The sequence below is a fragment of the Rhizobium sp. BK212 genome, from assembly GCF_014197475.1.
In the GTDB taxonomy this organism is placed as follows: Bacteria; Pseudomonadota; Alphaproteobacteria; order Rhizobiales; family Rhizobiaceae; genus Rhizobium; species Rhizobium anhuiense.
In genome coordinates, this window is sequence record NZ_JACIFS010000006.1 from 223,559 (window position 1) to 280,380 (window position 56,822).

At 61.3% G+C, this 56,822-nt stretch carries 51 protein-coding genes, 1 tRNA gene, 1 pseudogene and 1 riboswitch (2 of these 54 running past the window's edge); of the genes and pseudogenes, 28 read left to right on the forward strand and 25 right to left on the reverse strand.

The features are described from left to right. The 5 genes from FHT79_RS20480 to FHT79_RS20500 form a co-directional block, all read left to right on the forward strand. A protein-coding gene (locus tag FHT79_RS20480) for a cellulose biosynthesis cyclic di-GMP-binding regulatory protein BcsB (protein WP_047616426.1) crosses the window boundary here: on the forward strand, positions 1-2,151 show its 3' portion. Its footprint begins 312 nt before the window's first position; the window shows 2,151 of its 2,463 coding nt (coding positions 313-2,463); its start codon lies off the left edge, out of view; its stop codon occupies positions 2,149-2,151. Then, positions 2,148-3,194 (forward strand): glycosyl hydrolase family 8, encoded by a 1,047-nt coding sequence (locus FHT79_RS20485; protein WP_047616429.1) that lies wholly within the window; start codon positions 2,148-2,150, stop codon positions 3,192-3,194. The genes FHT79_RS20480 and FHT79_RS20485 overlap by 4 nt, the downstream gene beginning before the upstream one ends. Then, the gene (locus FHT79_RS20490) at positions 3,191-5,569 is read left to right on the forward strand and encodes a cellulose synthase (protein ID WP_183903999.1); all 2,379 of its coding nucleotides are present in this window, start codon (positions 3,191-3,193) and stop codon (positions 5,567-5,569) included. Before FHT79_RS20485 ends, FHT79_RS20490 begins: the two co-directional genes overlap by 4 nt. A gap of 90 nt (positions 5,570-5,659) precedes the next feature. Continuing rightward, a complete protein-coding gene (locus tag FHT79_RS20495) occupies positions 5,660-6,328 on the forward strand; it encodes an HAD family hydrolase (RefSeq protein ID WP_183904000.1) in 669 nt (222 codons plus the stop codon). Positions 6,329-6,426: 98 nt separating this feature from the next. Beyond that, a tRNA-Pro gene (locus tag FHT79_RS20500) sits at positions 6,427-6,503 on the forward strand. A gap of 196 nt (positions 6,504-6,699) precedes the next feature. Here the strand turns inward: FHT79_RS20500 and FHT79_RS20505 are convergent. Beyond that, complete coding sequence (locus FHT79_RS20505) at positions 6,700-7,332, reverse strand: methyltransferase domain-containing protein (RefSeq protein ID WP_063474285.1); 633 nt, start codon at positions 7,330-7,332, stop codon at positions 6,700-6,702. 499 nt (positions 7,333-7,831) lie between these two features. On the opposite strand from FHT79_RS20505, the gene FHT79_RS20510 reads away from it, so the two are divergent. After that, the gene (locus tag FHT79_RS20510) at positions 7,832-8,047 is read left to right on the forward strand and encodes a hypothetical protein (protein ID WP_183904001.1); all 216 of its coding nucleotides are present in this window, start codon (positions 7,832-7,834) and stop codon (positions 8,045-8,047) included. Between the two features lie 6 nt (positions 8,048-8,053). Here the strand turns inward: FHT79_RS20510 and FHT79_RS20515 are convergent, their stop codons facing one another. After that, positions 8,054-8,287 carry a DUF982 domain-containing protein gene (locus tag FHT79_RS20515; protein ID WP_047616438.1) on the reverse strand — a complete coding sequence of 78 codons (234 nt, stop codon included), beginning with the start codon at positions 8,285-8,287 and terminating at the stop codon, positions 8,054-8,056. A gap of 194 nt (positions 8,288-8,481) precedes the next feature. Between FHT79_RS20515 and FHT79_RS20520 the strand changes: the two genes are divergently transcribed. Continuing rightward, positions 8,482-8,694: a hypothetical protein gene (locus FHT79_RS20520; protein ID WP_029872887.1), complete on the forward strand. Its 213-nt coding sequence runs from the start codon at positions 8,482-8,484 to the stop codon at positions 8,692-8,694. Between the two features lie 3 nt (positions 8,695-8,697). Here the strand turns inward: FHT79_RS20520 and FHT79_RS20525 are convergent, their stop codons facing one another. From FHT79_RS20525 to FHT79_RS20535, 3 genes are all read right to left on the reverse strand, one after another. After that, positions 8,698-8,847, reverse strand: a complete 150-nt coding sequence (locus FHT79_RS20525; protein ID WP_047616637.1) for a hypothetical protein — start codon at positions 8,845-8,847, stop codon at positions 8,698-8,700. A gap of 60 nt (positions 8,848-8,907) precedes the next feature. Then, positions 8,908-9,201 (reverse strand): helix-turn-helix domain-containing protein, encoded by a 294-nt coding sequence (locus FHT79_RS20530; RefSeq protein WP_047616439.1) that lies wholly within the window; start codon positions 9,199-9,201, stop codon positions 8,908-8,910. An 82-nt stretch (positions 9,202-9,283) separates the two neighbouring features. Beyond that, the gene (locus FHT79_RS20535) at positions 9,284-10,465 is read right to left on the reverse strand and encodes an ROK family transcriptional regulator (protein ID WP_047616440.1); all 1,182 of its coding nucleotides are present in this window, start codon (positions 10,463-10,465) and stop codon (positions 9,284-9,286) included. A gap of 361 nt (positions 10,466-10,826) precedes the next feature. On the opposite strand from FHT79_RS20535, the gene FHT79_RS20540 reads away from it, so the two are divergent. Continuing rightward, positions 10,827-12,584 carry a glycogen debranching protein gene (locus tag FHT79_RS20540; protein ID WP_097595098.1) on the forward strand — a complete coding sequence of 586 codons (1,758 nt, stop codon included), beginning with the start codon at positions 10,827-10,829 and terminating at the stop codon, positions 12,582-12,584. Positions 12,585-12,604: 20 nt separating this feature from the next. Here FHT79_RS20540 and FHT79_RS20545 read toward each other — a convergent pair whose 3' ends face one another. Then, positions 12,605-13,219, reverse strand: a complete 615-nt coding sequence (locus tag FHT79_RS20545) for a GNAT family N-acetyltransferase (RefSeq protein ID WP_097595099.1) — start codon at positions 13,217-13,219, stop codon at positions 12,605-12,607. Positions 13,220-13,396: 177 nt separating this feature from the next. Here FHT79_RS20545 and FHT79_RS20550 point away from each other — a divergent pair, with 177 nt between their 5' ends. From FHT79_RS20550 to FHT79_RS20560, 3 genes are all read left to right on the forward strand, one after another. Beyond that, positions 13,397-14,734, forward strand: a complete 1,338-nt coding sequence (locus tag FHT79_RS20550) for an extracellular solute-binding protein (RefSeq protein WP_063474288.1) — start codon at positions 13,397-13,399, stop codon at positions 14,732-14,734. A gap of 133 nt (positions 14,735-14,867) precedes the next feature. After that, positions 14,868-15,761, forward strand: coding sequence for a sugar ABC transporter permease (locus FHT79_RS20555; RefSeq protein WP_047616639.1), 894 nt, complete (start codon positions 14,868-14,870; stop codon positions 15,759-15,761). After that, positions 15,761-16,594, forward strand: a complete 834-nt coding sequence (locus FHT79_RS20560; RefSeq protein ID WP_097543010.1) for a carbohydrate ABC transporter permease — start codon at positions 15,761-15,763, stop codon at positions 16,592-16,594. The genes FHT79_RS20555 and FHT79_RS20560 overlap by 1 nt, the downstream gene beginning before the upstream one ends. A gap of 52 nt (positions 16,595-16,646) precedes the next feature. Here the strand turns inward: FHT79_RS20560 and FHT79_RS20565 are convergent, their stop codons facing one another. The 4 genes and pseudogenes from FHT79_RS20565 to FHT79_RS20580 form a co-directional block, all read right to left on the reverse strand. Beyond that, on the reverse strand, positions 16,647-17,891 hold the full coding sequence (locus tag FHT79_RS20565; RefSeq protein WP_063474290.1) for an O-antigen ligase family protein: 1,245 nt from the start codon (positions 17,889-17,891) through the stop codon (positions 16,647-16,649). Further along, complete coding sequence (locus FHT79_RS20570) at positions 17,888-19,450, reverse strand: undecaprenyl-phosphate glucose phosphotransferase (RefSeq protein WP_183904002.1); 1,563 nt, start codon at positions 19,448-19,450, stop codon at positions 17,888-17,890. Before FHT79_RS20570 ends, FHT79_RS20565 begins: the two co-directional genes overlap by 4 nt. A gap of 73 nt (positions 19,451-19,523) precedes the next feature. Continuing rightward, positions 19,524-20,694 (reverse strand): annotated as a pseudogene (locus FHT79_RS20575) (glycosyltransferase family 4 protein). Positions 20,695-20,697: 3 nt separating this feature from the next. Beyond that, positions 20,698-21,273, reverse strand: a complete 576-nt coding sequence (locus FHT79_RS20580; protein ID WP_097595104.1) for a polysaccharide biosynthesis/export family protein — start codon at positions 21,271-21,273, stop codon at positions 20,698-20,700. Positions 21,274-21,465: 192 nt separating this feature from the next. Between FHT79_RS20580 and FHT79_RS20585 the strand changes: the two genes are divergently transcribed. Beyond that, complete coding sequence (locus FHT79_RS20585; RefSeq protein ID WP_097595105.1) at positions 21,466-23,631, forward strand: Wzz/FepE/Etk N-terminal domain-containing protein; 2,166 nt, start codon at positions 21,466-21,468, stop codon at positions 23,629-23,631. Between the two features lie 107 nt (positions 23,632-23,738). On the opposite strand, the gene FHT79_RS20590 is transcribed toward FHT79_RS20585, so the two are convergent. Continuing rightward, entirely contained in the window at positions 23,739-24,980 is a 1,242-nt protein-coding gene (locus tag FHT79_RS20590; RefSeq protein ID WP_183904004.1) for a GNAT family N-acetyltransferase, read from the reverse strand. Positions 24,981-25,098: 118 nt separating this feature from the next. Beyond that, on the reverse strand, positions 25,099-25,308 hold the full coding sequence (locus FHT79_RS20595; RefSeq protein ID WP_047616460.1) for a DUF2842 domain-containing protein: 210 nt from the start codon (positions 25,306-25,308) through the stop codon (positions 25,099-25,101). A 115-nt stretch (positions 25,309-25,423) separates the two neighbouring features. On the opposite strand from FHT79_RS20595, the gene FHT79_RS20600 reads away from it, so the two are divergent. Next, positions 25,424-26,527: a COX15/CtaA family protein gene (locus FHT79_RS20600; protein WP_183904005.1), complete on the forward strand. Its 1,104-nt coding sequence runs from the start codon at positions 25,424-25,426 to the stop codon at positions 26,525-26,527. Between the two features lie 18 nt (positions 26,528-26,545). On the opposite strand, the gene FHT79_RS20605 is transcribed toward FHT79_RS20600, so the two are convergent. The 7 genes from FHT79_RS20605 to FHT79_RS20635 all read right to left on the reverse strand — a co-directional run bounded on the left by FHT79_RS20605 (position 26,546) and on the right by FHT79_RS20635 (position 33,351). After that, positions 26,546-27,337 (reverse strand): sulfite exporter TauE/SafE family protein, encoded by a 792-nt coding sequence (locus FHT79_RS20605; protein WP_183904006.1) that lies wholly within the window; start codon positions 27,335-27,337, stop codon positions 26,546-26,548. A 180-nt stretch (positions 27,338-27,517) separates the two neighbouring features. Next, entirely contained in the window at positions 27,518-28,450 is a 933-nt protein-coding gene (argC, locus tag FHT79_RS20610; protein WP_183904007.1) for an N-acetyl-gamma-glutamyl-phosphate reductase, read from the reverse strand. Between the two features lie 61 nt (positions 28,451-28,511). Next, a complete protein-coding gene (gene speB, locus FHT79_RS20615) occupies positions 28,512-29,474 on the reverse strand; it encodes an agmatinase (RefSeq protein ID WP_183904008.1) in 963 nt (320 codons plus the stop codon). A gap of 223 nt (positions 29,475-29,697) precedes the next feature. Beyond that, complete coding sequence (gene cml, locus FHT79_RS20620; protein WP_183904009.1) at positions 29,698-30,846, reverse strand: CmlA/FloR family chloramphenicol efflux MFS transporter; 1,149 nt, start codon at positions 30,844-30,846, stop codon at positions 29,698-29,700. Between the two features lie 355 nt (positions 30,847-31,201). After that, complete coding sequence (gene rpsI / locus FHT79_RS20625; protein ID WP_047616469.1) at positions 31,202-31,669, reverse strand: 30S ribosomal protein S9; 468 nt, start codon at positions 31,667-31,669, stop codon at positions 31,202-31,204. A gap of 2 nt (positions 31,670-31,671) precedes the next feature. Then, positions 31,672-32,136, reverse strand: coding sequence for a 50S ribosomal protein L13 (gene rplM / locus FHT79_RS20630; protein WP_012483399.1), 465 nt, complete (start codon positions 32,134-32,136; stop codon positions 31,672-31,674). 315 nt (positions 32,137-32,451) lie between these two features. Beyond that, on the reverse strand, positions 32,452-33,351 hold the full coding sequence (locus FHT79_RS20635) for a LysR family transcriptional regulator (protein ID WP_183904051.1): 900 nt from the start codon (positions 33,349-33,351) through the stop codon (positions 32,452-32,454). A gap of 73 nt (positions 33,352-33,424) precedes the next feature. On the opposite strand from FHT79_RS20635, the gene FHT79_RS20640 reads away from it, so the two are divergent. Then, positions 33,425-33,655, forward strand: a complete 231-nt coding sequence (locus FHT79_RS20640) for a DUF1127 domain-containing protein (protein WP_127430630.1) — start codon at positions 33,425-33,427, stop codon at positions 33,653-33,655. Between the two features lie 99 nt (positions 33,656-33,754). Next, on the forward strand, positions 33,755-34,585 hold the full coding sequence (locus tag FHT79_RS20645) for an enoyl-CoA hydratase (protein ID WP_183904010.1): 831 nt from the start codon (positions 33,755-33,757) through the stop codon (positions 34,583-34,585). Between the two features lies 1 nt (position 34,586). On the opposite strand, the gene FHT79_RS20650 is transcribed toward FHT79_RS20645, so the two are convergent. Together FHT79_RS20650 and FHT79_RS20655 are read right to left on the reverse strand one after the other, a co-directional pair. Further along, on the reverse strand, positions 34,587-35,423 hold the full coding sequence (locus FHT79_RS20650; protein ID WP_047616474.1) for an EamA family transporter: 837 nt from the start codon (positions 35,421-35,423) through the stop codon (positions 34,587-34,589). 478 nt (positions 35,424-35,901) lie between these two features. Continuing rightward, complete coding sequence (locus FHT79_RS20655; RefSeq protein ID WP_063474297.1) at positions 35,902-36,225, reverse strand: hypothetical protein; 324 nt, start codon at positions 36,223-36,225, stop codon at positions 35,902-35,904. A 121-nt stretch (positions 36,226-36,346) separates the two neighbouring features. On the opposite strand from FHT79_RS20655, the gene FHT79_RS20660 reads away from it, so the two are divergent. The 4 genes from FHT79_RS20660 (at position 36,347) to FHT79_RS20675 (ending at position 40,898) form a co-directional block, all read left to right on the forward strand. Then, entirely contained in the window at positions 36,347-36,775 is a 429-nt protein-coding gene (locus FHT79_RS20660) for a CoA-binding protein (protein ID WP_048338657.1), read from the forward strand. 117 nt (positions 36,776-36,892) lie between these two features. Next, positions 36,893-38,176 (forward strand): O-acetylhomoserine aminocarboxypropyltransferase, encoded by a 1,284-nt coding sequence (locus FHT79_RS20665; RefSeq protein WP_047616478.1) that lies wholly within the window; start codon positions 36,893-36,895, stop codon positions 38,174-38,176. 18 nt (positions 38,177-38,194) lie between these two features. After that, positions 38,195-38,545 (forward strand): cupin domain-containing protein, encoded by a 351-nt coding sequence (locus FHT79_RS20670; protein WP_183904011.1) that lies wholly within the window; start codon positions 38,195-38,197, stop codon positions 38,543-38,545. 223 nt (positions 38,546-38,768) lie between these two features. Beyond that, entirely contained in the window at positions 38,769-40,898 is a 2,130-nt protein-coding gene (locus FHT79_RS20675) for a bifunctional diguanylate cyclase/phosphodiesterase (protein ID WP_183904012.1), read from the forward strand. A gap of 20 nt (positions 40,899-40,918) precedes the next feature. On the opposite strand, the gene FHT79_RS20680 is transcribed toward FHT79_RS20675, so the two are convergent. Both FHT79_RS20680 and FHT79_RS20685 read right to left on the reverse strand, forming a co-directional pair. After that, positions 40,919-42,163 (reverse strand): cytochrome P450, encoded by a 1,245-nt coding sequence (locus FHT79_RS20680; RefSeq protein ID WP_183904013.1) that lies wholly within the window; start codon positions 42,161-42,163, stop codon positions 40,919-40,921. Between the two features lie 56 nt (positions 42,164-42,219). Further along, entirely contained in the window at positions 42,220-43,473 is a 1,254-nt protein-coding gene (locus tag FHT79_RS20685) for a GGDEF domain-containing protein (protein WP_183904014.1), read from the reverse strand. A 391-nt stretch (positions 43,474-43,864) separates the two neighbouring features. On the opposite strand from FHT79_RS20685, the gene clpP reads away from it, so the two are divergent. The 6 genes from clpP (at position 43,865) to FHT79_RS20715 (ending at position 52,968) form a co-directional block, all read left to right on the forward strand. Then, positions 43,865-44,494, forward strand: a complete 630-nt coding sequence (clpP, locus tag FHT79_RS20690) for an ATP-dependent Clp endopeptidase proteolytic subunit ClpP (RefSeq protein ID WP_003573944.1) — start codon at positions 43,865-43,867, stop codon at positions 44,492-44,494. Between the two features lie 303 nt (positions 44,495-44,797). Continuing rightward, positions 44,798-46,075: an ATP-dependent Clp protease ATP-binding subunit ClpX gene (gene clpX, locus FHT79_RS20695; RefSeq protein ID WP_003573940.1), complete on the forward strand. Its 1,278-nt coding sequence runs from the start codon at positions 44,798-44,800 to the stop codon at positions 46,073-46,075. A gap of 404 nt (positions 46,076-46,479) precedes the next feature. Beyond that, positions 46,480-48,897, forward strand: coding sequence for an endopeptidase La (gene lon, locus FHT79_RS20700; protein ID WP_047616487.1), 2,418 nt, complete (start codon positions 46,480-46,482; stop codon positions 48,895-48,897). Positions 48,898-49,103: 206 nt separating this feature from the next. Then, positions 49,104-49,379: a DNA-binding protein HupB gene (gene hupB / locus FHT79_RS20705; RefSeq protein ID WP_003558438.1), complete on the forward strand. Its 276-nt coding sequence runs from the start codon at positions 49,104-49,106 to the stop codon at positions 49,377-49,379. Positions 49,380-49,527: 148 nt separating this feature from the next. Then, positions 49,528-49,681: riboswitch (FMN riboswitch) on the forward strand. Between the two features lie 93 nt (positions 49,682-49,774). Beyond that, positions 49,775-50,674 (forward strand): DMT family transporter, encoded by a 900-nt coding sequence (locus FHT79_RS20710; RefSeq protein ID WP_082849682.1) that lies wholly within the window; start codon positions 49,775-49,777, stop codon positions 50,672-50,674. Between the two features lie 95 nt (positions 50,675-50,769). Next, complete coding sequence (locus FHT79_RS20715) at positions 50,770-52,968, forward strand: esterase-like activity of phytase family protein (RefSeq protein WP_246714036.1); 2,199 nt, start codon at positions 50,770-50,772, stop codon at positions 52,966-52,968. A 562-nt stretch (positions 52,969-53,530) separates the two neighbouring features. Here the strand turns inward: FHT79_RS20715 and FHT79_RS20720 are convergent. Further along, positions 53,531-54,517, reverse strand: coding sequence for an aldo/keto reductase (locus FHT79_RS20720; RefSeq protein WP_047616494.1), 987 nt, complete (start codon positions 54,515-54,517; stop codon positions 53,531-53,533). A gap of 242 nt (positions 54,518-54,759) precedes the next feature. On the opposite strand from FHT79_RS20720, the gene FHT79_RS20725 reads away from it, so the two are divergent. Further along, complete coding sequence (locus tag FHT79_RS20725; protein WP_245294555.1) at positions 54,760-55,161, forward strand: cupin domain-containing protein; 402 nt, start codon at positions 54,760-54,762, stop codon at positions 55,159-55,161. A 5-nt stretch (positions 55,162-55,166) separates the two neighbouring features. Here FHT79_RS20725 and FHT79_RS20730 read toward each other — a convergent pair whose 3' ends face one another. After that, a complete protein-coding gene (locus FHT79_RS20730; RefSeq protein WP_047616496.1) occupies positions 55,167-55,772 on the reverse strand; it encodes a class I SAM-dependent methyltransferase in 606 nt (201 codons plus the stop codon). Positions 55,773-55,937: 165 nt separating this feature from the next. On the opposite strand from FHT79_RS20730, the gene FHT79_RS20735 reads away from it, so the two are divergent. Both FHT79_RS20735 and FHT79_RS20740 read left to right on the forward strand, forming a co-directional pair. After that, positions 55,938-56,291, forward strand: a complete 354-nt coding sequence (locus FHT79_RS20735; protein WP_018241586.1) for a hypothetical protein — start codon at positions 55,938-55,940, stop codon at positions 56,289-56,291. 131 nt (positions 56,292-56,422) lie between these two features. Beyond that, positions 56,423-56,822, forward strand: the 5' portion of a protein-coding gene (locus tag FHT79_RS20740; protein WP_183904016.1) for a glutathione peroxidase. Its footprint extends 149 nt past the window's final position; the window shows 400 of its 549 coding nt (coding positions 1-400); it begins with the start codon at positions 56,423-56,425; its stop codon lies off the right edge, out of view.

Below are 56,822 nucleotides of genomic sequence, written 5' to 3' on the forward strand. Positions count from 1 at the left end.
TCCGGCGATGTCCGCCGCTATGTCGTGCCCTTTTCGAAACTGGATCTCAGTGGCGAATACGATCGCCGGTCATGGTCGGTCTATCTGACGCCGGAACAGGCGGCGGCCAAGGCAAGCTTTACCTTCGCCTACCAGAATGCGATCGTCGTCGCGCCTGAGGCCTCGGCGGTGACCGTCTATCTCAACAACCGCCCGATCGGCCAACAGCGCGTCGGCTCGCCGGATGGACCGTCGGCCGTCACCTTCCAGGTTCCGCCCGGTTTGCTACAGCCCGGCGCCAATCTCGTCACCTTCGAGGCCGCCCAGCGCCACCGCACCGATTGCAGCATCCAGTCCACTTATGAGCTGTGGTCGAACATCGATCCGGCCGGAACCTATCTGAGCTTTGCCGGCAGGGATGCCGCCCAGCTGTCGAGCGCCGACGCGATTCGCGCCATCGGCGTCAACGGCGCCGGCAAGACCGAGTTCGACATCGTCGTCCCGGCGCTGGAGCAGCCGGGAACCACCAAGCCGCTGCTGCGACTGGCGCAGGGCCTGTCGGTGCTGAGCAGCATGCCGAACCAGATCTTTGCCTTCAGCACCGCTTCGCTTCCGGCCGCCGGGCCGGGTAAACTCAGCGTGCTCGTCGGTACCGCGGCGGAGCTGCGGCCGCTCTTTCCCAGCCTGCCGCCCGGCGCCGAAAGTGCGGCATTCGCCGCTTTCGCCACCGATCCGCGCAGCGGTTCGCCGGTGCTTCTGATCAGCGGCCCCTCCTGGCAGGCGGTCTCCTCGGCGATCGATACCATCGTCTCGCCGACGGACAGGTCCTCGGATGTCCGCCGCGACGTGCTGACGACCGAGCGCTGGAGCGCGCCGAACGCGCCGCTGGTCTTTTCCGATACGAACATCGCCTTGTCCCAACTCGGCGTGAAGACCACCGAATTCTCCGGCCGGCGGCTGCGGACCAGTTTCAATGTTGCCGTGCCGGCCGATTTTTATGCCAATGCCTACGGCGAGGCGAAGGTGCTGCTCGACGCCGCCTATACCGATAACGTGCTGCCCGGCAGCCACATCGATATCTACGTCAACGACAACATCGCCTCCACCGTGCCGATTACCACCACCACCGGCGGCATTCTCCGTCATCTGCCGATCCGCGTGACGATGCGGCACTTCAAGCCCGGTCTCAATTCGGTGGCGATCGAGGCGATCCTGATGACCAAGGACGATGCGGCTTGCGCGCCGGGCGCCACGGCCGGTGCGACGCCGCGCTTTGCCCTGTTCGACACTTCCGAGCTGCAGATTCCGGATTTTGCCCGCGTCGGTCAGCGTCCGAATCTGGCGGCAATGTCCGGCACCGCCTATCCCTATGGTCGGGCCACCGAGCCGACGCCGCTCTTTATCGACCGCGTCGATGCCGATACGCTTTCGGCCGCCGCCACGCTGCTCGGCCAGATGGCGATCACGGCCGGCCATCCGATTGCCGTCGACACCGTCGCCTCGCCGAATATGATCGGCGATCGCGACGCCATCTTCATCGGCTCCGTCTCGCAGATGCCGGCCACCGCGTTGTCGCAGGCCAATATTTCGACGGAGAGCCAGGCCTCGTGGCGTCCGGTGGCCGATACGCAGGCGAGCGTCGTCGATACCGGTACGGCCTTTGAGGAATGGAATTCCAAGGTCAGCGGCGGTGTCTTGCACAACCGGATCACGGCTTTCCGCGAATGGGTGTCGCGCAATTTCGATATCTCCCGCAGTTCGCTGCAATTCGTGCCCGGCGCCGAGGAGATTTTCACGCCGTCCAACGTCGACACGCTCCTGGTGGCCCAGGGCTCCAGTCCCGCGGGGGCGGGCGCGTGGACCGTGGTGACGGCGCCGTCGGCGAAGGATTTGCGCGAAGGGCTGGAGGTTCTGACCGCGCAGCTGAACTGGCCGCAGATATCAGGCCACATCACCACCTACTCGAGCAAGACAGGCAAGATCGAGACCGTGCCCGTCACCCGTTTCGATTTCGTGCCGTCCACCCCCTGGTCGATCTCCAATTACCGCTTGATCGCCGCCAACTGGCTGTCGACGAATATCCTCTCCTATGCCTTCCTGCTGGTCGTCTTCGTGCTGCTGATCGGGGTCACCACCTCAAGCATGCTCGGAAGGCTGGGTCGGTCGAAATGAGACGGTTACGCGCGCTCCTGCTTGCGGCATCGGTCGCGCTCGCTCCGGCTGGAGCGCCCGCCGTTGCGCAGCAGGCGATGATCAATGCCGGCGCATGGTCGGCATACAAGGCGAAGTTTCTCGATGCGAGCGGCCGTATCGTAGACAACGGCAACGGCAATATCAGCCACAGCGAAGGGCAGGGCTATGGCATGCTGCTCGCCTATCTCGCCGCTAGCCCCGCCGATTTCGAGCAGATCTGGTATTTTACCCGCACCGAACTGCTGCTGCGCGACGATGGCCTGGCCGTCTGGAAATGGGATCCGAACGTCAAGCCGCACGTCACCGACACCAACAATGCCTCGGATGGCGACATGCTGATCGCCTATGCGCTGGCGCTGGCCGGCACGGCGTGGAAACGCGAGGACTATATCCTTGCCGCCTCCCGCATGGCGCAGGCGCTGCTTGCCGAAACCGTCGTGCGCTCGGCTGGCCGGACGCTCCTGTTGCCGGGAAGCGAGGGTTTTACCGGCAGCGACCGTGACGATGGTCCCGTCGTCAACCCGTCCTACTGGATTTACGAGGCTATTCCGGTGATGGCGGCGCTTGCTCCGTCAGATGCCTGGAAACAACTGTCGGAAGATGGCGTGGCGCTGCTGAAGACGATGCAGTTCGGCCCACGCAAGCTTCCCGCCGAATGGGTGAGCCTGCGCGGTCAGCCGCAGCCGGCCGAGGGTTTCGACGCGGAATTTGCCTATAACGCCATTCGCATTCCGCTTTATCTCGTTCGCGGCGGCGTCACCGACAAGGCGCTGCTGACCCACCTGCGCGAGGGGATGTCGAAAGACGGTGTTCCCGCCACCTTCGATCTGACCACCGGCCGGCCGAAGGCCGTGTTGCCGGATCCGGGTTATAGAATTGTTAATGATGTTGTGGCCTGTGTAATCGATGGGACCAAGCTGCCGGGCTCGGCCCTGCAATTTGCGCCCGCACTCTATTATCCGTCTACGCTCCAGTTGCTGGGGCTGGCCTATATCGGGGAGAAGCATCCGGAGTGTCTGTGAAGTCTTCCCTCGTGGCGGTTTCAGCGGCAGTCGTGGTGGCGACCCTCGTCACCGGGCTGAAGGATCGTGCCGCTCTGCAGGAACGGTTCGGCCTTGGGCCTGCCGGCAAGCCGGTGCCGGAGCTGATGATGATGGGCCGCATCAAGCCGGCCGATGCTCCCGGCGGCAATTCCGAATTCAACGCGCAGCTCGTCGCCGACAAGATCGAGGCAATCACCTCCTCGCCGCCGCCGGCACCGGATACCTCCGCGCCGGATGCCGCAGCACAGCAGCCTGAAGCGCCTCCACCTGTGGCATCACAACCTGCGGCACCGCAGACGGCCGCCCCGCCGGCGCCGGTCACGCCCCCCATCGTTTCCGAGCCGCCCGCGCCGCAACAGGCTGCGGCGGCGCCGCCGCCGCCCGCCGTCGATGAAAGTGCGCTTCGTTATTTCGCCAGCCGCGGCGACAAGCTGCGCCTGCAGGCCGAAATCTCCCGCCTTCAGGCGCTCTACCCCAACTGGGTACCGCCGGCCGATCCGCTCGCCGTGCCGCAGAATGGCGACAAACAGCTTGAGGCCATGTGGCAACTCTATTCCGATGGCCGCTATGCGGAGCTGCGCAAGGCGATCGCTGACCGCCAGGCAGCCGATGCCGGATGGCAGCCGCCGGCCGATCTGCTCGACCGGCTCGATGTCGCCGAGGCGCGCGCCCGCCTCATCAATGCTTCCGACCTCAAGCAATATGCAACGGTGGTCGATACCGCTGCCGCAACGCCGAGCCTGCTCACCTGCAGCGAGATCGATATTCTCTGGCGCGTGGCAGAAGCTTTCATCCGGACCGAGAGGACGCAGCGCGGCCAGGACGCCTACACCTATATCCTGAAGAACTGCCCCAATCCGGCCGAGCGGCAGGCGACGGTCGAAAAAGCCTCGACGCTGCTTGCCTACCAGCCGATGCAGGCGCTGCTTGCGCTGGAGAGGCCTGCCAGTGAGGGCAGCAGGGAATTCGATGCGATCCGCGACAACCTCGCCCGGCGCTTCATGGCCGAAGGCAATGACGATCCGAATCTCGCCATCGCGCCTGATTATGTCGCCCGTCTCCAAAAGCTCGCCGAGACCCAGGGTCTTGCCTCGGATGCGTTGCTGCTCGGCTGGTATCAGCTTCGCCGCAACAACGATGCCGATGCCGAGAAGTGGTTCCGCGCCGCCCGCACCAAGCAAGATTCAGCGGACGCTTCGCAGGGGCTGGCGCTGGCGCTGATTGCCCGCAAGGCGCCGCAGGAAGCCGAAGAGGTAATGTTCCGCTGGCGCGCCGATTCCGAGGATGCGACATCCACCTATCTCGCCGCCACTGCCAATCTGATGGCGCTGCAGCCGCCGGCCGATCTGGCCGAGGACGTGCTGCATCGCGTCGCCGCCGAAGTCATCGCCCGCAAATACGCGCCGACGGCGCAGCAGTTCGGCTGGTATGCCCGTTCACTCAACCAGTTCCAGACCGCCGCACGCTGGTTCGAGACGGCTCTTGCCTGGAAACCTGATGACGAACCGTCCGCCTATGGCCTTGTCATCACCCGCGAGCAGTTGAGCGACCGCAAGGGCGTGCTCGACCTCCAGCGCGCCTGGGCCGGCCGGTCGACCCGGATCACCAAACTCGAAGATACCTCCTCGCTGACGCCGAATGCGGTCGCGACAGAGAAGGGGACGCTCGCTCCGCAGCAGCCGGTTCAGCCGACGCAGCCGCCGCGTCCGACCGCCGCTCAACCGCTCCCAGCCGAGCAGGGACCTGCACAGCAGCCGGAGCCGGAAGTCGCCGTTGGCGCGGCAAGGCCTTCGCTGCAGACGGTGACCGTCCAACGCGGTCCGCGCCAGACACGCGGCTGCTCGACGACCGTCGATGCAGGGCAGCTCAGCCCGGCCGACGCCCTGTCGCGCGGCTGGTGCCTGATGGATATCAACCGGCCGATGGAAGCGATCTCGGCCTTCGAGGCGGCATTGCAGAGCCCGGCCCGCAAGGTCCGTGAAGACGCGGCCTACGGCCAGAGCCTTGCCTATCTGCGCGCCGGCCTTTCCGGCAATGCTGCCGTCGCGGCCACCAAGGCGCCACAGAACCGACAGCGCGCCGCCGAGCTTCAGGTGGCAATCCTCGCCGACCGGGCGCTTTCGGCCTTCGATGCCGGCCGTTATCGCGAAACCCTGATCTATCTCGATCAGCGTGCCCAGCTGCAGCAGGAACGTATCGACCTGATGGTTCTGCGCGGCTACTGCTACCTCAATCTCAAAATGTACGGCGATGCGACCCGTATCTTCGAAGCCGCTGCCGCGACCGGCAGCCGTGATGCCGCCCGCGGCCTTGCCGACGTCCGCAACGTCACCCATCCGGACGTCAACGACTGACGTTGACGCCGCCGCCGCTCTCCGCTACTCGCCTGCGCAGGGGCCGCCGCGGCCTCACGCTTCCCGGCCTCATGCTTCAAGGAAAAGCCCGTGCCCGCTCGCCATGATGTCCTCGACAGGTCCTATGATGCCTTCCTCTTCGATATGGACGGAACGCTCCTGAATTCCATCGCCGTCGTCGAACGCGTCTGGAGCGACTGGGCAAGACGCCACGGCTTCGAACCGGAGGTTTTCCTGAAGACCATCCACGGCATCCGCGCCTCCGACGTCATCCGCGGGCTCGGCCTGCCCGGCGTCGATCCGGCCCACGAGTCGGATCTGCTGCTCGCCGAGGAGATGGAGGATGTCTCCGGCATCGTCGAAATCCCGGGAGCCATCCGCTTCCTCTCCGCCATTGCCGATGGCGAATGGGCAATCGTCACCTCGGCGCCGATCGAGCTCGCCAGGCGCCGCATGGCTGCCGCCGGCATCCCGATGCCGAAGGTCATCGTCAGCGGCCAGGAGGTCAAATCAGGCAAGCCCAGCCCCGAAGGTTATCTGCTCGGCGCAAGCCGCCTCGGCGTCGATCCCGCGAAATGCCTGGTCTTCGAAGATGCCGTCGCCGGCATCCTCGCCGGTGAAGCCGCCGGCGCCGACGTCACCGTCATCACCGAAACCCACGCCACCCCATTCGAAACACCGCATTTTTCGATCGTCAACTACCAGGCATGGCAGCCCATTCAAACCGCTGAAGGCCGATTGGCACTCGCCGCGATCTGAGCATTCGCACAAACCGCTTCCTTTTTGTGGGAGGCAAGGTTTTTCCGCTTGCATTGCACGCGCTGAAAAACTAAACGAAGCAAGCCGTTTCGGCAGGTCGGGGCGTAGCGCAGCCCGGTAGCGCACTTGACTGGGGGTCAAGGGGTCGCTGGTTCGAGTCCAGTCGCCCCGACCATTTATCCCCTTGAAATCCCAGTCAGAATGTCACTTTCTTCGTCCCGCCGGCGGCGGAAAACGGAACGAGACATGGCCAGTAGTGCTGAAACGGGAACCGAAAACCCCGGAAAAGTCCCGAACGAAAAGGTCATTTGTTGATGTAGCAGACGAGTTGCTACGCCGTCATTGAAAACACGGCGGGCCTTACGCCGTCTTCAGTGCGGTTTCTGAGCGATCGCGATCATCGACTTCGCCAGCAGCGGAATCCTCCCGACATATTCGAAGTCGACGTCTTCGAAGCCTGTTTCGACGAGCAGCGTGCTGAGCGTTTCGGGAGACCAGAATTTGATATGGCCATGGTCCTTGAGCGGCATGAAATGGTCATCCATCTTTCCGCTTACGGCCAACGCCAGATTTTTCCAGTAGCCGTGAAAAGGCGTCGACACGACCGCGATGCCGCCGGGCTTGACCAGATCGTAAATGGTGGCCGAGAAAGATTTGGGATCATAAACATGCTCCACCACTTCAAGGCTTATCACCGCATCGAAGGTCCCGTACCGGCTGGAGAGATCTTCGTAACCAGAGCCGATCTCCAGCGGAAGATCGGGATGAGCCGTTCTCGCTTTCGCAATGCCGTCCTCGGACGGATCGACACCGACGACGTCGTAACCTTTTTTTGCCAGCACGGCGGCAGCACCGCCGGTGCCGCAACCGAGGTCGAAGACCGCAGTCTCGTTTGCCTCCTGAAAATTATTCTGGAGAACATCGACAACGGCCGGCAAGATATAGGAATGGGCGGTCGCCGGCTTGGCGTGGACATAGGTAGTCGCGTCCAGTTCGATAGACATATTACCTCCTGATAAGTGAGCCGCCGCAATGGTACGGCGGACTTTGACGGCAGTGTGGTGTCGTTGTGGTATTAAGGTGATAAACGCCGAAGGCGTTCGCGGCTGCCAAGGGATCTCCAGCGGTCCCGGCGCTCGTCTCGGGGAAGTCCGCGAAGCTGATTGACAGGGTGCCAGGAAGATGCTGAAAACGGGCCGTAATTGAGGTTGCCGCATTCTCGCGGACCAAAGGGCCGCTGTATCGGCTCCAGCCGTTTCGACTATTTAAAATAAATAACGCGCCGGAATACCCTTTGGGAGTGTGTCGCAAATAGTTCCTGTAGTTCTTTTTGGTACTCCCTCAGTTGGGAAAGGTGATGATTGTTGCATTTTGTTAAGGTTATACCGAGCTTTGAAGTTAAGAGTCCAATTTTGATTTGAAAAAGATCTGAACCCTCTTCGCTTTCTGGCGAATATGTGTAGATTAACATTATCCCTGTCAGAAATAGCCTAGTGCGAGCGCATGGCGGATATGAAGCAGAATCTCACTTGCAGGCAGGCCCTCGCAGCCACTTTCCAAGCTCTGTCGGAAGAGGCCGTCAAAGCCGGCTGGTCAGAGGGCGATGTCGCCCTCGCGCTCGCTGAACTCGCCGAGGAGCAGGTGATCGAAGTGACCGCCAAGGTCATCACGGAAGGCTCCATCCATCCCCAGTTCGCCGCCAGCGGCCGTAGCAGCTAGAGCAATTCACACCAGCAATCCTGCCGCTTTGGCTGCCGTGACGAAGGAAGCCTGCGCTGCGCGCGGGCTGCGCAGTCCGTCGAGCGCATCCAGGCAATGCTGGCGCGCAACGCGATAATCGCGCCCGCGCTTGCTCGGCCACCGTTTCAGATATTCGACGGCCTCCCAGACGGTGGAAACGATCAGGCTGCTATTTGGAGAAAGGACCCGGACGGGGGAGGGAAAGCGTATTTCGCTCACGTCTGCACTCACTGATTCCTGCTACAAGCGCCGCCAAACGCGCGGGACAAAATTTTGTTCCATAATTTTATTCCCCGGGAATTTGCGCAGTTGCTAAAGTTCGGACCGTCGCGCATAATGATTTTATGACGGTTGCGGAGGGCGGCCGGCGATGCAAGCGTGAATGCGTTTGCCCTCGGAGGATGTGCGGCGTGATGTTACGATCATCAATTCATCCGCATGATTTACCGCTATTTTCGGAAGATCTCGATTTGCTGTCGCAAGTGCTCGACAAGGTCTGCGACGAACGCGGCCTGGCCAGGACGACACCGGAGGCGGAGCGGATCGGTGCGGTCATCATTCAGCTCTACAGGCAGGGCGTGAAAGACGGCGGCAAACTCGCCGATCTTGCAAAAACCTATCTCTGACGATCAGTTCTGCTCGATCGACACACCATTCTTGCCGATGCTCATCTCGATCCCCTGCGGCTTGCTTTCCTCGTGGAAGATGTAGGCGCCGAGACCGACGACGGCGACGACGAGAACGCCGATGATGACGTAGAGACCATTGCTTCGGTTCAAGAGACTGCCCCCGGATGTGTTCATGGGACAGCGAAACGCTTAGCGCACCGATTGGTTCCGTCAGTCGTCGTTGGCGGCGTTGAGGTTTTCCGGCCGGATGCCGTCATCGCTGGAGCTGCGTGCGCGCAACCGGATGCCGGGGCCGCCTTCATCTTGATTGCCGCTGGAAAGGAAGATGATGCCGTGCGCTTCGAGCGTACTGCGCACATCGAACAGCGCGTGCGGCTCGCCCGCAAATTCACCGTTTTCGAGCGCCGTCACGGTCTCCACGGGCAGGCCGCTGGCGGCGGCGAGCTCTTCGATACTCATTCCGATCATGGCGCGCGCGCCGCGTATCTGCGTTGCCGTTATCATGGTGGAAAATCTAGCGCATTTGCAGCGCTTCTCAAGTGGCCCGGCGATTGATTGGCGAACGAAGCAATGCTGCATGCATTCTTCAAACGTCCCTCAGTTTTACGCCAAACAGATCATCATGCATGCGCTGGACCGCGATCCCCACGCCGCCCATAAGGGCGGCCCGGTTTCCGAAGCGGCTGATCTCGATGCGCGGCGGATAAGGGGTACAACGCGGCAGGAAACGCCGGATGGCGTCCACGAGTTCCGGTCTCGAGCCGATGCTGCCACCGGTGATCACCAGTTCAGGATCAAGAGTTGCTCCGATTGCCGCAATGGCGACCGCCACCAGCCTGGCCGTCTCTTCGATTGCGGCCACGGCGCTTGTATCTCCTGCATCAAACGCGGCGAAGAGATCGGCCACGGTGGATGCGTCACGCCCGCCGAAACCGGTGTAGCGGCGCAGCATCGCCACGCTGCCGACCGCGCTCTCAAAGGTTCCAAGCGTAAAGCCGCCGGGATCGAACGCATCCCCGCCGATCGGGAGATAGGCGATTTCGCCGGCCGCGCCACGCGCGCCGCGCAACAGAGTTCCGTTGGCGATGATGCCCATGCCGACGCCTGTTCCAAGGGCAACGAAAGCAAAATTGCCGGTTTCGACACCGTGTCCCTGCCACCGCTCCCCTTGCGCGGCAAGGTTCACATCGTTTTCCACGATCACGGTGATACCCATTCTGTCGCTGAAGACTTGCTGCAGATTTATGGCGTCGATGCCGGGGATATTTGGCGCGACGTTGATGTGTCCGGTGACCGGATCGAGCACGCCGGGTGTGCCCAGGACGGCAAGACGGAGCTTGTCGGCGGTGGTCCCGGCCGCAAGCGCGAGTTCAACGAGAAGATCGCTGAATTGATTGACGAGATGCATGCCGCCGCGCGGGTCGGTGGCCACTTTGGTTTCGGCAACCACGTTTCCCAACAGATCGCAGATGGCTGCGGCAATCTTGGTGCCTCCGAGATCGATAGAGACAGCCAGTCCGGCCCTCGCATTGATTTCATAGATGATGGCATTCCGGCCTGGACGACCGTCGGTCTGCCCGACAGGTTTCAGCCATCCGTCATCCTCGAGGTCGCGCACGACCTCGGAAATCGTCTGCTTTGACAGACCGGTCAGCTTGGCGATATCGGCGCGGGAGATCGGCCCGTTTGCCAAAATGGTTCGGATCACCGCATTGGTTGAAATTTTTCGTGCGATGGGTGTCTGTACGACGGAAGATGTCATTGCCATCCAGCCAGATGATCCAATTAGTTCGGAGCGCATACTTAATTGGGGCGATATTAGATCATAATTATCAAGAAGAAGAGAAATTCGGAAGCTTAGCTCCGCCGTCCTCCCGGATTTGAGTATAGCAAGATCGGCAATTTGTCTATGTCCTTGACAAATAGGGATCGGCCTGTAGGCTGAGATCAACGCGCAATCCAATGCGCGTGATATAAAGAGGGTCGAGGAGCAGTATGCGCCATACGTCTCGTCCGGGTAGACATGCGCTCGCCAAGGTCGTCCGAAGAGGAGCTGGCCTGGGCTTATTCGGCTCTATTTCTTTTTCTCGTCCTGCTGTCTGTTGAACTTGGCGTGCGGGGATCTGCCCATGATAAAGCCTTCGACTGATGGACAGCTTTTCGCCGAAGAGCCCGTTCTACTGCCTGTCATGGCGCCGCGCCTTCAGGCCGATGTTCATCCGGGTGGATATGCTGATCTTGCCCTGTGGGGAGCCGGCAGCCTGGGGCGTGTGAGATTTTCTCCACTCACCGGCCCTTATGCCTATGCCCCGAACCGAGTCGTGTCGAAACAGGGCGGCGTGTTTGTCGCGCAGTCGCGACCGGTGATGCTGATCCGCCAAGCAAGCCTTCGGGGCGTGTACCCTGCGCGTCGTTGCGCTTGGTGGCACGAGCCGGATGGCAAGGGTGCCAGGGTGAGGGTCACCCGCAACCACCATCGGCAGACTTTCGAAATGGCCTGGGGTGTCCTCATTGTCGAAACGTCGGGTTCGGATTTGCGGATCGCCATCGGCGCCTCAGGAGACGAAGCTGAGAAAGCGTTGAGCCTCACCAGCGAAGCCATCATCGGGGAAGCCGCTGAATATGCGGCGCGTTGCGACAGGATGCCCGAGGCCGATCCGTTGATGCGCAGCATGGTCAGCCAGGGGATACACGCCGCTCTTTCCAGCATCAGGCACGACGAAAACGGGGCCTTCGCTGGCCTTGCCGCCGGGCAGGCCTATAGTGCTCCGGCGCGAACCTATTACCGCGACGGCTACTGGACGATGCAGCCTCTTTTGATGCTGGCGCCGGAGGCGGTGCGCGACGAGATCCGAATTCTCGCCAAGGGAGTGCAGCCGGATGGGGAGGCCCCGAGCGGCGTGATCTTGACGGGGCCGGCGCAATCACAGGCCTGGCAGCACTTTGTCGCCGACAGCAAGGCCAATCCCAAAAACCACAAAAGAGCCGTTCCGGAATACCACAACCGTCCGCAGGACTGGTGGAGCGATCACTTCGACAGCCCGCTTTTTTTCATTCTGTTTCTGAGCGATTATTTCAGCGTGACGCAAGACCTGGCAGAGGTGCAACTGCACTGGCCGATCGTCAGAGCAATCACCGATCGCTATCTCGGCCTGGCCGGGGCTGACAGCGTTCTGCCGCTGAAACCGCGCAACGACCGGGACTGGGCCGACAACGTCTATCGTGAGGGTCTCGTCTCCTATGACCTCGGTCTTTTCGTCGGCGCCATGGACGCGGTGGCAAGGCTTGGCGAGGGCCACGATCCGACGCTTGCCGCACGCGCGCTCAAGACCGCAAATCTGGCCCGTGAAGAAATCGAGGCCAGGCTCTTCGTGCCGGCAACGGCGGGATATATCGATTATGGAACGCCTGGCGCTTTCATCGAGGATCATCTGGCTCTCGACAGCCTGACCTTGTCGCGATTCAGCGCAATTTCGAAGCATAGGGCCGTCGGCTTGTTGAAAGCTTTTGAAAACAGACTGGAAACGCGCAACAATCAACAACAGCCCTATGGCAGCTGGGGTGTCATGTGCGCCTATCCGCCATTCAAGCGGCAAGGCGATCTGCGATCCAAGACCGCTTTTCCCTACCGCTACCACAATGGTTCGGACTGGCCGTATTGGGATGGCGCCTATGCCGAAGAACGCCTTCGCCACGGACTTGGGGGTGCACGCTATGCATTGACACGCTGGTGGGAAACCTGCCTCGACAATGGCTGGATCGGTGCGGTGGAATATTTCTCGCCGCCTTATGGGCGCGGTTCCCTGCTTCAGGGCTGGAGTGCCATGCCGGCGGCGGTCGTCTTGAAATATGGGCTGGACGCTGCAAATGCGGAGCCAAGGTCATGAATAATACTGCGCCGTCGGTTCTAGCGGGACCCCTCATCGATGCGCATCGCGAAGGCGACGGAACCATCCCGTTCGAATTCGGAAAAGCCGAGGTGATGGTAGAAGCCCCTGGCGCGGTGGTTGTTGGGATCGACACCGAGATGCACCGCTCGGACGCCGTGATCTCTCAGCGCCTCAAGCTCAGTGCTGATCATCCTGCGTCCCCAACCGGCTGCCTGAAGTCCGGGAAGGATGTTGATGTGAAGATGCGCGGGGTAGTCGTCTTGAAGCCACGGCGTGCCGCTGCGCGGGTTTTGAATACGTTCGATCACGTCGGCGTCGCGCGGACGGGCGGGCGTCAGGCCAGCGATCTCCTGGCGGACGAACGGCCACCAATTCGCCTGCAACTCTCTGTCGAACGCGCTGGTATCCGGGACGCCGACGATGTAGCCGACCGGGCGGCCGTCCTGAATCAACACAAAGGCAAAGTCTTCGGCGAATTTGAGATAGGGCACCGACCAGATGTAGCCGGGCAGATGCGGGTCGCTATAGAGCGCGCTGGCATCGTCGCCGCCGTTCGCGGTTTTCAGGCAGATGTCGAAAAGGGCTTCGGTATCCGCTTCGGTCGCCGGGCGGATGGAGCAGTTGTTGTCCATCACTTTGCCACCTCCTGCGTGGCGTTTTTTCATTTCAGGTTGCGAGGGAGGCTCATGCATTGACGATTACCTCAGATTCGCCAGCCCGGCAAAGCTCTGGGGGAAGAAAACGTTCGGCCGTCGCCTGGGCGGCAGGTCTGAACGGAAAGTGGAGAATAAATCAATGAGGTGGAACCGATGAATAGAAGCGTGAAATCGATCAACATACTGCCGGGATGCCAATGGAAGGCAGCCGTCGCGCTTGCTGGTGCAGCGCTTATAAGTTTGGGCCTTTCGGCAGCCGCGCGCGCTGACGATCTGGCTGTGTGGGATGACCAGACCTATGAAGGTCAGAGCGCTGTTATAGAGCAACTGAACAAGGAGTTCGAAGCTGCGCATCCCGGTGTCACGATCAAACGCACCGCCCGCACCTTTGATGACATGAAGTTGACGCTGAAGCTTGCGGTTTCGGCAGGGAACGGCCCTGTCATCACGAAGGTCAACCAGGGCGCCGGCGACATGGGCGCGATGGTCAAGGAAGGATTGCTCCTTCCGGTTGACGACTACATCAAGAAATACAGCTGGGACAAGCGGCAGTCGGATTCAGTACTTGCTCGAGACCGCTGGGAGGATGGAAAGTTCGGGGTCGGCAAGACCTACGGCATATCAGGCCTCGGTGAGATCGTTGGTCTCTTTTACAATAAAAAGATCCTCGACGATGCGGGCGTAGCATTGCCGCAAACCTTCGAGGAGTTTCTGGCCGATCTTGATAAGCTGAAGGAAAAAGGCGTTGCGCCCTTCATGATGGGCTCGGCAAAGCAGCATCTGGCCCTGCACATGATCGGCGCCATCGAACAAGCGCATATCGACGCGAGCAATCGCGCCGAACTTGATGATCTGATCTACGGCAGGGGCGGTTCCTGGAACACCAAGGGGAACATCGAATCCGCGAAACTCGTGCAGCAATGGGCACAGGGCGGTTATTTTTTCCCCGGTTTCGAGGGCATCTCGGGGGATGACGCCGTCCAGCTTTTCATATCAGGGCAGGGTGCCTTCCTGATCTCCGGAACCTGGTATTTCGGTGACATGCAACACAATCCGGATATCGGCTTCATGGCCATTCCCGCCCCGAAGGGCATTTCCAAACCATTGAGTGTCGGAGGCGTGGACCTTGCTTGGGCGATAACGAGCCTTGCCAAAACCAAGGCAACGCAGGACCTGGCAGGTGATTATATCGACTATATGGTTTCGGAAAAGGCTGCTGAAACCTGGGCCGCTGCCGGCTATCTTCCGGCAACGTCGCTGGCGGCCGACGCAAAGCCAAAGCTCACGCCGCTGCTGAGCTCCGGCATTGAAATGTGGAAGACACTCAACGCGAACGACGCGCTCGGCCATTACCCCGACTGGTCGAGCCCGACGATGCTGAAGACGATAGACGACAACACGCCGCTTCTTCTGTCCGGCAATATCACCCCCGAAGCCTTCGTCGACGCCATGGACAAGGATTATCAGGCGTATTTGAAGGATAAGAAATAAAAGGTGCGGGCGCTGGCCGCGGCCGTCCGCCTTGGACGCCGCGGCCCGCGTCTTGTCGATCCACGTTAAAATCAGCGCTGCGAGCTGCGGCTTGCAGCGCGATCACCAGCGCCTTGACTTCATGGAGTACTGGATGAAACGCTCCGCACTTGATGGCTCGAAACACACCAATTTTATCTATTTATTGCCTGGATTGCTGCTCTATGCGGCCTTTGTCTTTGGACCGATTATTGCGGCTTTGGCTTTGAGCCTGACCAGTTGGGACGGCTTGAGCATGCCCAGTTGGGTTGGCTTGGGCAATTACGTCGATCTCTTTTCCGACAATCGTTTTTATATCGCCTTGCGTAACAATGCCGCGCTGATGATCTTCTATTGTGTTCTGCCGCTGGTGCTCGGTATAGGCCTTGCCGCCTGCGTCTGGAATCTGAAGCAACGCGAACAGCTCGCGCTGCGGACATTCTTGTTCCTGCCTTACATCATGCCGACGGCCGTGTTGGGCATCATCTGGGCATGGCTCTACAATCCTGCCTTTGGCCCGTTCAATCAGTTTCTGAGAGCAGTAGGGTTAGGAGCCTTCGCGTTGCCGTGGCTCGGCGATTTCAATTTTGTGCTCCCCGCGGTCGGGATCGTTGCCACTTGGTATTTCTTCGGTTTTTGCATGGTCATCTTCCTCACAGGAATTCAGCGCATCGACCCGTCTCTCTTCGACGCCGCCAAGGTCGATGGCGCTTCGGCGCGAAAAACCTTTTTCTGGATCACGCTGCCGCTTCTATTGCCTGAGATAAGGGTGGTTTTGCTTTTGACGGTCATCGCGTCGATCAAGAGCTTCGACCTGATTTTCACGATGACCCGAGGGGGACCCGCCAACGCCACCCTCGTGCCGAATATCTACATGTATCAGCTCGGCTTCGAGCTCAATCGCTTCGGCGCCGCGGCGGCCATCGCCATTGTCGGCGCGGTACTCACATTCGTCATCAACTATGCAATTCACCGATTTGTGGGATCGCAGAATAAAGGATTGGCTTGATGAGCCGTTCGTCCAACTTTCCCGTCGGTGCGCTATTCCTCCGCATTGTCCTCTGGCTTCTTGCCTTCGTCACCATCATCCCCTTCCTGCTTCTGCTTCTGACGTCGATAAAGAGCAAGGCTGACGTTCTGCAGGGTGCGTTCGCTTTGCCGGCATATCCCCATTTCGAAAATTACGTCGATGCCTGGAATGCCGGACATTTCAACGTTTACTTCTGGAATTCGATTACAGTTGTCATACCCGTCGTTGCTGCCAGCGTCTTTCTGGGCCTGCTGACCGGTTTTGCCTTCGCTTACCTGTCATTTCCGTTTCGGCGCACGCTGTTCGCTATCCTGACGCTCGGCATGATGGTGCCGGCGGAGGCCTTCATCATCCCGCTTTATTATGAAATGCGTTATCTCGGCCTGATCAACACCTATGCGGCTCTGATCTTGCCGCAGATCGCGATGTCGATACCGTTCTCAACGATCTTCCTCGCCAGCGCGATGCAGCAATTGCCGGAAGAAGTTCTCGAAGCGGCGGTTCTCGATGGCGCCGGACGCTTCTATATCCTCCGTAAGATCGTTATCCCGCTTATGGTGCCGGCAATGTCGACGCTGGCGCTGTTCCTGTTCATCTGGACCTGGAATGAGTTTTTGATCCCCTTCATTCTGGTCAACGACGACGCCTATCGGACGCTGCCCCTCGGTATGCTGTTTTTCCAAGGGCGCTACACTGTCAATACGCCGGTTTTGACCGCCGGTGCGGTGATCGTCATTGCCCCGCTCATCCTGACCTATCTGGTTTTCCAGCGGCGGTTCATTGCCGGCCTGACGGCAGGAGCCACGAAATAGACAGCTGTGCGATTTCAGACCCGCAAAGCACGATGCGCCAGAGGGTCAGGCCTCACGCCGGTCCCTGGCGCCTTCGCTCGCGCTTGTGGCGCACTTCCAGCGCCGCGCAGCCCCAGACGGTGCCAAGCAGCAGATAGACATGGCGCCAGTGGTCGATGTCGATGACGTTGCCGATCGCCGCATGGCCGAGGACGGAGATCCAGGCGACCATCAGGAAGGGTTGCCACGGCCGGTCGAGCAGCAGGTATCGAAAGCCGAGGGCGAGCGTCCAGACAAGCATGCCGACATAGCTGACGAAGCCGAGCCAGCCATAGGTGGTCAGCGATTTCAGCCAGATATTATGCTCGTCCTCGGGAAACATCGTCCCGAACACCAGCGGACCGATGCCGAGCGGGCGCTCCATCATCATGGTGAAGCCGATCCGGTGGCGCTCGAAGCGGCCGAGATGTTCGCCGTCATATTGCTGTACCAACTGGGCGCGCGCTGAAAACAGTTCGGCGACCTTCGGGATCTGCAGCGCCACCAGCAGCGAGGCGACCAGCATGATGATCGCCGCCAGCGATAGCACCAGGACCCTCAGACGAAAGGCGCCGCTGCGCTCCTTGAGCAGCATGATGAAGATCAGCAGCACCAGGCCGAGCGCAAAAAGCCCCCAGGCGGCGCGGGAAAAGGAGAGGAAGATGCCGAGTGCAAGCACGAGCAGGGCGGCGGCCTTCAACGGCGATTTCTTCAGGTCGCCGGCCAGAATGCCGTGGATGAGGTAGAGCGATGGCGGCACCAGAAAGGGGCCGAAAACGTTGGGGTCCTGGAAGGCGCCTTTGGCGCGGTCGTAGAGCGTGAAGACCTCCGCGCCCGGAAATGCGTGGAAATAGCCGAGTACGCCGAGCGCCGAGGTGGCGACGGCGGCGAAGGTCCAGGCGTTGAACATCAACGGCAGCCGCTTGTGGCTGTCCTCGATGATTGCTGCATAGAACACCGCCGTCAGCGCCAGGAAGGTCGACACCGCGATATACATCGGCCCCGTCGCCAGGTCCTTCATCTGCGTCAGCGACAGCATGCCGCCGATATTGAAGGTGAGCAGCAAGGCGAGCAGCGGCGCTACGCCGCGCGAAATCCTGAGGCCCAGGATGAACCAGAGGCCGATCAGCCCGGCCATCCAGAGTTCATAGGGCGCCGGCTCGTCGATCACGAAACCGGAGAGGAAGACGCCGAAGGCGACGAAGGCCGAGCCGATCAGGCGCAGCGTCATCCGCTGCGGGTGGGCGACACGGGGATATGTCGCCTCGATCGCGCTCAATAGGCGTTTTCCGTGTTGAGCAGCCGGATCGGTGTCAGGAACAGGATCTTGAGATCGAACCAGAGCGACCAGTTCTCGATGTAATAGAGGTCGTAAGCCGTGCGGAACTTGATCTTCTCGTCATTGTCGACTTCGCCGCGCCAGCCGTTGATCTGCGCCCAGCCGGTGACGCCGGGCTTGACGCGGTGGCGGGCGAAATAGCCCTCGACGACATCGGAGAAGGCGCGATCGCGCGCCTGGGCGAGAACGGCATGCGGCCGCGGACCGACCAGCGAAAGCTCGCCTCTCAGCACATTGAAAAGCTGCGGCAATTCGTCGATCGAGCTCTTGCGGATGATACGCCCGACGCGGGTAACACGTGGATCGCCCTTGGTCACCGCAGCCTTGCCTGTGGGGTCGGCCATGTTGGTGTACATCGAGCGGAACTTGAAGACGTTGATGATCTCGTTGTTGAAGCCGTGGCGCTTCTGCATGAAGAAGACCGGGCCTTCGGAGGTCGCCTTGATGGCGATCGCGGTCGCGACCATCACCGGCCAGAGCAGCGCAAGCGCGACCACGGTGAAGAAGATGTCGAAGCCGCGCTTGGCGACGGAATCCCAGTCGCGGATCGGCTTCTTGAAAATGTCGAGCATCGGCACCGTGCCGACATGCGAGTAGGCGCGCGGCCGGAAGCGCAGCCGGTTGGCATGCGCGGCAAGGCGGATATCGACCGGCAGAACCCAGAGCTTCTTCAAAAGGTCGTAGATGCGGGCCTCGGCCGAAAGCGGCAGGGCGATGATCAGCATGTCGATGCGCGTCAGCCGTACGAATTCGACGAGTTCGGCCACGGTGCCGAGCTTCGGATAACCGGCGACCATGATCGGCGAGCGTTTCTCTCCGCGGTCGTCGAAGATGCCGCAGATGCGGATGTCGTTGTCGTCCTGCTGTTCGAGGACGCGGATCAGATCCTTGGCCGGCTCGCCGCCGCCGACGATGACGGCGCGGCGCTCCATGATGCCGTTGCGCGCCCAGTTGCGGATGCCGTAAGCGACGAGGAAACGTTCGGCCACAAGGAAGAGCGCGCCGGCTGCGAACCAAGAAATATAGGCATCGACCATTGCCCATGTGGTGCCGCGAATGAGCGTAAACAGGCCGAGGGTCAGAAGAAGCGCGATCGTCCACGACGCCAGAATGCGCGGCATCAGCCGCAGCTTCGCCCGAAGCGCGGGAATGGTGTAGGTGTCGGTAAGCTGGAGGCCGATGACGGTCAAGGCTGAAGCGATCGCCGCCATGCCAGCCCGCACCAGCGCGGAATCGTGGCCGTCGCCGGGCCAGACATAGTGGACGATCAGGGCGATCGCGAAGAGCGCCAGGAATTCCAACAGCCGCAATTGCCCGATGATGATGGCCGGCGAATAGGTTCCATCGCGGAACTGCTCGGCGATCTGGCGGGCATAGGGGTTGATTTCGGTCGGGTCGGAAGGTTTTTCCTTACCTGTGTCGCCGCGCACCTCGATGTCGGAGACCTGCTTGCGCAGTGCTTCCACGTCGAATTGATCGCCTTTTTCCAGCTTGTTCATGGGGCCAGCTTGTCTATGGGGCATTGTCGCTCATTGTCACCGAGCGAAATACCAGAAAGCCCCTAAGAAATATTTACGAGGCGGCGGGCATTGCTTGGGCCGGCAGCGCTCTCGACGAGTTCGTGGTACAATTTCAGCACATCGCGCGCCATGACGGCGGAGGAAAACACCGCCTTCACCGCCTCGGGCTTCGGCATCGTCCTGGCGTGCCAGCCGGGCGTGCTCAGCGTTTCCGCCATGACGCGGGCGAGATCGTCGGAATTGCCGGGCTCCACCAGTGCCGCGCTGTCGGCGCCGAGCACCTCGGGAATGCCGCCGACTCGGCTTGCGATGATCGTCTTGCCGGCGCCGAGCCCCTCGAGCACGATATAGGGCATGGCTTCGGCGCGCGAGGGAACGACGAGGTTCTGCGCCATCGAGAAAGCCTCATGCACCCGCATTGCCGGCAGCATGCCGATACGTTTGCCGAGGCCGCGTTCGACCATCATCTCGCGGTAGCGGTCGCGATCCGGCCCGTCGCCGATCATCAGCGCCGACAGCGGCCTGCCGAGCAGCCGTTCGGTCTTGGCGAAGGCATCGACAAACAGATCGGGACCCTTGAGGTCCCGGAGCATTCCCACATAGATGAAATGCACGGCATCCGAGCGGGTCGGGATCGGCTCGAAATCACGCTCGCTGATACCGTTATAGATCAGTTTCGTCTTCGTCCGCGGCTTACCCACCTTGCGTGCATAGGTGTCGCGCTCATATTCGCAGATGAAGACCAGCGCATCGGTGAAATATTCCTGCAGCCGCTCCATCCTCAGGACTAACTGTCCACTGAAGGAGGAGCGCGAATAATGCAGGCTTCCGCCATGCGCGGTATAGAGGCGGGCTACGCGATACCTGTTCACCCGCAACGCTGAGCCGGCAAGTCGCGCGAGCACGCCGCCCTTGGCGCCGTGTCCGTGCAGCACATCCGGCCGCAAACTTTTGATTTTCTTATATGTATCCCACATCGTCGCGATATCGGACGGGCTGATGGAGCGCCGGATCGGCACGCGTGTCAGGCCGAGCGAGAGATAGGGTCTTATATCGTCGAACAGGCTGTCCTCGTACTCGCCGCCGGTCGAGCTGTCGCAGAGGATGCCGATTTGATGACCGGCCTTGCTGTGCTCCTCGACCAGATCGCGGACATGGCGGAATATTCCGCCGACCGGCGACCTGAAGCAATGGAGGATGCGGAGCGGTCTCTGTTTTGACATTGCTCAGAAGAGCCGTTCGCGAACGTAGATCGTGTCGCCTGCGATGATCGGGCCCGATATGTTGATGCGGCCGGTCAGCACCTGTCCGTTGATCTTGCGGGTGACGTCGACCATGCTCTGGTTGGCGCGGCTGCTGAAGCCGCCGGCAACCGCGATGGCATTCTGCACCGTCATGCCGGGAACATAGGCATACTGGCCGGGCTGGCCGACTTCACCCATGATGAAGATCGAACGGTAGCGATCGACATCGATGGTGACGTCGGGATCGCGAAGATAGCCTTGCTGCAGTTTCTGGGCGATCTGCCCCGAGAGTTGCTGCAGGGTTCGGCCGCGGGCAGGGACCTGGCCGATGAGCGGGAAGGCGATATAGCCGGCTTGATCCACCGTATACGTGTTGGTCAGGCTCTGCTGGTCGAAAACGGTAACACGCAACCGATCGCCGCTGTCGAGCGTATAGGGCTGGATGGTCGCCTCGTTGAAGGCCTTCGGAGCCGGCTTATACGTCGTGCAGCCGCCCAGTGCTGCCGTCATGGCTGCAAGGCTCAGGGCCAAAAAGATCTTGGGCTGGACGAAAGACATCCGTTTGTGCTCACAGAAAATGAACTCGGTGCAGTCGTTATCGATCCGTTAGGGTTAATGCCCGGTAAAGGACGCTTGCAATTTCCCGGTATCCTTGATCGATCGTCGCTCCTCTACTTGGCAAGGTCGCCATTAACCGTTGAGTTACCATGGTCGTTTACGCTTGCGGCACCTTTGTTGTGGAGTAAGAGCATGTCCAGCGTAGCTCGTGATCAGGATGTGGACATCGACCTCGGCCAGTTGGCCCGCGCGGTCTGGGCGCGCCGTCTGCGGATTTTGACGATCACCCTCGTGGGGGCGGGCGTCGCCTTTGCCGGCGCAAAGATCATGTCGCCGCAATATCGCAGCGAAACGCGCATCCTCATCGAACCCCGTGCGCCGGCCTTTGCCAACACCCAGCAGGTTAACGACGCCAGCGCCGGTCCGCTGATGGATGAACTCAACATCGCCAGCCAGGTGCAGCTCCTGCAATCGGCCGATCTCCTCAAGAAGGTGATCAACGACCTGAAGCTCTACAACCTGCCGGAATTCGACGATGCCGCCAACGGCTCGGCGATGAGCAGCATCCTGGTGAAGCTGCACCTGAAAAAGAACCCGCTGGAGAATCCGCCGGAAGAGCGTGTCATCGATGCCTTCGTCGAGCGCCTGCAGGTCTATCAGGTACCGGGTTCACGCGTCATCGGCATCAATTTCACCTCCAAGGACCCGAAACTCGCCGCCGCAATTCCGAACGCCATGGCGAATGTCTACCTTTCGACCCAGAGCGGCGCCAAGCTCGATTCCAACTCCGAGGCGACCCGCTGGCTGGAGCCGGAGATCGAAGGCCTGCGCCGGAAGGTCAGCGAAGCCGAGAAGAAGGTCGCCGAATACCGCACCTCGCACGGGCTGTTGCAGACGAACGGCACGACCACTTTTCCGGCGCAGCAATTGAACGATATCTCCGCTGAACTGACCCGCGTCAGGGGCGACAAGGCCAATGCCGAGGCGAGGGCGCAGGCGGTGCGCAATGCGCTGTCTTCGGGCGAAGCCTCCGATACGCTGCCCGACATCATGTCCTCGCAGGCGATCCAGCGGCTGAAGGCGACAGAATCCGGCCTGCAGTCGCAGATCTCCGATCTGCAGACCAGTCTTCTCAACAACCATCCGCGGCTGAAAAGCCTGCGTGCGCAACTCGCCGATATCCGTACCCAGATCCGCCAGGAGACGCAGAAGATCCTGACGAGCATCGAGAACGAGTCCAAGGTCGCAGATCTCCGCGCCAGCGAACTCGAGCGCCAGTCGGACACGGTGCAGGCCACCAGCGCCCGCGCCGGTGAGGATGAGGTCGGTCTCAATGCGCTGGAGCGTGAGGCCAACGCCCAGCGCCAGCTGCTCGAAACCTATCTGGTGCGCTATCGCGAGGCCGCCTCCCGCGCCGACAGCAATTCGAGCCCAGCGGATGCCCGCATCGTGTCCAGGGCCGTCGAGCCGGTCGATCCCTATTTCCCCAAGGTGGTGCCGATCGTCGTCGTCGCTGCCGTCGCGACGCTGATCATGAGCGCCATCATCACCATGCTGGCCGAACTTTTCAGCGGCCGGGCGCTCCGCCCGGTGGATGCGTCCCCGGAGGCAATCGAGGCGGAAGCAGCCGTCGAGGAGAAGCATGTGCCGCAGGCCGCTCCGATCGCCGCAGCAGTCAGAAAGCCCGTGCAGCCGAGCATGCTCGCCGTGGTCGCGGACGAGGATGAGCCGGTAGCGGCCGTGGAGGCTGCCGAGGCGCCGGAGGACGACAATGAATTCTCCATCGCCTCCGTTGCGGATTATCTGACCGGCAGCCGTGCGCCGCTGGCAATTGCCATATCCCCGACCGGTGACAATGGTTCGGCGGCGACGGTTTCACTGACCCGCACGCTCGCCGACGCCGGCCGCCGCGTCATCCTCATCGATATGACCGGTTCCGGCTATCCCACGGAACTGATGGTCGAGGATCAGGCCGCCCTTGGCGTCACCGATCTGCTTTGCGGCGAAGCCGCCTTCGGCGACACGATCCACAGCGACCGCCTGTCCGATGCCCATCTGATCCCCCAGGGCCAGAGCGACGTGCGCCGGGCCATGCGCGGTGTCGACCGGCTGTCCTTGCTGCTCGATGCGCTTGCCGCCGCCTACGACCTCGTGGTGGTCGAATGCGGTTCGGCCGATGTCGCCGGCGTCTCGCGGCTGACGCGCAGCCGCGACGTCGAGATCATCCTCTCGCTGCCTGAAGTCGAAGAGACCATCTTCGTTGCACTGATGACGGAATTCCAGGCTGCGGGCTATGAGCGCGTCGTGCTGATGTCGGGCGGCGAAGGGGCCGAGCAGGAGTTCGGCCGGGCGGCCTGAACGGTTGAAGCATGTCGCGCAAAAGTGTGCCGCGGTTTTGCGGCAACGACATGCGTAAAAACAAAAGGATAGAGCGGTTCTGCGTTTCAGTTAAAAGCTGAACCGCTCTAGCCAATTCGTGCCCGGACGCCCTGGGCGAATCTATAAAGCTTCGGGCGCGCCTTGATATGGGCCTTGCCGCGGGTGACGACCCGGTGGGCGGCGCCGGCGAGAACGCCGAACCGCGAGACCGGCAGCACCACGTCGTAGTGGGCGGTCTCCACAGGCGCCCAGGAGCGCTTGTAGGTCTGGTCGCCGAGACCGAAATCGAACATCGCGACACCCTTGCCATGCAATCCCGAAATGGTCTGCCAATAGAGGAATTCGCCGGGGCTGGTATCAGGCACGAGCTCTTCATCGATCGCGCCGAACTGGCAGATGATGTGGTCACCCTTGCGCGAGATGCCTGCTATCGCGGCGATCCTGCCCTCAAGCGCGCCCTTGAGCCGGAGCACCTGCATCTGCAGCCCGAAATACTGCCTGCTGTCATCCACCCTGTCGAGCAAGCCATGCAGGAAGACCTGCGTTTCCCTGTCGGCGAAAACGTCGGGCAGGCCGAGACTGGCAAAGCGGGCGCTCTTCAGGCGGAAAAAGATATCGAGCAGGCGATGCTGCTCTTCCGATGTCTCGGGAATGACGTATTCGAAGCCGCCGGCCGCCTCGAGGCGCTTCGACTGAACACGGAATTTCTTGCGCCGGTTCTTGGCGTTGAGCTGCTTCAGCGTTTCCTCGAAAGTCGAGAAGAACGGCAGCTGGTAGGCATGATTCTGGTTCTGCACCATCGGCAGTCCGGTGAGTGGGGTCTGTCGCCCCCGCCATTCCAGCGGAATGTTCTGCAGCAGCAGCAGATCGGCTTGGCCCCTGAGCGCCTGTTGTAGCTGGCCGGCGAACTTGCCGGCATCGATGGAACCGCCGCTTTCCGCAAAACTCTCGGAGAACAGGCCGGTATTGATGTTGCTGTGATCGGCACCGATGAACTTCGCGATCGCCAATCCCCGGGACTTGACGATTTCGACCGGCAGAATGAAAGCCGTCTGGCCGGCATGGGTGCCTTTGAGGATTGCAAGCGGCCGCTGGAAGGCGCTCACCCAGGCGGCGCACCAGTCGTAGCTTTGATGGAGTGATTGCAGATTGTCGCGCTCCAGAGCCCGCCAGTCATCTTCCAGCGGCTGCATCGCGTCGAAGACGTCGATGTCGATTTCAGCCATGGCGAGTTTCATGCTCAGCTGGCGCAGGCGCGACATGGCCGTATCGGCCAGCGCCACCTTGTCGGACGGCTGTTCATGGACATCGAGCTTTTGCGTCTGCACGGTTTTCTCCGGTCAAGAATGCTGAACGGGAAAGTAGGTATGACAGACGTATATTTGGTTTAACCGCAGGCGATGGGCGAGGTTTTCCGCGCATCACGGTTATTCGGCCGTTAATGACCTACCGCTGCGGCGGCCCGGCCATCCATTTGATGATTACCATCGCCGGCAAAACCCAGAGCAGGCCGGTGAGAAAGAAATAGAGCAGATGTCCCCACCAGGGCGCGTTGCCGAGCGTTGCCACCGCGATCGTGTTCGCCACCAGCGCATAGACGAGTACGAGCACGATGATGAGGATCGTGCCGATGAATTTGCGGAGGCGGACGGGCATCGGTTATCTCTCGGCATGGAGGGGGCGAACCGGCGCGACGGCATGCCGCAAAGGTTCGGGGCTTGTTTTGCATGAGCCGGTGGGGCAAATCAACTGCCGGATAGAAGGAGACATCATGGCCGTCGCAAACCCGATCATGGAACAGGCGATCCTGAGCGAAGTGCGCAAGCAGAATCGCGACCGCCGCGCCTTGCGCTTCTGGCTCGGCTTCGTGCTTTTGGCGCTCTTCTGTCTCGTGCTCGTCGGCGGCGCCACGCGGCTGACCAATTCCGGCCTGTCGATCACCGAATGGAAGCCGATCCACGGCGTCATCCCGCCGCTGTCGGCTGCCGAATGGGAGGAGGAATTCCGCCTCTACCAGCGCATTCCCGAATTTCAGCAGCTGAACAGTTCGATGACCGTCGATGAGTTCAAGGGCATCTTCTGGTGGGAATGGGCGCATCGGCTGATCGCCCGCGGCATCGGCGTGATCTTCGCCCTGCCGCTGATCTATTTCTGGCTGACGGGGCGGATCGAAAAGCGCCTGCGCTGGCCGCTTCTGAGCATCCTGGCGCTCGGCGGCCTGCAGGGTTTTATCGGCTGGTGGATGGTGTCTTCGGGCCTTTCCGTCCGCACCGACGTCAGCCAGTACAGGCTCGCCACGCATCTCGTCATGGCCTGCCTGATCTTTGCCGGCTGCATGTGGATCATGCGCGGTCTCTCCAGACATTCCGACGATCCGCCGCCGGCACGAAGCTCGCGCGCCTTTGCCGCCGCGATCGCCATCTTCTCGCTGTTCCAGATCTATCTCGGCGCGCTGGTGGCGGGGCTCGATGCCGGTTTTTCCTACAATACCTGGCCGCTGATGGATGGCGCCGTCATCCCCTCCGATTTGCTGATCCAGCAGCCCTTCTGGATCAATGCCTTCGAGAACCCGAAGACGGTGCAGTTCATCCACCGCATCGGCGCCTACACGCTCTTCGCATTGACGCTGATCAACATGGTGATTGCCCTTCGCGCGGCATCCTGGACCACCCATGCACGCCGCGCCGTGCTGCTTTTCGCGCTGGTGACGCTGCAGGCGGCGATCGGCATCGCCACGCTGCTGATGCAGGTGCCGCTTCACTGGGGCCTGCTGCATCAGGCCGGTGCGCTGGTGGTTTTCGGCTTCGCCGTCGCCAACTGGCGCGGCTTTTACGGCGAATATCCGCACGGCACGATGATCGCCGAACGCGATTGATGCCGGCGCTGCCGGGTTCTACCGCAGCACCCCATCGAGCAGCGGCATGCCGATGATCGCGGCGGCCGCGATCAGGACATAGCAGGCGATGCGGAAGGTCCTTTCTTCGGCAAGCCCGAATAGTTTCGAGCCGCCGTAGAGCCCGACCGCATAACTCGGCAGAATGACGACGGTGAGCGCGAAGACGGCAGGCACGAACAGCCCGCCGAAATAATAGCTGATGGCGCTGAAAACGCTGGAAATCGAGAAATAGAGCACGACATTTGCCCGGACGCGGGTGAAGTCGCTCTTGCCGCCGAGCCAATAGGCGACAACCGGCGGTCCGCCGAGCTGCGCGGCGCCGCTGAAAAGCCCGGCGATCAGCCCGACGCCGCTGGTGAGCGGCGCGGACGCCTCCCCGTGGTAGCGCCATCCCGATATCAGCAGCGCAAGCAGGCAGATGGCGATGATCGTGATGCTCCAGCGTAGGAGCAGCGGGTCGAGGAACGCCAGTATCGCCGTGCCGGCCGGAATGCCAAGCGCAGCACCTGCCGCCATGACGAAGACCTCGTGCCGGTTGGCGCCGCGCCAGGCCGGCGGGATCATTCCGAGTGAGGCAATGCCGTCGATGACGAGCAGGATCGGTGAGATCAGCTTCGGCCCGACGATCGCGCCGCCGAGCGGAACGAAGATCAGTGCGGCGCCGAAGCCGGAAAAGCCCCGGGCGAGCCCGGCGATGAAGGCAAAGACCATCAGCGCATAGATGCCTTGGTCGGGCAGGGCGGCGGTAAACCATGCGTGCACGCCATCGACCAGCGCATCGAGCGTCATGACATCAGGCTCCGTGATTCGGGAAAGGCAGGCGAGGAAGGTCCGCTCTCATAGCCCAATCGTTGCCGATGATCGAGCCAAAAGCAGAACTGCGGCCGCAGAGGCGGGCGGCCGCGAGATCATGATGATGAGATCGACGAGAAGCTTGAGCGGCATCACGTCGATGCCGCTGCTCACGCCTTACGAGGCGAGCATCAGGTCCATGTTCTGGACGGCGGCGCCGGAAGCGCCCTTGCCGAGATTGTCGAGCAGCGCCACGAGGTTCACCTGCGAAGCGCCTGGTGTGCCGAAGACGAAGAGCTTCATCGTGTCCTTGCCTTCGAGTTCGACGGCGTTGATACGGGCGAGCGCCTTGCTTTCGGCCAGCGGCACGACACTGACGATATCCTGGCCGGCATAATGGGCGACGAGGGCGGTATGGATGCTCTCCATCGTCGTGCCCTCGGCGAGATCGTCGAGATGCAGCGGCACCTGCACGATCATCCCTTGAGCGAACTTGCCGACCGAGGGCGAGAAGATCGGCGCGCGGTCGAGCAGGCCGTGCACGGTCATCTCCGGCACATGTTTATGGGTCAGCGGCAGGCCGTAGAGGAAATGCGGTGCGGTGATCGCATCCGGGTGATCCGGGTTCTCCATCTGCGCGATCATCTGCTTGCCGCCGCCGGTATAACCTGAGACCGCGTTGACCGTGACGGGATAACCGTCCGGCAGAATGCCGGCGGCGCGCAGCGGCCGAATGAGGCCGATCGCGCCGGTGGGGTAGCAGCCGGGATTGGCGACGAAACGGGCGGCCTTGATCCTATCGGCCTGCGCGCCGTCCATCTCGGCAAAGCCATAGGCCCAGCCGGGATTGACGCGGAAGGCGGTCGAGGTGTCGATGACGCGCACATTGTTGTTGGCCGAAACCATCTGAACCGCTTCCTTCGACGCGTCGTCGGGCAGGCAGAGAATAGCGATATCGGCGCTGTTCAGCATGTCCTCGCGCAGGGCGGCGTTGCGCCGCTCGGCTTCGGGAATGGACAGAAGCTCGACATCGTGGCGGCCGGCCATGCGCGTGCGGATCTGCAGACCCGTCGTGCCGTGTTCGCCGTCGATGAAGATTTTCGGTGCCATGTTAAACCTGCGCTTTCAATGGGTTCTGAAGGTTTCCGGATTCAGTTTGAGCGATGATAAGTCAGCCTTGTGACACGGCGATGGCGCGTCGCTCGGCATGAAGCCCCAGCATATACATCGCCACCGTTGCCCCCGCAATGGCGGTGATATCGGCATGATCATAGGACGGCGATACCTCGACGACATCGGCGCCGCGGATATCGAGCTGGTGCAGGCGCTGCAGCACGGAGAGGATCTTGGCGCTCGACGGCCCGCCGGCCACCGGCGTGCCGGTGCCAGGCGCAAAGGCCGGATCGAGGCAATCGATATCGAAGGTGAGATAGGCCGGCGCCCCGCGCGTATGGGTGATGATCGCCGAGGCGATGTCGCCGGCACTCATCTCCTCGACCTGATGACCGTAGAGAATATTGACGCCGCAATCCTCCGGCGCGTGGGTGCGGATGCCGATCTGGATCGAGCGGTCGGGATCGATGATGCCTTCGCGAGCGGCCCGCGCCACGAAGGAGCCATGGTCGATGCGCCGTTCCTCGTCGAACCAGGTGTCCTGGTGCGCGTCGAACTGCACGAGCGCCAGCGGACCGTGCTTTGCCACATGGGCTTTCAGCAGCGGCCAGGTGACGTAATGATCGCCGCCGAGCGTCAGCAGGAAGGCGCCGCTGTCGAGGATGACATTCGCCTGGCGCTCGATGGCGGCAGGCGTATCCTGATGATTGCCGTAGTCGAGCAGGCAGTCGCCGTAGTCGATCACCGCCATGTCGGCGAAGAGATCGCGGTGGAAGGGATATTGCGCATCATTGTCGAAGATCGCCGAGGCGCGCCGGATCGCCTGCGGCCCGAAGCGCGTGCCCGGCCTGTTCGATGTCGCGGCATCGAAGGGAATGCCCCAGACGGCGACGTCGACGCCGGCGAGCTCCTTGGTGAAGCGGCGGCGCATGAAGGACAGCGCGCCGGCAAAGGTCGGGTCGCTGGCGGCGGAAGTGAGGCTGGTCGCCGTGAAGGCGTGGTCAATCGATCTGTTCGCCAAGTCATGCTCCTTTTTTCGGTCGCAAAACCATAGTCGCGTTCGGTGCGGACGCTGCGTTGCATGATCACCGTTCGACGCCAAAGCGTCGGGTGGCGGTCTCGCGAAGGAATTGGCTGATCCCTTGCGCGCAGAAAGGGGTAGGCGAGCTGCGGGCAGATTTCAAGCCATCGATCGGATGACGGCCGCCCGGTCCGGTCGAGCGGCCGTTCTTGACCATCTGCTGTCAGGCCCGCTGCCGCAGCGACCACAATCCGGCGAGTGTCGCCAGCGCGCTCGCTGAGATATAGCCGACGAGCGGCCAGGCGCTGTCACCGCCGAGCAGAAGCACGAAGACCGTTCCGGCAAAGCCGACAATGATGCTCTCGATGCAGAAATAGAACGCTACCGCCGTTCCTGCCGTATCGCCAAAGGCCTCAAGCGCGCCATTGGCGGTCACCGCCGTCGCAAGGACGATGCCGATCGCGATGATCCACATCGGCACGACGAAGCTGACAAATGAGGGCTGCAGAAACAACTCTCCAAAGGCAAGCAGCGTGGCGCCGAGAAGCAGCGTCGCCATGCCTCCGGCAAGGCTGCCTGCAATCCCCCAGCGCATGACCAAGCGTTTGGCGAAAGGCGCGGTCACGACCATCACCAGCGCTACCGTGGCAAAGGCAACGCTGAAGCCGATGCCGGAGAAACCGGCTCTGTCGATCAGGACGCGGGGTGCCGTCGAGAAGAAGACGAAGAAGGCACCCATCGCCGTGCTGAAGCCTGATGTATAGACCCAGAAGGGAAAGCTCCTGAGGATCGGGCGAAGGGCGATCTTCGCGGTGATGGCAGGCCGGGTTTCATGCCACCGAAAACCGGCATTGAAAAGGGCGGCAACCGAAAGGAGGCCGATGACGAGGAAGATGGCCCGCCAGCCGAAGCGATCCGCGATCAAGGCTCCGGCGATCGGGCCCAGTGCCGGCACGAAGGAGAGGATGGAGCCGAGCAAGCTATAGATCGTGCTGCTTTCGGGACGTCCGGCGTAGACGTCGCGCACTGTTGCGAAGGTTGCGACGAGGGCCGCCGATGCACCGACTGCCTGCAGCAATCTCCAGGTCACGAAAAGCGGTGCCGACGAGGTGCCGGCAAGCAGCAAGGAGGAAGCGGCAAAGAGTGCCGTGCCTGCGAGCAGGACAGGCCGCCGTCCGACAATATCGGAAATCGGGCCGAAGATGATCTGCCCGGCGCCGAGCACGAGCATGTAGAGACTGAGGGTCAGTTGGATGACGGCCGGCGAGGTGCCGAGTGCCTCGGGCATGATCGGCACAATCGGCAGATAGATATCCATGGCAAGCGAGGTCAGGATGTCGAAAGGCGCCATCAGCAGCAAGGCTGCCGGCATGGAATAGGTTCAGCGCTGGATTTTGGGATAAGACATGGGGAAGCATCCGCTCAAATGATTTCATTCGGCGGCGATCTGTCTTTTCATCAGTATCGGAATTGGCCGGACAGACGCCGCAACAACAGGGCAGGGTTGTTGCGGCCTATTTGTCTGCGGACTTGGTTGTTCCCATCATGCGACCCTGACTGCGGCTTCGCTCATTCGCGAAGCGCCTTGCCCAGTTTCTACCAGCAGAGTTTCTACCAGCCGAACCGAAATGCGACAATGGCAGCCGGCACGCTTCCGCCTGGGTTAAATAGCGCAAACAAAAAGGCCGGGTTTCCCCGGCCTTCGTAATTCCATTTGTCCGAAGCGATTAACGCTTGGAGAACTGGAAGGAGCGGCGGGCCTTTGCCTTGCCGTACTTCTTGCGTTCGACGACGCGGCTGTCGCGGGTCAGGAAGCCGCCCTTCTTCAGCACCGAGCGCAGGCCCGGTTCGAAGTAGGTCAGCGCCTTGGAGAGACCGTGGCGAACAGCGCCGGCCTGGCCGGACAGGCCACCGCCGGCAACGGTTGCGACGATGTCGAACTGGCCGTCACGGGCAGCCGCAACGATCGGCTGGCGCAGGATCATCTGCAGCACCGGACGGGCGAAATATTCCGCGAATTCCTTGCCGTTGATGATGATCTTGCCGGAGCCCGGCTTCACCCAGACGCGGGCGACGGCGTTCTTGCGCTTGCCGGTCGCGTAGGAGCGGCCGAGCGAATCGACTTTGCGGACGTGGGCCGGAGCAGCAGCTTCGGAAGCCGTGCCGAGATCCTTCAGGGAGGAGAGGTCAGCCATGATCAGGCGCTCCTTACGTTCTTTTTGTTGAGCGCGGCAACGTCGAGGGCGACCGGCTGCTGGGCTTCATGGGGATGGTTGGAGCCGGCGTAAACGCGCAGGTTCTTCATCTGGCGACGGCCGAGCGGGCCACGCGGAACCATGCGTTCGACGGCCTTTTCGAGGACGCGCTCCGGGAAGCGGCCTTCGATGATCTGGCGTGCGGTGCGTTCCTTGATGCCGCCGGCATAACCGGTGTGCCAGTAGTAGACCTTGTCGGAATACTTCTTGCCGGTGAAAACGACCTTGTCGGCATTGATGACGATGACGTTGTCGCCGTCGTCAACGTGGGGCGTGAAGGTTGCCTTGTGCTTGCCGCGCAGGCGCATAGCGATGATGGAAGCGAGACGGCCAACGACCAGCCCTTCGGCGTCGATGATCACCCACTTCTTCTCCACCTCTGCAGGCTTCTGGGAGAAGGTTGCCATAGTGAATACTCTCTTTTGGGACCCTTGGCCCTAGGGCTTAAAGGGCGTTTCTTGTTGCTTGGATTGGCAGGCGCGAGGCATGCCAAAAAGAAAGCAGCCCGGACAGGCTGCGTTCTGGCGCGGTGTATAAAGGGAATGTGACATCGGGTCAATATCGACTCTTCCGACACCTGTAAAAAATTCCAAGCGAAAACAATATGTTATATATGTGGCATTGTGATACCTCACATTTGTTAGGTCGTGAACTGGGGAGGCTGACGTTTTTTATCTCGTCGCTGCCGGCTTTTGAAACCGCATCCCGCGGTCGAAAGCGGCCTAACCTTTGAACTCGCGCAGGCATTTCATCATTTCGCGAAGGCCGCGTGTCAGATGTTTGTCCCGGCGCAGCACCATGCCGAGGCGGCGCGTGAGCTGCGGATTCAGCGATGATGCCGTGACCAGGCCGGCGCGTTCGCGCTTCAGCGCCAGTCCCGGCAGGATCGACCAGCCGAGCCCCACCGCCACCAGTTCCTTGATTGCCTCGATGCTGCCGAACTCCATCGCGGGGCGGATTCTGGTATTGGGAGCAGCCAGCCACGCATCGATTGCCCGCCGCGTATTGCCTCCCTCGTAAAGCAGCAGCGTCCTGTCGCGCATGAAGGCGGCGTCCGGCCCGCCTTCGGGAATGAGACTGCCTGCGGGAGCGACGGCCAGCAGTTCCTCCTCGTAGAAGGGTTCGATCTCGAAGTTCCGTCCCGATGCCGGCAGGGCGATGACGGCGATGTCGAGGCTATTGTCCTCCAGATCGCGCAGAACGTCGTCGGCATCACCGATGCGCACGGTGATTTCGAGGCCGGGCATGCGTTTTCTGGCGGCGGCGATGGCGCGCGGCAGCAGATGGATCGACGCCGTGCCGCCGCTGCCGATGCGCACGCGGCCGCTTGCGCCATCTCTGTACGGCAGCATCGCTTCTTCCGCCGCCGCCGAATCCTGCAGCAGGCGTCGTGCATGCGCGAGAAGATCGAGACCTGCCGCGGTGGGCTGCGCCCGTCGCCCGACGCGCTCGATCAGCCGGACACCGAGCCGCTGTTCGAGGCCCTTTACCTGCAGGCTGACGGCTGGTTGCGTCAGGCCCTCCTTGTCGGCTGCAGCCGTAAAGCTTCCGAGATCGGCAACATTGACGAAGGTCGCGAGTTGATCGAGGTTGAGCGCCATGTCAAAGAAATCCTTATGCATATCATAATATCTATAAGCTTCTTTCATGGCGTCTTCCAGCGCATCTTTCATCCGTTGAAGGAAGGAAGAACAGATGGCTTTGGAAACAAGCGGGATCTTTGTGGCGCCTCGCGATATCGTTCGATCGAAACTGCGCCGCCTGGCGCGTTGGGGCCTGCGGCGGGTGGCCGTCATCGAACATCATCTCGAAAAGCGTCGTAGCCGCCGCACGCTGTCCGAACTCACCGACGACGAGCTTCGCGATGTCGGTCTGACGCGTGCGCAGGCAAGTGCCGAGGCATCGAAGTCGTGGTTCTGGTCCTGACGGCAGCGGCTTACGCGCGGAGTGCGGATCCTGCTCGAAATTGCCAGCGCCTTGTGGCAAAACGTCTGCTGGAATCGAGCGGGCGCAGGGAGCAGCATCATGGCCGAAATCGTATCCTTCCCGGACGCAGCCAGGGCAGAAGAGTGCGGATTGCTGACCCGCTCGCTGCGCGACGGCGTGCTGCGGTTGGTGCTCAACAATCCGCCGGCCAATGTGCTTTCGATCGCGCTTCTCGAAGCGCTGATGCACGAGCTGGAGACGGCCGAGGCGGATTCGGATGTGCGCGTCGTCGTCATCGCTTCGACCGGCAATGTCTTTTCCGCAGGGCATGATCTCAAGGAACTCACGACCCATCGCGCCGATGAAGATCAGGGGGCCGGCTTCTTCGAAAAGTCCTTCCGGCTCGCTGCCGATCTAATGCTGAAGATCGCCCATCTGCCGAAGCCTGTCATCGCCGAGATCGACGGGCTTGCAACGGCTGCCGGCTGTCAGCTGGTTGCCTCCTGCGATCTGGCGATCTGCACTGACAGTTCGACATTCTGCACGCCGGGCGTCAACATCGGCCTGTTCTGTTCGACGCCGATGGTTGCCGTTTCCCGTGCCGCGCACCGCAAGCAGGCAATGGAAATGCTGCTGACCGGCGAGACGATCGACGCCTCGACCGCCAAGGATTTCGGCCTCGTCAACCGCATCGTGCCAAAACAGTATCTGGTGCAGGTCGTGTCCAAATATGCGGCGGTGATCGCCAGCAAATCGCCGATGGCGCTGAGGATCGGCAAGGAAGCCTTCAACCGCCAGCTCGAACTGCCGGTGGAGGCGGCCTATGATTATACCGCCAAGGTGATGGTCGAAAACATGCTGACGCAGGACGCGCAGGAAGGGATCGGCGCCTTCCTCGGCAAGCGTATGCCGGAATGGAAGGGCGAATGACTCACGCCAGTTTCAGAACCAGTCCGCCGATTGCGATAACCACGCCGGCGACGTAGCGCCAGATGCTGGCCTTTTCCTTGAAGACGGTGATCGAGATCACCAGCGCAAAGAGGATCGCGGTTTCGCGCAGAGCGGCGACGGTCGCGACCGGGGCTTTCGTCATCGCCCAGAGCGCCAGCCCGTAGGAAGCGATCGAGCCGGCGCCGCCGATGAGGCCGCGCCACCAGTTGCGACGGACGTGGCGCGCGACGGCGGCAGCGCCGCGCTGCGACGCTGCCCAGGCAAACAGCAGCACCGGCGGCAACAGCGACATCCACAAAGTGTAGGAAACCGCATTGCCGGAGATGCGTGCGCCGATACCGTCGACATAGGTGTAGCTGGCGATGACGCAGGCATTGGCAAGCGCGAACATGACGGCGCGGCTGCTGCCGCGCCGCGCCTCCAAAGCCAGCGTCAGCACCCCGGCCGAAATCGTCATCGTGCCGGCAAGAGCGCCCCAGGAAAGATCTTCCTTGAGGATGAAACCGCTTGTCGCGGCAATCAGCAGCGGTGCGCTGCCACGCATCAATGGATAGACGAGGCCGATATCGCCGGCGCGGTAGGCGGCGGCGACCAATTGAAAATAGGCGAATTGCAGGATGGCCGAGGCGCCGATGAACGGCCAGGCTGAGGCTTGCGGCAGCGGCAGGAATGCCAGGAACGGCAGCGCCGAAACCGCACCGCCGGCCGAGATCAGTGCCGCATCGAGGGATTTGTCGCTCCCCGCCTTGACGATGGCGTTCCATGTCGCGTGCAGCAGTGCGCCGAAGAGAACGAGCAGGATGACGTCGAGAGGCAAGGCAGTAAATCCGGAAAGGATGAGAAGAAGCGGAACACGCCTCGCTTCAGCGTTTCGAATTCCTGAAAAGACAACTGAGATTTGCACGAAAATGCACGGCGGCGGCCGCTTATGCGGTCATGTGTCGAATAGCATTCTTTCAGTAGGTGAACAATGGTGGCTCATTGGAGCAATTTTTACGTGCGCGCGACATGCGTTCAATCCAGGCGCTCCTTTCAACTATGAGATGTTTCTAATGGACATAAGAACATAGCGCGGCATTATCATGAACAAAAGGAGAAACAAGCTGTCGGAACTCGGAAGCAGATTATCCTATGCTGCTGAAATATAGATATTATTCTATAACTTTGACATAGGGGAAAATTAAAGCTTTTGATTGTGCAATCTTCAAAAAATCGCAGCGCGGGATTGAGCCCCAAACCTTTCGCAAGCGCGAAAGACGTATAGTTTCCCGCGGCCGTTACAACCGTTAAAACCATCAAAGTTGATGATGAGGAACGAAAAGCATCCCGTCAAGGTTGTCGATGTTCTGGCAGTTCAGGACCGGGCAGCGGGGATCGTCCTTCGAGGGAATATGCGTCCATTCCGCATAATCGGTCGCGTCGCAATAATTGCTGTTGCGGACATAGCGATCGTAGAGCGGCAAGCCGCGGGGAGACTGGTAGCGGAAGATGACGGCGCCCTGATTGTGGATGGCGGCGCGCACGCTGGCACAGCTCATGGCGAGCGGATTGTAGCGCGAGATCGCCAGCGCCGGCGATGCGGCAAGCACGAGCATGAGGGCAAGAGCGATTTTTTTCATCGAATCATCCTCAGGGAGTATCCAATTCATATATACGGAAAAGACGCCCAGCCGGTTTCACGGAAATGCAAAAAAACATGCGGGGCCGTGCTGAAGGGCTTTCGGGAGTGGAGACACGGACATGAATCACGACGCTTACACGGATGACTACCTCGCCGGAATCCTGCATTCGGTAAAGACCATCGCTCTGACCGGCGCTTCGCCCAATCCGGCCCGGCCGAGCAACGGCGTCATGGGTTATCTGCTGTCGTGCGGCTATGAGGTCATTCCTGTCAATCCGGGGCAGGCGGGTAAGCAGATTCAGGGCCGTACCGTGTATGCCCGGCTCGCCGACATTCCCGTGCCGATCGACATGGTCGACGTATTTCGCGCCTCCGAATATCTGGACGGGGTCATCGAGGAGGCGCTGGCGCTGAGCCCGCTGCCGAAGATCATCTGGTCTCAACTTGGTGTCCGCGACGATGCGGCGGCGGCAAAGGCGGAGGCCGTCGGTGTCAAGGTGGTGATGAACCGTTGCCCGGCGATCGAATATCCTCGTCTCATTGCCTGAGTTGCTGTTGGCGGAGACGGATTTTCCACGGAACGCCCGCGGGTTGAAACGGATCGCGATTAACTTTCGTTCGTGAGTGGTTATGATCCCGCTCGTCAGCAATAACGGGAGGACGACATGGCCAAGAACGATCCGGGATTCAACACGTTGGCGATCCATGCCGGCGCACAGCCCGACCCGGCGACCGGCGCGCGGGTAACGCCGATCTACCAGACGACCGCTTTCGTCTTCAATGATTCCGATCATGCCGCCGCCCTCTTCGGCCTGCAGGCCTTCGGCAACATCTACACCCGCATCATGAACCCGACCCAGGCCGTGCTCGAGGAGCGTGTCGCAGCGCTCGAGGGCGGCACGGCAGCACTTGCCGTCGCCTCCGGCCATGCAGCGCAGATGATCGTCTTCCACACCATCATGCGCCCCGGCGAGAACTTCATCGCTGCGCGCAGGCTCTATGGCGGCTCGATCAACCAGTTCGGCCATGCCTTCGAGAATTTCGGCTGGCAGGTGCGCTGGGCCGATTCCGACGATCCGGCAAGCTTCGAAAGCCAGATCGACGACAAGACGCGCGGTATCTTCATCGAAAGCCTGGCTAATCCCGGCGGCACCTTCGTCGATATCGCCGCCATTGCCGACGTCGCACACCGCAACGGCCTGCCGCTGATCGTCGACAACACGTTGGCGACCCCCTATTTCATCCGTCCGATCGAGCATGGCGCCGACATCGTCGTACATTCGCTGACGAAATTTCTCGGCGGCCACGGCAATTCCATGGGCGGCCTCATCGTCGACGGCGGCACCTTCGACTGGTCGAAATCCGGCAATTACCCGATGCTGTCGAGCCCGCGGCCGGAATATAACGGCATGGTCCTGCACGCGACGTTCGGTAATTTCGCCTTTGCGATCGCTGCCCGCGTGCTCGGCCTGCGCGATCTCGGGCCGGCGATTTCGCCCTTCAACGCCTTCCTGATCCTGACCGGCATAGAGACGCTGCCGCTTCGCATGCAGCGCCACAGCGACAATGCGATCGCCGTCGCCAAGTGGCTGAAGGCGCACAGCAAGATCGCCTGGGTGAATTATGCCGGCCTCGACGACGACCCGAACCATGCCCTGCAGCAGCGCTATTCGCCGAAGGGCGCCGGCTCCATCTTCACCTTCGGCGTCAAGGGCGGCTATGAGGCGGGCAAGACGCTAGTCGAGGGACTGGAGCTCTTCTCCCACCTCGCCAATATCGGCGACACCCGTTCGCTCGTCATCCATCCGGCCTCGACGACGCACCGGCAATTGACCGACGAGCAGAGGATCGCCGCCGGCGCCGGGTCTGACGTCGTGCGCCTTTCCGTCGGCATCGAGGACGTCAAGGACATCATCGCCGATCTCGAACAGGCGCTCTCGAAGATCTGAGATCAAAGGGGGGCCATAATGACCACGGCAAATTTCATCACCTTCAGCATCGACGGCGTCCAACCGGAGTTCGGCGCCCCGGAGCCAGACCGGATCATCTCGGGCGATCCGCAATTCCGTAGCTGGAACCTGGAGGAGGCCGAAGGCGGCCTCTATTCCGGTATCTGGGAGGCGACGCCGGGAAAGTGGCGGATTGTCTACGAAGAGTGGGAATATTTCAGCCTGCTCTCCGGCCATTCGATCGTGACGGAGGAGGGCGGCGAGCCGGTGCATCTGAAGGCGGGTGATCGGATGATCCTCAGGCCCGGCTTTAGGGGAACGTGGGAAGTCGTTGAAACGACTCGCAAGGATTATGTGATCAAGGTTTGAGCAGACCGACGCCGGCGACCCCGGGCCTGTCCCGGTTTGCGGCGATAATGGCCTGTTTTTCCGCCAATGACAGCGCTTCTTTGCCGGATAGAACGCTTTTAACCAATTCCATTAATCGGGCCTACATCGTCAAATGCTAGATCTGATCTGCAGCGCATTGCGGACATGATGTCTCCTGCCGTCTCACAGACATGGCCTTGCAATTAATCTTTGCGGAATTTGCATGTCGTCGAATCTTGCAGGTAGGCACGTTCGGACTCAGACGTCTTCCATCATTGCGACAACCGTCTGCTTCCTCGTCGTCGCTCTCGTCCTGACCGGCCTTATGGCTCATGTCGTCGTCAAGATGACCCGTTCGGCAAACGAGATCGATGATGCCAGGGCCAATCGCGCTGCCCGCGCCGCCATCGGCGCATTTGTGGCTCGCCTGGGTTCGACAACGACTGACAATGCCGTATGGGACGATGCCTATCGTGCGACCTCATCGCCGACCGCCGCCGATTGGGCCTATGAGAATTGGGGAAAAACCAGCGAGGATTACGCGCTCTATGACGGCGCGATCGTCATCGGCCCTGACCGGTCTTCGGTTGTCTCGGCCTATGCCAAAGGCAAGCCCTTCCAGCCGAGCGCGTTTTTTGGCGAAACCTTTGATCAGCAGATCAATGCGGCCGCCGATCCTGGGCGGGCGCCGGTGGTCAATTTCATCAAGACCGAGAGCGGCGTCGCGCTGATCGCCTCGCAGGCAATCCAGCCGTTCGAGGCGAGCGGCGAGCTTCCGAAGCTCAGCACGTTGAGCTTCTACAAGGACATCACACCTGAGGTTCTCGACGCGCTCTCGAACGAACATGAACTCGAAGGCCTGCACCTCGAGACGACGCCGAAGCCGGCGTTCCTGAACGCGCCGATCACGGACATGAAGGGGGCCGTCATCGGCTATCTCGTCTGGCCGAGCAAGGCACCTGGAAGCACGGTGTTTCATCAGGTTGCTCCTTATGTCGCGGCCGCTATCGCCATCCTTGCGCTGTTCCTGATCGGCGTTCTGATGGTTGGCGCGTCCGAGGCGCGACGCCTGCGCCAGTTGGCGCAAGCAGCACTTTTCGAGGCGGGCCATGATAGCCTGAGTGGCCTGTTGAACAGGCATGGGCTTCTCAGCCTGCTCGAAGACCTGGAGGATGTGGGCTCTACGCCACTCCGGCTCTATCTGGTCGACCTTGATGGCTTCAAGGCCGTCAACGATGCCTGGGGGCATGCGGTGGGGGACGATTTGATCCGGCTGGTCTCGAACGCGCTGACCGCCTGCCACCCCGAAGTCGTTTCCGCGGCCCGGCTGGGGGGCGACGAATTTGCATTGGTGCACGTCGGATCCGCTACGTGCGAAGACATGGAAAAGACCATTCTGGCGTTGTTTACCGAGCCCTTCAAAATCGACGGACGAACGATCGAAGTCGGCGCAAGCATCGGAGCGGCTGCGCTCAACGGAGACATTCCGCCTTTGGAGCTGCTCCGCAGAGCGGATATGGCCCTCTATCGCGCCAAGACAAATGGCAGGGGTCAGGCGATCGAATACGATCCTGAACTGGACCAGGAACGCCAACGCGTCGCCGAGCTGGAAGGCCTGTTGAAGCACGCCATCAGCAGTGGCGCGATCGAAGCCGTTTTCCAGCCTCTCGTCTCCGCCACAACAGGCGCTGTCACTGGTCTTGAGGCGTTAGCACGCTGGCGAACGGCGACGGGCAACATCAGTCCGGAGATTTTCATCCCCCTTGCCGAGAGATGCGGCCTCATCGATGCGCTTGGCGTTCATATGCTCAGAACATCGATCGAGCATGCCAAGAACTGGCCCGATCTGGCATTGTCAGTGAATGTTTCGCCGATCCAGCTCTGCAATCCGGAATTTGCCGCCGAAGTGATCTCGGTGCTGCAGGAACTCGATTTCAATCCAAGCCGGCTGACGCTGGAGATCACCGAAGGTGTCCTGATGACAAATCCGGACCAGGCGCGAAGATCGATAGATCAGCTCAAACGCGTCGGCATCAAGTTTGCGCTCGATGACTTCGGCTGCGGCTACGCCAGCATTGGCGCATTGCGGCAGTTCGGGTTTGATCGCATGAAGATCGACCGCTCGCTCGTGTCGGCTCTCGACGAAGGCGCAAATGGCGCCGATGTTCTTCGGGCGACCATTTCCCTGGCGACCGCCCTGCAGATTCCGGTGACCGCCGAAGGGATCGAGAATACCCGCCAGGCGGCGATCTTGCGCGACGCTGGCTGCGATCAGCTGCAGGGATATCTGCTTGGAAGACCTATGTCGGCACACGACATATCCAGCAAGCTGGAAGAAGAGTCAGCCGCATGACTTTCCAGGCGCGGCTGTGATCACCATTGCAGATCCAGCCGGTCCAGCCCGTGGAAATGGTAGACGTCCTTGACCACCGGCGTCTTTGACAGTTTGAGACCGGGAAGCCGTTCGAACAGGATCGGCAGCACGACATTGAGCTCCAGCCGGGCCAGCGGCGCGCCGATGCAGAAATGGATACCGGCGCCGAAGGAGAGGTTCGCCGCCTCGTTGCGGTCAGGCCGGAAGGTGAGGGGATCGCTGAATTTCGCCGGGTCGAGATTGGCGGCGGCGAGGATGAGGCTGACCTTGTCGCCGCGCTTGAAGGAGACGCCGTCGATTTCGGCAGGCTCCAGCGCCCAGCGCTGGAAGATGTGCACCGGCGCGCAGATGCGCAAGGTTTCCTCGACCGTGCGTTCCGTCGTCGCCTCGTCCCGGAAGAGTTCCGTGGGATCGCAGCCGCTGTCGAGGATGATGCGCACGGAATTGCCGATCTGGTGCACGGTCGCCTCATGCCCGGCATTGAGCAGCACGATCGTCGTCGAGACGAGCTCCTCCTCGGTCAGATATTGGCCCTTGTGCTCGGTATGGATCATGTGGGTAAGCAGGTCGTCGCGCGGCTCGGCGCGGCGTTCTGCGATCACCGTCTTGACGTAGTCGGAAAATCCCTTGGCCGCCCGTTCGGCCTCGTCCTCCTGCTCGCGCGTGCGGCCGAACATGTACATGCGGACATAGGCGTGCGACCAGGCAAGCAACTGCGGCCCCATCTCCTCGGGAATGCCGATCATCCGGGCGATCATCGTCACCGGGATGATGTCGGCAAAGGCCGAGAGCAGCTCGACCTCGCCCTTTTCCGCGAAGCCGTCGATCAGCCGGTTGGCGAGTTCGGCAAGCTCCGGTTTCATCTTCTCGACATGGCGGGAGACGAAGGCGCGGTTGACGAGCGTGCGCAGCCGCGTGTGCTCGGGCGGTTCGAGTTCGAGCAGAGAATACCGTTCCGAGAGATCGAAACTGGCAAGGTGCGGCATCGGCTCGGCAAGGCCGAGCTCCTCGCGGCTGGCGATATGCAGGATCTGCCGGCCGAAGCGGCGGTCGCGCAGCAGCGCGTTCACATGGTCGTAGCCTGTGAAGAACCACTGCTTCTGCTCGCTCCAGTAGAAGGTCGGGCAATGGGCATGAAGTGCTGCATAGACGGCATTCGGGTTGCCGTAGAAGGCCGGGTTGCGGCCGTCCAGCGAGACATGGCGGCGAGCCGGATCGATCGAGAGAAAGGACGGTATCATCATGTCCCGAGGCTTAGCGGATTTGCCAGGCCTCGGAAAGATGCGGGTGAAGAAGCGGGCTAGCCGGCCCGCGACAACGTGCCCATGCGCCGCAGGGCCTCGACCTGGTCGTCGACCGTCGGCACGAGTTCGCCGGCGGTGCTGCTCGGTGTGGCCGGTGCAGGGGCTGCGGCCTCCGTTTCGCCGAAGGTGACCGTGCAGTTGCGGCCGGCGGCCTTGGCGGCATAGAGCGCCCGGTCGGCAGCCGAGATCAGCTTGTCGATATTGGCTTCGATCGAGGAGGCGAGCGCGATGCCGATGCTGACCGTGACCGGGACGATCGCTTCGCCGGTGCTGACGGGAAGACGGCAGAATTCGGTGCGGATCGCTTCGGCGATCGCCTCGGCTTCCGTCTGGTCCGTGACCGCGGCGAAGGCTGCGAATTCCTCGCCGCCCATGCGGCCGAAGATGCTGTTCGGAATATACTGGCGGGCCATGCGGGCAAACGCGGTGAGCACGGCATCGCCCGATTGGTGGCCGAAACGATCGTTGACGCGCTTGAAATGGTCGAGATCGAAGAGCATCACTGCGACCTGGCGCTGCTCGTTATGGGCTTTTTCCTGGGTGGCGTCGAAATAGCCGAGCAGGCCGCGCCGGTTGAGCACGCCAGTCAGCGAATCGGTCAGGGTCAGCGCACGCAGGTGCCGTTCGGAGCGCTCCATGATCAGCCGGCAGGTGAACGCGAAGGCGATGGTCAGCAGGAAGGCGCTGGCCATGGCGGAGACGCCGCCGAGATTGGTCGCCTCGATGTCGCTCGGCAGCGTCAGCGCCGTCGTCAGCGCCGAGCCGAAGCACAGGCAGCCCTGGATGACGAAGACGCCCATCAGTTTGACGCGGGTGCGCTCGCGGCGCATGTCGCCGGCGGCGACCGCCATGGCGAGTGCCGTCGCACCTGTCGCCGAAGCGAGATTGTAGAGGACCACGCGGTTCGAATAATCGCTGTTGACCCAGGGCAGGAAAACCCCGGCCAGCCAGATGACCGGCGGCAGCAGCGCCCACCATTCGATCCTCTTGCGGTCGAGTGCGAGAAAACCCGCCACCCAGGCGCTCTGGCCGAGCAGCGCAATGGCATTGCCCGCCTCGATGGAAAGCACGCTGGGGATTTCGCTGCGCAACGCAATCATCGCAAAGCCGATGCCGGTCAGAAGGAAGCCGAGACCCCAATAGAGATAAGCCTCGTTCCTGACGTTGTGGCGCCAGGCGACGAACAGCACCAAAGCAAGCGTCATGGCCTCGGAACACCAGATGGCGAGACCTGTAGCAATATTGAACACGGCAGCAAACCCCTCGTCTGTCGGCCCTTTTCAGTTGGCTTGCATCCTTGCCGAGGAAGCTCGCCACTTCCTTAATGTCGCTGCGCTGCGGCATGGTTTTGGGCCGATATCTGCCGGTAGGCTTTCCGTTGGGTAAACGTGTATAAGCACGGTCGAATGGAGTAAGCCTTCCTTCATCCTGTCATGGAGAAAAACCGGGGGAGACAATGCCGAGGGCTCGCCGTTAACAGGCGTTTGGGGGAAAGAGGCTACCAGGAACGGCCTGGCCCCGCCTTCTTAACGTTATCCTCAGGCGTGTCTTGAAGAGGAGGGCAGGGACACTCTATGTAGGGATAAGACATTTTTCTTTGATTCCCGGCGCCGGCCGGCGAGACGTTGACAAAGGACGCACATGAGAAACCCAGTCGATACCGCTATGGCCCTCGTGCCGATGGTCGTGGAACAGACCAACCGCGGTGAACGCTCCTACGACATCTATTCCCGCCTGTTGAAGGAACGCATCATCTTCCTGACGGGCGCCGTCGAAGACCACATGGCGACGCTCGTCTGCGCCCAGCTTCTCTTCCTCGAGGCCGAAAACCCGAAGAAGGAAATCGCCCTCTACATCAATTCGCCCGGTGGCGTCGTCACCGCCGGCATGGCGATCTACGATACGATGCAGTTCATCAAGCCCGCGGTTTCGACGCTCTGCATCGGCCAGGCCGCGTCCATGGGCTCGCTGCTGCTGGCCGCCGGTCACAAGGACATGCGCTTCGCCACGCCGAATTCCCGCATCATGGTGCATCAGCCCTCGGGCGGCTTCCAGGGCCAGGCTTCGGACATCGAGCGCCACGCCCGCGACATCCTCAAGATGAAGCGCCGCTTGAACGAGGTCTATGTCAAGCACACCGGCCGGACCTATGAGGAAGTTGAAAAGACGCTCGATCGTGACCATTTCATGGATGCGGACGAAGCCCAGGGCTGGGGCGTCATCGACAAGGTTCTGACGTCGCGTCTCGAAATGGAAGGCGAACAGGCCTAGTAATTAATTGGGATGGTGTTTTTGTCGCCACAGTTCTATCCCATTTGTGATTGAACAAGGGCTTTCATCCGGCGACGAAGACGCTAATAGTAACTATTAATGCTATGTTGAATTTTTATGACATAGCATTCGGCATTCGAAGGGGAATTCGTTGCCGCCGGAACCCGGACATGATTGGTTGGGACCGGTTCGTACCCCCTGAAGCCCTTCTCGGCAAAGGCTCCGGAAACGGAGTGCCGCCAGGAGCTGATAGAGTGGACCGCGATTTCGCCTTGAAATGCGGCGTGCTGGAAGGAAAATGATATGAGCAAGGTCAGCGGCAGCAACGGCGGCGACTCCAAGAACACTCTCTATTGTTCGTTCTGCGGAAAGAGCCAGCACGAAGTCCGGAAACTGATTGCCGGACCGACCGTCTTCATCTGCGATGAATGCGTCGAATTGTGCATGGACATCATCCGCGAGGAGAACAAGTCCTCGATGGTCAAGTCCCGCGATGGCGTTCCGACGCCACAGGACATCATCAAGGTCCTCGACGAATATGTCATCGGCCAGCGGCAGGCGAAGAAGATCTTGTCGGTCGCCGTACACAATCATTACAAGCGCCTGGCGCACGCCTCCAAGAACGGCGAAGTCGAGCTGGCGAAGTCGAACATCATGCTCGTCGGCCCGACCGGCTGCGGCAAGACCTATCTTGCCCAGACGCTCGCCCGCATCATCGACGTTCCCTTCACCATGGCCGATGCGACGACGCTGACCGAGGCCGGTTATGTCGGCGAGGATGTCGAAAACATCATCCTGAAGCTCCTGCAGTCGGCCGACTACAATGTCGAGCGTGCGCAGCGCGGCATCGTCTACATCGACGAAGTCGACAAGATTTCGCGCAAGTCCGACAACCCGTCGATCACCCGCGACGTCTCGGGCGAGGGCGTGCAGCAGGCGCTGCTGAAGATCATGGAAGGCACGGTCGCTTCCGTACCGCCGCAGGGCGGCCGCAAGCATCCGCAGCAGGAATTCCTGCAGGTCGACACGACGAACATCCTGTTCATCTGCGGTGGCGCCTTCGCCGGCCTCGACAAGATCATCTCCGCCCGCGGCGAGAAGACCTCGATTGGCTTCGGCGCGACCGTCAAGGCCCAGGACGACCGCCGCGTCGGCGAAGTCCTGCGCGAACTGGAGCCGGAAGACCTGGTCAAGTTCGGCCTCATCCCCGAATTCATAGGCCGTCTGCCGGTTCTGGCGACGCTCGAGGATCTCGATGAAGATGCGCTGATCCAGATCCTGTCCGAGCCGAAGAACGCGCTGATCAAGCAGTATCAGCGCCTGTTCGAGATGGAAGACGTGGAACTGACCTTCCACGAGGATGCCCTGCGCGAAATCGCCCGCAAGGCGATCGTGCGCAAGACCGGTGCCCGCGGCCTTCGCTCGATCATGGAGAAGATCCTGCTGGACACGATGTTCGAACTGCCGACGCTGGAAGGCGTGCGCGAGGTCGTCATCTCGGAGGAAGTGGTGCGCGGTTCGGCCCGTCCGCTTTACATCTATGCCGATCGTCAGGAAGAAAAGGCCAACGCTTCGGCGTGATCTTGCTGCTTTCCTATGATTATTTTGGGGGCTTGCCATCGGCAGGCCCCTTTCTATTTGAAAAACCATGCGAGGCGCTGTTAGTATTTTGCCGGTGGGAACCGGAATTGCCTTTGCCGATGTTGCGCAAAGGGGAGTGCTTGGCAATGATGCGGTGATTCCGTAAGCCTATTGTTGGCGTTTGTATTTTAGCCGGGTCGGAAGTGGTAAGCGCCGGTCCAGCCACGCGCTTCATAGTGTTGGCGTTCCGTTGTAACAAAGCCGTCACATCCGGGGAACGCGGGCGTTAGCGTGGCTTGAAAAGCGTAGTCAGAACCTCCACTTGTAGCAACAAGTGAGAGTGCCGGCCGGTCCCAAGCGGCCGTGCAGAGAGCCCGGTAACGGGACGATGGAAAGGACATAAAATGACGAAGAAAACGTCTGTAGCGAGCAGCACTGCCTACCCTGTTCTGCCCCTGCGCGACATCGTGGTTTTCCCGCATATGATCGTGCCGCTGTTCGTCGGACGGGAAAAGTCGATCCGTGCGCTCGAAGAGGTCATGGGTTCCGACAAGCAGATCATGCTGGTGACGCAGATCAACGCCAGTGACGACGATCCGGATCCGTCCGCGATCCACAATGTCGGCACCGTGGCGAACGTGTTGCAGCTCCTGAAGCTGCCCGACGGCACCGTCAAGGTTCTGGTTGAAGGCCGCGCCCGCGCCGAGATCGACACCTATACCAGCCGCGAGGATTTCTATGAGGCGCTCGGCCATGTGCTCGAGGAGCCGCATGACGATCCGGTCGAACTGGAAGCCTTGTCGCGTTCGGTCGTCTCCGAATTCGAGAGCTATGTGAAGCTCAACAAGAAGATTTCGCCCGAAGTGGTCGGCGCCGCCAGCCAGATCGACGACTATTCCAAGCTCGCCGATACGGTCGCCTCGCATCTGTCGATCAAGATCACCGAGAAGCAGGAGATGCTGGAGACGACCAGCGTCAAACAGCGCCTCGAAAAAGCTCTCGGCTTCATGGAAGGCGAGATCTCGGTCCTGCAGGTCGAAAAGCGTATCCGCTCGCGCGTCAAGCGCCAGATGGAGAAGACCCAGCGCGAATATTATCTCAACGAGCAGATGAAGGCGATCCAGAAGGAGCTCGGCGACGGCGAGGAAGGCCGCGACGAGATGAGCGAACTGGAAGAGCGCATCTCCAAGACCAAGCTGTCCAAGGAAGCCCGTGAAAAGGCCGATGCGGAACTGAAGAAGCTGCGCCAGATGAGCCCGATGTCGGCGGAAGCCACCGTCGTGCGCAATTATCTGGACTGGCTGCTCGGCATTCCGTGGGGCAAGAAGTCGAAGATCAAGGCCGATCTCAACAATGCCGAGAAGATCCTCGAAGCCGATCACTTCGGTCTCGACAAGGTCAAGGAGCGCATCGTCGAATATCTGGCCGTGCAGGCCCGCGCCACCAAGATCAAGGGCCCGATCCTTTGCCTCGTCGGCCCTCCGGGCGTCGGCAAGACCTCGCTCGCCCAGTCGATCGCCAAGGCGACCGGCCGTGAGTATGTCCGCATGGCGCTTGGCGGCGTTCGCGACGAAGCCGAAATCCGCGGTCACCGCCGCACTTATATCGGCTCGATGCCCGGCAAGGTCATTCAGTCGATGAAGAAGGCGAAGAAGTCCAACCCGCTCTTCCTGCTCGACGAGATCGACAAGATGGGCATGGACTTCCGCGGTGACCCGTCCTCGGCTCTGCTCGAAGTGCTCGATCCGGCGCAGAACTCGACCTTCATGGACCACTACCTGGAAGTCGAATACGACCTGTCGGACGTGATGTTCATCACGACGGCGAATACGCTGAACATTCCGGCACCCCTGATGGACCGCATGGAAATCATCCGTATCGCCGGCTACACCGAGGATGAAAAGCGCGAGATCGCCAAGCGGCACCTCCTGCCGAAGGCCATCAAGGAACATGCGTTGCAGCCGGAGGAATTCTCGGTCAGCGACGATGCCCTGATGGCGATCAGCCAGCAGTACACCCGCGAAGCCGGTGTCCGCAGCTTCGAACGCGAATTGATGAAGCTCGCCCGCAAGGCGGTCACCGAGATCATCAAGGGCAAGACGAAGTCCGTTCACGTGACGGCCGCCAACATCTCCGACTATCTGGGCGTCCCGCGCTTCCGCCATGGCGAAGCCGAGGGCGAGGATCAGGTCGGCGTCGTGACCGGTCTTGCCTGGACGGAGGTCGGCGGCGAGCTGCTGACCATCGAAGGTGTGATGATGCCGGGCAAGGGCCGCATGACGGTCACCGGCAATCTGAAGGACGTCATGAAGGAATCGATCTCGGCAGCGGCCTCCTATGTCCGCTCGCGCGCCGTCGATTTCGGCATCGAGCCGCCGCGCTTCGACAAGAGCGACATCCACGTGCACGTGCCGGAAGGCGCGACACCGAAGGACGGCCCCTCGGCCGGCGTCGCCATGGCAACCGCGATCGTCTCGATCATGACCGGTATCCCGGTGAGCAGGCATGTGGCCATGACCGGTGAAATCACCCTTCGCGGCCGTGTGCTGCCGATCGGCGGTCTCAAGGAAAAGCTGCTCGCAGCGCTTCGCGGCGGCATCAAGAAGGTGCTGATTCCGGAGGAAAACGCCAAGGACCTGGCGGAGATTCCGGATAACGTGAAGAACAACATGGAGATCATCCCGGTATCCCGCATGGGCGAGGTGATCAAGCATGCGCTGATCCGGCGGCCGGAGCCGATCGAATGGGACGGCACGGTGGAAACGCCCGTCATCGCAACGGTCGAAGGCCTCGATGAGACGGGCGCAACCATAGCGCATTGAGTGGCCTGTGCCACATTTATGCCCCATTGGGACAAAACAGACAAAAAGGCTGGCGGAAACGCCAGCCTTTTTTGTGAAAACGTCATGTAGACGCTTGCTTTTCCTTGATTTGCAGGGCTTTTGGGTTTCCGGCGGGCCTGATGAAACCTATTCTGCGCCTAGCTTACATTTGAGTCGTTTCATACCATTTAGAAAGGGGTGGAAACATGAACAAGAATGAACTCGTGTCCGCAGTAGCCGAAAAGGCAGGACTGACGAAGTCTGACGCGGCTTCCGCTGTTGACGCGGTTTTCGACGTTGTCCAGGCTGAACTCAAGAACAAGGGCGACATCCGCCTCGCGGGTTTCGGCAGCTTCACCGTTTCTCATCGCGCTGCAACGAAGGGCCGTAACCCGTCCACGGGCGCTGAAGTCGACATTCCGGCTCGCAACGTGCCGAAATTCACGCCCGGCAAGGGCCTGAAGGACGCCGTCAACGGCTGATCTGAGATTATCCGCCAACCGGAAACGAGACCGGTTGTGCAGGATTTGAGAGGGGTTCGGCTTTGCCGGACCCTTTTTGCTTTTGGCAGCCCTCTTGCCTTTTTGCTTTGGCTGACCTTGCTGTCGCGCGGGCTTTAATTTACGACATTTCTGTTCTCAGGGCGGGGTGAAACTCCCCACCGGCGGTAAGGGTCTCGACTCAAGCCCGCGAGCGCCTTCTCTCGCGTCGAAGCGGGGAGGGGTCAGCAGATCCGGTGCGATTCCGGAGCCGACGGTTAAAGTCCGGATGGAAGAGAATGAGTGTCGGCTGTGCGAAGGGCAGAGGTCTGCCCGTGTCGCTTGGTCGTGGCTCATGCGTCCTGATTTATGTTGGTCCCTGGTTTCGGATGAAAGACATGAATCAGACTTCCCTAGCCGCAGAGCCGTCTCGCGCCGTCATCGGCGCCCTCTGGATGGTCCTTGCCGGCATTGCTTTTTCGCTTCTCAACGTCGTCACCCAATGGCTGACGATGAAGCTTGCCTTCCCCTCGGCCTCGGCCGCCTTCTGGCAATATGGCTTCGCCTTCCTGTTTTCGCTGCCCTTCCTGCGTAGGCTCGGTCTTGCGGCGATGCGCACGCGCTATCCCTGGCGTCACCTAGCGCGCGTGGTACTTGCCGCGCTCGGCGTCGAGGCCTGGGTCGCCGGCCTTGCTTCGGTGCCGATCTGGCAGGCGATCGCACTGGTGATGACTTCGCCCTTCTTCATCATTATGGGCGCCCGGCTTTTCCTTGGCGAGCGCGTCGGCCCGGCCCGCTGGGCCGCGACCGCAGCCGGTTTCACCGGAGCGATGATCATCCTGCAGCCATGGTCGGACGGCTTTGGCTGGGCGGCTCTCCTGCCCGTGCTCTCGGCGCTATTGTGGGGCGCCTCGTCGCTGATCACCAAGAGCCTGACGGGCATCGAACGGCCGGAGACGATCACCGTCTGGCTGCTCGTGCTGCTGACGCCGATCAATGGCGGGCTGGCGCTCGCGGCGGGTTTTGCCGTGCCGACCGGGGCGACCCTTGCCCTGTTCCTGCTGGCGGGGCTTTTGACCGCGGCAGCCCAGTATTTCCTCACTCTTGCCTATGCCGCGGCCGATGCCGCCTATGTCCAGCCTTTCGACGATCTGAAGCTGCCGCTGAACGTGCTGGCCGGTTGGCTGTTCTTCGGCTATGCGCCGGCGGGCTACCTTTGGCTGGGGGCGGCTCTGATCCTCTCCGCATCGCTCTTCATCATGCGAAACGAGATGCGCAGGGAGCGCAAACCCGCCTGAGATGATCAGCTACAAAATGCCGCCTCTGTCATGCCTCTGTCATGCCGCTCCCGCAGAAAACTCATGTTTCGAATATTCGACACATGGGGGATTTCATGACCATTTCATCGCGCAAGGCAGCGCTTGCTGCCGTGCTTCTCGCATCCGTCGCCTTTCCGGCCGCGGCCGAACCAGTTTTCAACCGCATCGCTTCCTTCCCGGTCGCCCAGAACCTGCCTGATGACAAGGACAAGCTGTCGGTCAGCTCCGCCGAAATCATCACTGCGACCGACGACGGCAACACGCTGATCTATAGCGACAGCCCGCTCGGCGCGATCGGCTTCATCGACATCACCGACGCCAAGGCTCCGAAAGCCGGCGGCGCTGTCATGATGGACGGTGAGCCGACCTCGGTCACCTCGAGCGCCGGCAAGGCGCTCGTCGCCGTCAACACCTCCGAAAGCAAGGCAAAGCCCTCGGGGCGTCTCGCGATCGTCGATGTCGCGACCAGGAAGATCGAGAGCACTTGCGATCTCGGCGGCCAGCCGGATTCGATCGCCCTCAACAAGGACAAGACGCTCGGCGCCATCGCCATCGAAAACGAGCGTGACGAAGAGGTCAATGACGGCAAGATCCCGCAGATGCCGGCCGGCGACCTCGTCGTCTTCCAGCTCAGGAACGGCGCCGTCGATTGCGGCACCATCAAGCATGTGGCGCTGACCGGCCTTGCCGGCGTCGCCCCGGAGGACCCGGAGCCGGAATTCGTCGCCTTCAACGGGTTGAACGAGATCGCGCTGACGCTGCAGGAAAACAACGAGATCGTCATCATCGACGCCAATACGGCCGCGGTGAAGACGCATTTCTCCGCCGGCAGCGTCGATCTGACCGGCATCGACACCAAGCGTGACGGCGCCCTGAAATTTTCAGGCGAATCCAAGGGCGTGCTGCGCGAGCCCGACGCCGTGAAGTGGCTCGACGACAACCGCCTCGTCGTCGCCAATGAAGGCGACTACCAGGGCGGCTCGCGTGGTTTCACCATCTTCGACAAGACCGGCAAGCTTCTCTACGAATCGGGCGCATCCTTCGAACGCGCTGTCGCCCATATCGGCCACTATCCGGAAAGCCGGTCGGGATCGAAGGGCGTCGAGCCCGAAGGTCTCGAAGCCGCCAAGTTCGGCGACGAGCAATATTTCTTCCTGCTCGCCGAACGCGCCTCGGTTGCCGGCGTCTACAAGGACACCGGGGCCGATCCTGAACTCGTCCAGCTGCTCCCGTCCGGCATTTCGCCGGAAGGCGCGATCGCCATTCCTGCGCGCAATCTGCTTGCGACCGCCAACGAGCTCGATCTCGGCAAGGACGGCGGGGCGCGCTCGCATGTGATGATCTATGAGCGCTCGGAAGGCGAAAAGGCCTATCCGCAGATCGTATCCGCCGACAAGGACGGCAATCCGATCGGCTTTGCGGCCCTTTCGGGTCTTGCTGCCGTTCCGGGCAAGCCGGGCATGCTCTATGCCGTCAGCGACAGCGTTCTCGGCTCGCAGCCGACGATCTACACGATCGATGCCAGCAAGAAGCCGGCCGTCATCACCGAGGCCCTTGTCGTCAGGCGTGACGGCGCTCCGGCCCAGAAGCTCGACATCGAAGGCATCGCGGCTGCCGCCGACGGCTCCTTCTGGCTCGCCTCGGAAGGCTACAGTGAACGTCTCGTTCCGCACGCCCTCTATAACGTCAATGCCAAGGGCGACATCAAGGCCGAGATCGCCCTGCCGAAGGAGCTTGCCGCCAACGAAATCCGCTACGGCTTCGAAGGCGTGACCATTGTCGGCACCGGTGACGATACGACACTCTGGATGGCGGTGCAGCGCGAGTGGGGTGACGACGAGAAGGGCTTCGTCAAGCTCGTCTCCTACAATCCGAAGAGGAAGGAATGGGGCGCCGTGCGCTATCCGCTCGACAAGACGGAAAGCGGCTGGGTCGGCCTGTCGGAAATCTCGGCCCAGGGCGACAGCGTCTACATCATCGAGCGCGACAACCTCGTCGGCGATGCCGCCAGGCTGAAGAAGCTCTACAAGGTCGCGATATCGGAGCTGAAGCCCGCCAAGCTTGGCGGTGCACTGCCGGTCGTCAAGAAGACCGAAGCACACGACTTCCTCGGTGAACTCAAGACCGCGACCAACGGCTATGTGCTCGACAAGCTCGAAGGCTTCACCTTCGACGCCTCGGGCAAACCCTACGCGGTCACCGACAATGACGGCGTCAGCGACTCCTCCGGCGAGACACTGTTCTTCCCGGTCGATCTCGTCGGCACCAACTGAGTGGTCATAGGCGGAAGAAAACAAGAGGCCGGGCGAAAGCCCGGCCTTTGTCCTGTTACGTATCGTACAAAAGGCGCGCGAGGAGCAGAGAGGTCACGGCATATCCTCTTCTCCCCTCGGGGAAAGGTGCCGGCAGGCGGATGCGGCGGCGCCAAGCCCACGTAAAAATTGCAGCTGTGCTCGTATTCCTCGCTGCCCTTGCTCCAAAGGTCGCCCCACGCTCCGTCATCCTCGGGCTTGACCCGAGGATCTACGTTGGCCTCCATCAGGGGCGGGCATGGATCCCAGGCTCAAGGCCTGGGATGACGGAGGTTGGGGGCCTGTTTCTGCCAAACTCGACGTCCGCACAGCGGATGATGCATCACGCTTTCTGATCCAACGTGATGCCGTGTGGCCCCTTCATCCGCCCTACGGGCACCTTTGCCTGGGTTGAGCCACCGGTCTCAACCCGTCCTTCGGACCCCCGCTGGGGAGAAGAGGGAATCGAGAGGTTGCGGCTACTCCCCTTCGCCCGGCAAGTGGGCGTCCCGCCCAGTCCTGACAAAGAATCAGCACTCCGCCCCTACCAGCGCTGATGCACATGCGGCGCGATCAGCCGCTCGTAGATCTCGCGGGTTGCGGCCATGATGTCGGCCGAAAGCGGGGCAAGGTCGGCGGCGGCGGCGTTGGCTCTGGCTTGCTCGGCATTGCGGGCGCCGGGGATGACGACGGTGACGGCTTCAGCCATCAGGATCCAGCGGAGCGCGAAGGCGGCCATCGTGGCGCCTGCGGGCACCAGCTTGCGCACCTCTTCCACCGCCTGCAGGCCGACCTCGAAGGGCACGCCGGCGAAGGTCTCGCCGACATCGAAGGCCTCGCCGTGACGATTGAAATTACGGTGGTCGTCGCTGGCAAAGTGCGTGTCTCGGGTGATCTTGCCGGAGAGGAGACCGCTTGCGAGCGGCACGCGGGCGATGATCGCCACGTTCTTGCGGCGCGCCTCTTGGAAGAACAGGTGGTCGGGGCGCTGGCGGAAGATGTTGTAGATGATCTGGATGCTGACGACGCCGGGATATTCGATCGCCTTCAACCCGTCCTCGACCTTTTCGACGCTGACGCCGTAACCCTTGATCTTGCCGGCCTTCTGCAGCGCGTCCAGGCTCTCGAAGACCTCCGGTTGGTAAAGCACCTCGCGCGGCGGGCAGTGCAGTTGCACGAGGTCGAGGCTGTCGACCACGAGGTTCTTGAGGCTGCGATCGATGAAGCCTTCGAGATTGGCCGTGGTGTAGCCTTCGGCGACATGCGGGTTGAGGCGGCGGCCGGCCTTGGTGGCGACCATCGGGCGGGCGCCGCCGCGCGTCTTCAGCACGTCGGCGATGATTTTTTCCGAGCGGCCGTCGCCGTAGACATCAGCCGTATCGATGAATGTCATGCCGGCATCGAGTGCGGCATTCAGGGCGGCGCGTCCGTCCGCCTCGCTGATATCGCCCCAGGAGCCGCCGATCTGCCAGGCGCCGAAGCCGACATTGGTGACGGTGAAGGGCATGCGGCCAAAAGCATGGTGTTTCATGAAAAATCCTCCCTACTGCATGTCGCCTGAAACTGTGTAGGGATAACGACATGCATAAAAACAAAGAGCCAAGGCGCGTCGCATGAAGCAAGCGCGATGCGATGCGCTTTGGTGATGAAAGACATTGGAATTATCAGTCGGGCGACTTTGCGGCAATTGTCGATCCGGCTTTGATTGGCCGCCTCGATGAAATATCGTTCCGCCACAAGGCTTCAACCGCAATGAATGGAAAAGGAAAGATCATGGAGATCAAACCCGCCGGCTCTCGCCCCTCGACGAAGCCACCGGCCGACTATTTCACCGGCGCCGTCCGCCAGGATCCGCTGATGGAAGCGCCGGCACCGGCCCGGGCGAGGGCGGTCTCCGTCACCTTCGAACCCGGCGCCCGCACGGCCTGGCATACGCATCCGCTCGGCCAGACACTGATCGTCACATCAGGCAAGGGCCTCGCCCAGAGCTGGGGCGGGGACATCCGCGAAATCCGCCCAGGCGATACCGTCTGGTTCGCACCTGATGAAAAACATTGGCACGGTGCCGCCCCGGATACGGCGATGACGCATATCGCCGTGCACGAGGCGCTGGACGGCAGCCATGTCGACTGGATGGAAAAGGTCAGCGACGAGCAATATTCCGGCAAAGTGTGAGCGGATCAGAGCCGTTTCAGGCAATAGGAAAAATGCGCGTGCGATTCGACCGTCAGGAACTCGAATTGCCAGCCGTAATCCTTGCAGAACTTGGTGACCGCCTCGACGACGCCATAGACGATCGGTTTGACCGTATTGCCGGTGCAGAAATCATGCCCGGCAATGCGCCCCGTCCGCTTCACCTTCTTGTCGCAGAGCAGCAGTTCCTGCCAGGTGAGGTCGAAGGAATGGTCGGTATCGATATAGGCCCAGTCGAGGAAATCGTCCTCGAACTCGGCAAGCTTCTCCAGCGACGTGCCTTGCATCAGGTGCAGCCGGCCGGCCGCGATCTCGGCCGCGAAATTCGTGTGGATCGCGTCTAACCCGGAGCTGTAGCGATCCATCGACCAGGGATCGATGAGGTAGAGCTGCGCCGGCCGGTTCTTTTCCAGGATCTCTGCCGTATATTCGCCGAAGGCTGCGCCCACTTCGACGCCGATGCCGCCGTTCGGGATGCGATAGAGCAATTCGCCGCGGTCCGGCAGCAGCCGGGCGTTTTCCATGTGATGGGCGCTGAGCGGCGTGCGCGGCATGCTCGCCCGGAGCGCCTGCCTTTCTTCACGTGTCTTCATCTCTGATCTCGGGATTGCGGGCGACTGACGGCCCTGATGCGGTTTGACGGGAAGGTAGGAGCGACTGGTGCCGATGACAACCGCATGACGGGAATTTGCTTCTTTTCGACAAACCGCTAAGTTCCATCTGTGAACTGACGAAAAAGCCTCGGGAGGAGCGATTTCATGAGACGCATGTGGCCTGAAGAATTCAACGCCATCATCAGCGGAGCTGAGGAGGTGATGTTGGAAACACCAGCCGAGGCCGGCGAAGCGCCGCTGCAGCGCAAGGCGCTGAAGGCGCGAATCACCATGCAGGATTATGAGCGGATCTGGCCGCTCGCCGAGATGCGCTTCCGGCTTGGCGAAAGGGATGGCAAGGCCATCACCCTGATCACCACCAATCCCCATTACCATGCCTGGCACCCGAAGGACGGCGGCAGCGTCGATTCCGTGTCGGACAGCGGCCGCCATTACAAGACGGACTATCTCGTCGTGCACTTCCTGCTCGACGATGTGAAGGAAACATCTCCCGCCTGAGGCTCAGGCCCGGTGCGGCCGGAAGCCGCACCGGCGTCCCGTGAAAGTCAAGTTGATCCCGACGTTGATGACAACGGCGGCGATATCGCTAAGCTTGCGCGCAACATATCCTTTAGAAATTGGAGGTTCCCGTGACGGGCAACGTGCTGGATATCCCGGTCAAGACTGTGGATGGTCGCGAGACCACGCTCAACGAATACAAGGGCAGGGTGCTCCTGGTCGTCAATGTCGCCTCGAAATGCGGGCTCACGCCGCAATATGAGGGGCTGGAAAAGCTCTATGGGGAAAAGCGCGAGCGCGGCTTCGTCATCGCCGCCTTCCCCGCCAACGACTTCAAGGGCCAGGAACCCGGCACCGACGCCGAGATCCTCGACTTCTGCACCAGCACCTATGACGTTACCTTCCCGATCTTCTCGAAGATCTCAGTCAAGGGCGAGGCGCAGCACCCGCTTTACCGGCAACTGACCAAGTCGGGCGTGAAGACCACGGGCGACGGGCCGATGCGCGAGCGCCTGAAATCCCACGGCATGA

Coding starts and splice junctions, on each gene's coding strand:
- FHT79_RS20485 (WP_047616429.1), top strand. CDS start 2,148: ATGAGACGGTTACGCGCGCTCCTGCTTGCGGCATCGGTCGCGCTCGCT.
- FHT79_RS20505 (WP_063474285.1), bottom strand. CDS start 7,332: ATGTCTATCGAACTGGACGCGACTACCTATGTCCACGCCAAGCCGGCG.
- FHT79_RS20510 (WP_183904001.1), top strand. CDS start 7,832: ATGGCGGATATGAAGCAGAATCTCACTTGCAGGCAGGCCCTCGCAGCC.
- FHT79_RS20520 (WP_029872887.1), top strand. CDS start 8,482: ATGTTACGATCATCAATTCATCCGCATGATTTACCGCTATTTTCGGAA.
- FHT79_RS20530 (WP_047616439.1), bottom strand. CDS start 9,201: ATGATAACGGCAACGCAGATACGCGGCGCGCGCGCCATGATCGGAATG.
- FHT79_RS20535 (WP_047616440.1), bottom strand. CDS start 10,465: ATGGCAATGACATCTTCCGTCGTACAGACACCCATCGCACGAAAAATT.
- FHT79_RS20540 (WP_097595098.1), top strand. CDS start 10,827: ATGATAAAGCCTTCGACTGATGGACAGCTTTTCGCCGAAGAGCCCGTT.
- FHT79_RS20545 (WP_097595099.1), bottom strand. CDS start 13,219: ATGGACAACAACTGCTCCATCCGCCCGGCGACCGAAGCGGATACCGAA.
- FHT79_RS20550 (WP_063474288.1), top strand. CDS start 13,397: ATGAATAGAAGCGTGAAATCGATCAACATACTGCCGGGATGCCAATGG.
- FHT79_RS20555 (WP_047616639.1), top strand. CDS start 14,868: ATGAAACGCTCCGCACTTGATGGCTCGAAACACACCAATTTTATCTAT.
- FHT79_RS20560 (WP_097543010.1), top strand. CDS start 15,761: ATGAGCCGTTCGTCCAACTTTCCCGTCGGTGCGCTATTCCTCCGCATT.
- FHT79_RS20570 (WP_183904002.1), bottom strand. CDS start 19,450: ATGAACAAGCTGGAAAAAGGCGATCAATTCGACGTGGAAGCACTGCGC.
- FHT79_RS20580 (WP_097595104.1), bottom strand. CDS start 21,273: ATGTCTTTCGTCCAGCCCAAGATCTTTTTGGCCCTGAGCCTTGCAGCC.
- FHT79_RS20585 (WP_097595105.1), top strand. CDS start 21,466: ATGTCCAGCGTAGCTCGTGATCAGGATGTGGACATCGACCTCGGCCAG.
- FHT79_RS20595 (WP_047616460.1), bottom strand. CDS start 25,308: ATGCCCGTCCGCCTCCGCAAATTCATCGGCACGATCCTCATCATCGTG.
- FHT79_RS20600 (WP_183904005.1), top strand. CDS start 25,424: ATGGCCGTCGCAAACCCGATCATGGAACAGGCGATCCTGAGCGAAGTG.
- FHT79_RS20605 (WP_183904006.1), bottom strand. CDS start 27,337: ATGACGCTCGATGCGCTGGTCGATGGCGTGCACGCATGGTTTACCGCC.
- argC (WP_183904007.1), bottom strand. CDS start 28,450: ATGGCACCGAAAATCTTCATCGACGGCGAACACGGCACGACGGGTCTG.
- cml (WP_183904009.1), bottom strand. CDS start 30,846: ATGCCGGCAGCCTTGCTGCTGATGGCGCCTTTCGACATCCTGACCTCG.
- rpsI (WP_047616469.1), bottom strand. CDS start 31,669: ATGGCTGACCTCTCCTCCCTGAAGGATCTCGGCACGGCTTCCGAAGCT.
- rplM (WP_012483399.1), bottom strand. CDS start 32,136: ATGGCAACCTTCTCCCAGAAGCCTGCAGAGGTGGAGAAGAAGTGGGTG.
- FHT79_RS20635 (WP_183904051.1), bottom strand. CDS start 33,351: ATGCATAAGGATTTCTTTGACATGGCGCTCAACCTCGATCAACTCGCG.
- FHT79_RS20640 (WP_127430630.1), top strand. CDS start 33,425: ATGGCTTTGGAAACAAGCGGGATCTTTGTGGCGCCTCGCGATATCGTT.
- FHT79_RS20645 (WP_183904010.1), top strand. CDS start 33,755: ATGGCCGAAATCGTATCCTTCCCGGACGCAGCCAGGGCAGAAGAGTGC.
- FHT79_RS20655 (WP_063474297.1), bottom strand. CDS start 36,225: ATGAAAAAAATCGCTCTTGCCCTCATGCTCGTGCTTGCCGCATCGCCG.
- FHT79_RS20660 (WP_048338657.1), top strand. CDS start 36,347: ATGAATCACGACGCTTACACGGATGACTACCTCGCCGGAATCCTGCAT.
- FHT79_RS20665 (WP_047616478.1), top strand. CDS start 36,893: ATGGCCAAGAACGATCCGGGATTCAACACGTTGGCGATCCATGCCGGC.
- FHT79_RS20670 (WP_183904011.1), top strand. CDS start 38,195: ATGACCACGGCAAATTTCATCACCTTCAGCATCGACGGCGTCCAACCG.
- FHT79_RS20675 (WP_183904012.1), top strand. CDS start 38,769: ATGTCGTCGAATCTTGCAGGTAGGCACGTTCGGACTCAGACGTCTTCC.
- FHT79_RS20680 (WP_183904013.1), bottom strand. CDS start 42,163: ATGATGATACCGTCCTTTCTCTCGATCGATCCGGCTCGCCGCCATGTC.
- clpP (WP_003573944.1), top strand. CDS start 43,865: ATGAGAAACCCAGTCGATACCGCTATGGCCCTCGTGCCGATGGTCGTG.
- clpX (WP_003573940.1), top strand. CDS start 44,798: ATGAGCAAGGTCAGCGGCAGCAACGGCGGCGACTCCAAGAACACTCTC.
- lon (WP_047616487.1), top strand. CDS start 46,480: ATGACGAAGAAAACGTCTGTAGCGAGCAGCACTGCCTACCCTGTTCTG.
- hupB (WP_003558438.1), top strand. CDS start 49,104: ATGAACAAGAATGAACTCGTGTCCGCAGTAGCCGAAAAGGCAGGACTG.
- FHT79_RS20710 (WP_082849682.1), top strand. CDS start 49,775: ATGAATCAGACTTCCCTAGCCGCAGAGCCGTCTCGCGCCGTCATCGGC.
- FHT79_RS20715 (WP_246714036.1), top strand. CDS start 50,770: ATGACCATTTCATCGCGCAAGGCAGCGCTTGCTGCCGTGCTTCTCGCA.
- FHT79_RS20720 (WP_047616494.1), bottom strand. CDS start 54,517: ATGAAACACCATGCTTTTGGCCGCATGCCCTTCACCGTCACCAATGTC.
- FHT79_RS20725 (WP_245294555.1), top strand. CDS start 54,760: ATGGAGATCAAACCCGCCGGCTCTCGCCCCTCGACGAAGCCACCGGCC.
- FHT79_RS20730 (WP_047616496.1), bottom strand. CDS start 55,772: ATGAAGACACGTGAAGAAAGGCAGGCGCTCCGGGCGAGCATGCCGCGC.
- FHT79_RS20735 (WP_018241586.1), top strand. CDS start 55,938: ATGAGACGCATGTGGCCTGAAGAATTCAACGCCATCATCAGCGGAGCT.